This window comes from Alteromonas sp. ABH4_456 (genome assembly GCF_056160645.1).
This window is the reverse complement of sequence record NZ_JBSWXO010000004.1, coordinates 173,015-230,685: the sequence shown is the minus strand read 5'-3', so window position 1 is coordinate 230,685 and position 57,671 is coordinate 173,015. Positions and strand designations below refer to the sequence as shown.

Below are 57,671 nucleotides of genomic sequence, written 5' to 3'. Positions count from 1 at the left end.
CATAATGTGAAAGCTGACATTATTGCCGGCAAAGGCGTAAGAATAATGGGAAGAGACAGTCTTTATCTCACCCGCCTGAAAGAAGACAAGCAAATTCAGTATCGCAGTGGCAGCGGCGACGATAAACGGGTAAGAGTGCGCATTTCTGCAGTGCGTAACGGTGTGCCTGTTATTGTAGAAAAAAGAATTGATTTGACGACATAAAAAACGGTGCCGGAGCACCGTTTTTCAATGATTTTTGAACAGACCCGGCGTTCAGTTTTTTACCCACTGCAATAACAAATTATTGGCCGGCATTTCATGGATGTTCTCCAGCGTGAGTGCCGGCGCCCATGCCTGCAATTCCTGTATATCCCGGTAACCGCCATAGCCACTGGCTATCAGATGCTGATGAAACTCTCTGTTACTCTCGCTGCTGAATGCACCGTTGTCGGTAAACGGGCCATACTGGCAAAATACTGCACCTTGCGGCAGTGATTCAGACAGGCTCTGCATCATCATTTTAATTTCGGCTTTCTGCATAATATGAGCAGTATTCGCTGAATAAACACCGTCATATTCAGAAAAAGGCAACCTGTCTTTGCCCACGGTCAGGTTAAGCGGAGGTAACAGATTTTCAGACGGGTACGCAGCTATCCATTTCAGTACCCCTTCGTGATACCGGGGCTGATCGCTGGTCTGCCATATCAGGTGAGGTAACAAGGGTGCAAAGTGCACCGCATGCTGTCCAGTGCCACTACCCACCTCAAGCACACGCTTACATTGACTCAGGGCCACTTCCAAAATGGCAGAAATGGGCCCTTTGTTATTTTCGCATGCCTGTGAGAAAGGCAGTTCATCAGTCATAAGGGACTCCGGCTGTCAGGCGGGTTAATCATCCAGATTCGGCGCTAACCATTTTTCAGCTTCTTCTGTGCTCCAGCCTTTGCGCTGTGCGTAATCTTCAAGCTGATCACGCTGGATTTTTGCCACAGCGAAATATTTGGATTCAGGGTGCGAGAAATACCAGCCTGATACTGCTGCTCCCGGCCACATAGCGTAACTTTCTGTCAGCTTCATGGTGGTATGCGCTTCGGCATCGAGCAAATCCCAAATTAGCTGCTTCTCAGTGTGTTCAGGACAGGCTGCATAACCGGGCGCAGGACGGATCCCCTGATACTTCTCGCGGATGAGCGCATCGTTGTCGAAATGCTCATCAGGCGCAAAGCCCCAGTAGTCTTTTCTCACCTGCTCGTGCAGATATTCGGCAAACGCTTCTGCCAAACGGTCAGCCACAGCTTTCACCATGATAGCGTTGTAATCGTCTCCGGCTTTATTGTAGGACTCAGCGAGTTCATCTTCACCGATCCCGCCGGTAACAGCGAACGCACCGATGTAGTCAGCAATACCACTTTGCTTCTCAGCAACGAAGTCTGCCAGACAATAATTCGCAAACTTGTCTTTTAACGTTTGCTGACGCAAGTGACGGGACACGCCCAGCACGGCATCGCGGTTATCATCCCGATAAATTTCAATGTCGTCGCCAACCCGGTTAGCAGGGAATAAACCAATTACTCCTTTTGCCTGCAGACTGCCATCAGCAATGACTTTATCCAGCATTTTATTGGCATCGGCATACAGTTCTTTCGCCTGCTCTCCCACCACTTCATCATCAAGAATGCGGGGGAATTTACCGGCCAGTGACCAGGTCAAAAAGAACGGTGTCCAGTCGATATAATCTCTTAATGTCGCCAAATCGACGGACACAGGTGTTACGCCCGGCGTTTTGGGCTTTACAGGCAGAACAGAAAAATCCGGCTTATACGCATTTGCCCGTGCTTCTGCCAGCGTAACCGGCTTACTGCGGGGTTGTTTCCGGGCATGCTGGGCCCGTACTTTTCCATATTCGTCTGACAGCTCTTTTTCAAAGACTTTGCGGGACTCAGGGTTAATCAGCTTCTGGCACACACCCACGGCGCGGCTTGCATTAGGTACATAAGCGACCGGATGGCTGTAGTTTTGCTCAATTTTCACCGCAGTATGGGCTTTGGATGTCGTCGCACCGCCTATAAGCAGTGGTAAATCTAACCCCAGGCGCTCCATTTCTTTAGCCACGTGTACCATTTCGTCCAGCGACGGGGTTATAAGACCGGATAACCCGATCATATCCACGTTTTCGTCTTTGGCCACCTGCAAAATCGTAGCGCAGGGCACCATGACGCCCAAATCTACTACTTCGAAATTGTTGCATTGCAGTACTACGCCGACGATGTTCTTGCCGATATCGTGCACGTCGCCTTTAACGGTGGCCATCAGGATTTTACCGTTACTCGATGACTTGCCGTCCTTTTCTGCTTCGATAAACGGTTGCAGGTGAGCAACCGCTTTTTTCATCACCCGGGCAGACTTCACCACCTGAGGAAGGAACATTTTACCTTCACCGAACAGGTCGCCGACCACGTTCATGCCGTCCATTAACGGCCCTTCAATCACATGAAGGGGACGTTCAGCCGCCAGCCGGGCTTCTTCAGTATCTTCAATGATGTAATCGGTGATACCTTTGACCAGCGCATGTTCAAGCCGCTTGTTCACCGGCTGCTCACGCCAGGTGAGATCTTCTGCCGCCGCGGCTTTGCCATCCCCCTGATATTTGGGTGCGATGTCCAGCAGACGCTCCGTGCCGTCTTCCCGACGGTTCAGGATCACATCTTCCACTGCTTCACGGAGTTCTTCTGGGATCTGATCATACACTTCCAGCTGACCGGCATTCACAATGCCCATATCCATACCCGCGCGGATAGCGTGATACAAAAACACCGAGTGCATGGCTTCACGTACCGGGTTATTGCCCCGGAACGAGAATGAAATATTTGATAGTCCACCGCTGATATGTGCGTAAGGACAAGTCTGACGGATTACACGGGTGGCCTCGATAAAGTCCACCGCATAATTGTTATGTTCTTCAATGCCCGTCGCGACAGCAAAAATATTCGGGTCGAAAATGATATCTTCCGGCGGGAATCCGACTTCTTCGGTGAGCACCTTATAGCTGCGCTGACAAATCTCAATTTTGCGCGCTTTGGTATCGGCCTGGCCGGTTTCATCAAACGCCATGACCACCGTTGCGGCACCGTAGCGCTTGATCAGTTTAGCCTGATGAACAAACTGCTCTTTTCCCTCTTTCAGGCTGATTGAGTTCACAATCGCCTTTCCCTGAACGCACTTGAGTCCGGTTTCAATGACTTCCCACTTTGAAGAGTCAATCATAATCGGAACACGGCAAATATCAGGTTCTGAAGCAATGAGGTTCAAAAACGTACGCATGGCCTCAACAGAATCTAACATGGCTTCGTCCATGTTGATGTCTATCACCTGCGCACCGTTTTCCACCTGCTGGCGGGCTACATCGAGGGCCTTCTCGTACTCAGCATTTAAAATTAAGCGTTTGAATACGGCCGATCCGGTAACGTTTGTCCGTTCACCGACATTAATAAAGGTTGAAAACTCTGCTGTCACAATAACACCTTAGTGAACAAAAGGTTCTAGCCCGGAAAGGCGCATTTTAGGTTCAAAAACCGGCACGGTACGTGGTTTCACGTCTTTTACCGCTTCTGCCATGGCACGGATATGTTCAGGTGTACTGCCGCAACAACCACCTACCACATTCACCAGACCGGACTCTGCCCATTCTTTAATGTGTGCTGCCATTTCTTCTGCGCCCAAATCATATTCACCAAACTCATTGGGTAAACCGGCATTGGGGTGAGCCGAGACCAGGCATTCAGAAATATTACTGATTTCTTCAACGTACTGACGAAGTAAATCCGGACCCAGTGCACAGTTGAGGCCCATGGAAACCGGCGATACATGACGCATGGAATAGTAAAAGGCTTCAGCAGTTTGTCCTGACAAGGTTCTGCCCGATGCATCGGTAATGGTACCTGATACCATCACCGGTGCGCGCTCACCACGTTTCTCAAATACGGTTTCTACCGCGAATACTGCCGCTTTGGCATTCAGGGTATCAAAGATAGTTTCTATTAAGATGATATCTGAACCACCATCTAACAGCGCTTCTGTGGACTCGATGTAGGCTTCTACCAGCTCATCAAAGGTTACATTCCGCTTGCCGGGGTCGTTAACATCTGGTGATATCGATGCTGTGCGGTTTGTGGGACCGAGGACCCCTGCCACATACCGGGGCTTATCCGGTGTTTTTGCAGTAAACTCATCACAGGCTTTACGGGCCAGCTTAGCAGCAGCAAGGTTAATGTCTTTCGACTGCGCTTCCATGTCGTAGTCAGCCATGGCGATGGTGGTAGCATTGAACGTATTGGTTTCAATGATATCTGCACCGGCTTCAAGATAAGCACAATGGATATTATAAATAATGTCCGGCTGAGTAATCGCCAGCAAATCGTTATTGCCTTTTAAATCGCAATGCCAGTTAGCAAATGCCTCACCACGATAATCGGCTTCTTCCAGTTTATGCTCCTGAATCATAGTACCCATGGCACCGTCCAGAATCAAAACGCGTTTTGCCGCTGCATCCAGAAGTTGTTGTTTTGTACCTGATGTCACTTATTACCTCTTTGGCCGGGGTTTCTCAGCCAGCTGACTCAAATCATAAGGTGTTGTCTGATAAACATAGTAGTTCAGCCAGTTATTGAACAGCAGACTACCATGGGAGCGCCAGCGAACTAAAGGCTCTTTTGCGGGGTCATCGTCTGTAAAGTAGTTAGCCGGCACTGCCGGATGGGTATCCGCCTGTAAATCACGGAAATACTCGTCATGCAGAGTTTCCGGGTCGTATTCAGGATGCCCGGTAACAAACACCATACGCTTATCTTCAGATGCGATGGTGTATGCACCCGCCTCATCAGATTCCGTAATGACCTTCAAACCTTCAACACTGTTATATTCACCGGAGTCAATATACCCGAAACGGGAATGAGGCGCATAAAAAACCGGATCGAAACCTCTCAGCAACTCGTTATAAGGATCGAGCACTTTATGCTCAAACACACCAGAAAGTTTGGTTTCTCTGAGTTTTCTCTGCACGCCGTAAAAATGATACATCGCCGCATGAGCAGCCCAGCACAGATAGAGTGTGGACTGCACATTACGTTGCGCCCACTCCAAAATTTCTGTCATCTGATCCCAGTATTTCACTTCCTCATAAGGCAGGTGAGCCAGCGGTGCACCTGTCACGATTAAACCGTCGTATTTCTTATCAGCAATTTCAGAAAAGTCGTGATAGAAGGCGTCCATGTGAGATTGTGGCGTGTGCTTTGGCGCTAATTTGTCTACGCGGATCAGGTTCACGTTCACCTGCAGAGGTGTGTTAGACAGCAAACGTAAGATTTGCACTTCCGTTTCAATTTTATTGGGCATGAGATTCAGGATCCCCACTTCCATGGGGCGAATATCCTGCGTCGCTGCGCGGGTGCTGTCCATAGTGAAGATATTCTCACCTGACAACACATCCTGCGCGGGAAGTTGTTCGGGAATACAAATAGGCATGGCAGCTCCAACAATTAACGGATAATAACGTTATTGTGGCTGAATCCCGATAGATGTCAACATCCTTACGGCTGGACGTCTAAACGGCTCAACACATTCATCTAACTCTGGTAAAAGAGAGAAACTTACCGTTAACTGCGTTGACGATGCATGCTGATAAGCAGCTCGGCTTCTGCACGGGGCAGGTCGCAGGCTTGCATCACCTCTTCGACGTCAGCGCCGGCTTTGACCAGCTCAGCGGCGCGGGTATATAAGCGCATGGACGGGTCCTGACTTTTTACTTCACGTAACTGGTTTTCGAGTTGTGTGCATTGATCTGCCAGCTCCCGCATGTGTTTGCCCTGTACCATTGAACGGGTTTGCATTTCACCGTTCTGGTTTTCCAGGTCATTAATTTCCAGTTGCAGGGTATCGATGTGTTCTTTTTGATAGCGGACAGTATCGTCGAGTTCTTTAAACTGACGGTTGAAGAAAAAATACATCCATATAACAGCAATGACGGCGAGTAACCCTGTAGCAACAGCGAGTAAAGATAGTGCCGGCACGTCCATATTGATGTGTTTTCTCCCTTTGATAATAGCGCGCGCTGAACAGCGCAGCGAAGATACAGGCATTGACAAGCGCCCGCCGGATTAGCAGGCGCTGCATGACATTACAGACTGCTCAGTTCATCCCACTCATCATCACTGAGAAGCTTATTAAGATCTACAAGAATCAGCAATTCACCATCACGGTTGCTCACGCCCTGAATGAACTTGGCGCTCTCTTCAGTACCCACGTTAGGCGCACTGTCAATTTCAGATGATTTCAGATAAACCACTTCGGCAACGCTGTCTACCAGGATGCCGACAACCTGCTCATCGGATTCAATAATTACAATCCGTGTGTTGTCGGTCATATCGGTTGGCATAAGGCCAAAGCGGGCGCGGGTATCAATAACCGTCACAACATTACCACGCAGATTGATAATGCCTAACACATAATCCGGTGCACCGGGAACAGGCGCAATTTCGGTATAGCGTAAGACTTCCTGAACCTGCATTACGTTAATACCGTAAGTTTCGTCACCTAAACGATAGGTAACCCACTGAAGCACCTGATCGTTATCCGGCGCGTTATTCGTTGTGCTCTTGTCATTCATGAACCTGGCTCCCCGGGCTATGGCGTCTGATCGTTACTGCCTAAGCCGCTATTTAGCATTGCGATTAACTGATATACGTCTATTAACGCACACATTTTTTCTTTTACCATGCCCGCTAACCATGGACGCTTGCCTCCTGACTCACGCCATTTTACCTCGTCCCTGGTCAATGTAACGGTGTTGACCAGTTTGTCGCTGGCTAAGCCCCACAAACTGTCCCCTAACATAATAAGATACTGATAGTTTAGCGTTTCTGCGAGATTTTGGTCGTATTTTTCTGGCATAACCCACATTGCAGTATCGACAACGTTTATTTTTTGATCACGATGAAGCATTACGCCCTTGAACCATTTGGGTTTTCCTATCAGCCCACCCACTTTTTCAATCCGGTGAATGCCACCTAAAGTGATAAGCGGTACAGCCAGCGTTAACCCCGCCACTTCAAAAAACAATGCCTGAAAACGATTTTCCAGCATGTCTTTCACAGGCGTGGTTTTGACCGGCGGAGGTACTGCCCCGCTCAGTTGTTCAACGGCCGTCTCCGTAACATCATTAGTGGCTGGCGGCGCTATGACCGGCTCAGCCACAGGAGCAACCACAGGTTCTTTGGCGATAATGTCCGCCGTGGCCTGTTCCAGCAAACGGGCAGTGTTAGCCGTTACTTCAGCCGGATCTTCCGGACTTTGTAACAAGCTGTCGAGATACGCCTGCATCACATCTTCGCGGGCGAAGGGCGTACTTTTACTCATAGGTGACTCACTGCTCCAGTTCATCTAACAATTTGGTGTAGGCGTAAACGCCCCGTGCTTTCGGATAGACAACAGACGCAGGCGACTGCGCCTGGCTGGCATCACGGAAGCGGGTATCCACAGGAATCATCCCGTGCCAAACCTTATCACCGTAATCTTCGTTCAGTTTTTGTAGTGCCTGGATGGCCGCATTAGTCCGGCGGTCAAACATAGTCGGCACTATCAATGTATCAAATTCTTTTCTTAACGAACGACCCATAATCTCAAGTGTATGGATCATCCGGTCAAGGCCCTTTAATGCCAGAAATTCGGTCTGCACGGGCACAATGACTTTATGGCATGCAGCCAGCGCATTAACCATCAACACGCCCAGAACCGGCGGACAATCCAGCAATACGTAGTCAAATTCGTTGCGTACAGTATCCAGTGCTTTTTTGAGAATAAGCCCCATACCGTTTTGCATACCCATTTGCCTGTCCAGCGTGGCAAGTGCCATTGAGGCAGGCAAAATATACAGACTGTCTAATTTTGTCGGACATAAACAGTCAAGCACTCTATCGGCAGTAATCTGTTCATGATTAATAAAAATATCGTAAACAGAAGCATTTAGCTCCTCGGCATCCATACCGAAATAGTAACTCAGCGATGCATGAGGGTCGGTATCAACAAGCAGAACGCGCTTTCCCTGTTGCGCCAGAATGCCGCCCAGCGTCACGGTGGTAGTGGTCTTCCCTACCCCGCCTTTCTGGTTAGCAATCGTCCATATTTTCAACCTTCAACTCCTGCTGACTGAACTATTTCTGCATCATTTCCGTGAGTATGCACGAAGCGATATTATCAATGGCTATGCTCTTTTCTGCGATGTTCGCTTTCGCTACCGCTTGTGGCATACCGTATACCACACAGGTGTCCTGATCCTGCGCCCACACTTTGGCGCCTTTAAGGTGAAGTGCTTCACAGCCTTCACGTCCATCAGATCCCATGCCCGTCAGAATAATACTCAGTACATCGCCGCCGTAAATATCCACCAGACTGTTAAGTGTAATATCCACACTGGGTTTGTAGGTATCTTTCTCATGTTCATGGGCATCACGGATAACAATATTTGGCAGTGATATAGACTCCACCACCATTTGCTTGCCCCCGGGTGCAAGATAAGCACAACCGGGTTTAAGAATATCCCCATGCTCAGCTTCTTTTACCGAAATCTCGCAATTATTATTCAGCCGCTGGGCAAACGCATTTGTAAACGTGCCGGGCATATGCTGAACCAATAAAATCGGATAAGGAAAGTTAGCCGGCAGCCCTGACAGCACTTTCTGCAGTGCCACAGGACCGCCTGTAGAAGCCCCGATGGCCAGACATTTATACCGCTTTCCTGATGCCTTAACTTTAGAAACAGTAGGCTGGGATGCAGTTTCAGTACGTCCGGTGAGAATAGACGAGCTTTTAAAAAACGTCGACTTGGGGGCATTGGCAGGCATTGGAGGAGCGGGCTTTGCCACAGGCTCTTTTCTGGAGATAACAGGGCGGCGTATGCCAACTCCCCGTCGCGCCAGTAAACGTACCTTGGTCCGTAGTAAGCCAACAGCTTCTTTACGCTCTTTAGAAATTTCCTCAAATTTTTTCGGCAGAAAATCCAGCGCACCGGCCTCAAGCGCATCCAGAGTTGCCTGCGCGCCGGCATGTGTCAGAGACGAAAACATGAGAATAGGTACAGGGCGTTTCTGCATGATCGCTTTTACAGCGGAAATACCGTCCATAACCGGCATTTCCACATCCATTGTCACCACATCGGGTGACAACTTCATCAGCATATCCAGTGCTTCTTCACCGTTTTTGGCTTCGCCAACAACCTCGAGTTCTCTGTCCTCATCCAGAATTTCGCGTACACGACGACGATAAAACGTCGAATCGTCCACAACAAGGACTTTAAAAGCCATAGTAATGATGTTCCTTTAATTGCGACTATGACCTGCGCGCATATCGCTTAAGCAGACTCGGGATATCAAGGATTAATGCGATTCCGCCATCCGACGTAATGGTTGCACCAGCCATACCCGGTGTACCTTGTAACAAGGCATCCAGTGGCTTGATCACCACTTCTTCCTGACCAATCAGTGCATCCACCACGAAGCCCACCTGCTGCGTACCAATTTGTACTACAACAACATGACCTTTTTCTTTCTCGATATTTTTCGGGCCGCGGATAAGCCATTCACCAAGGAAGAATAACGGGATAGCCTTAGAGCGGACGATCATCGTCAACTGACCATCTACCGTATTGGTTTTCTTGATGTCCATGTTGATAATTTCGTTAACAGCGCCCAATGGCAATGCAAAGGTTTGCTGACCGACAACAATCATCAGAGTTGGCAGGATTGCCAGCGTTAACGGTACTTTGATTTCTAACCGGGTACCTTTGCCCAGATGAGAATCAATGTTTACGGTACCATTCAACTGGTTGATTTTGGTTTTAACCACGTCCATGCCCACACCACGACCGGAGATATCACTGATCTCTGTCTTGGTTGAAAAGCCCGGCGCGAATATCAAATTAAATGCTTCCACGTCAGACATACGGGCGGCCGCATCAGCATCAAGCACACCACGACTGATAGCGATTTCTTTCAGCTTTTCCGGATCCATCCCTTTACCATCATCGGTGATAGTAAGCAGGATATGATCGCCTTCCTGTGATGCTGCCAGTTTCACTGTACCCATGCGCGGTTTACCCGCATTAGCACGGTCATCCGGCATTTCAATACCATGGTCGACGGAATTACGCACCAGGTGAACCAGGGGATCGGCCAGTGCCTCAACCAGGTTTTTATCCAGATCCGTTTCTTCCCCTTCAAGCTCAAGGGTAATTTCTTTTTTCAGGCTACGGGCAAGGTCGCGGACAACCCTGGGGAAACGCCCGAAGACTTTCTTAATGGGCTGCATGCGGGTTTTCATTACCGCGCCCTGAAGATCACCGGTCACCACATCCAGGTTCGCGATAGCCTTCGACATATCTTCGTCATTGGTATTGATACCAAGACTTAACAAGCGGTTACGAACCAGCACCAACTCACCGACCATATTCATAATCTGGTCAAGGCGTTTGGTGTCTACCCGAACAGTAGTTTCTGCCTGCGGGGCTTTTTCTTCTTTTTTAGGTGCAGCTTTGGCAGCAGGCGCTGCGGGCTTTGAAGGTGCAGCGGGTGCGGCTGGCGCAGCCGGAGCCGATTTTGCGGCCGGAGCAGGTGCCGCAGCTTTAGCAGGTTGAGCCGGCTTGGCAGGCTCTGCAGGTTTAGACTGTTCCGCTTTGGCAGCCTGAACGGCTTTGGTTGCCTGAGTGTCGACTTCAACACCACCGGCAATGCCGGGTCCCTGACCTTTACCGTGTAACTGGTCAAGCAAAGCTTCAAATTCGTCATCGGTGATTTCGTCACCGTCAGAACCGGATGCAGCCTGTTCCGCTGCCGGAGCTGCTGCCGCTGGTGTAGCGGCAGGTGCGGCATCGCCACCAAACTGTCCTTTACCGTGAAGCTCGTCTAACAGAGCCTCAAATTCATCATCGGTGATATCTTCACCATCTCCGCCTGCCGCTGCTGCCGGAGCGGGCGCAGGTGCAGCTGGCTTTGCAGGTGCATCTGCCGACGGTCTGCCGGGCGCACCGGAACCATGCAGCTGGTCCAGTAATGCTTCAAATTCATCTTCGCTGATATCTTCAATGCTGTTATCACCGGCAGGCTCTGCAACAGCTGCGGCTTCCGGTACAACCGGTACCTCTTCAACTATCAGCTCAGGTTCTTCTGCTACCGGCACTTCTTCTGCCGGTGCTGCCGTTTCCCCGCCAAAAATATTTTCGCCGGGGGCTTCTGGCTTGCTCAACTTATGCAAAACATCAACAAGATTTGAATCAGCGGCTTCGAGTGGTTCACGGGCTTTTACCCGCTCAAACATTTCCACTACGACGTCTGTCGCTTGCAGAATGACATCCATTAATTCCGGCGTCAATGTACGCTGGCCATTACGCATTACGTCAAAGACGTTTTCTGCGCCGTGACAAATCTCAACCAGTTCAGTCAGAGATAAGAAACCTGCGCCACCTTTTACCGTGTGATATCCACGGAAAATCGCGTTGAGGAGGTCAGCGTCTTCCGGATTATTCTCCAAGTCAACTAACTGTTCCTGTAATTGTTCCAGGATTTCTCCGGCTTCGACCAGAAAGTCCTGTAATATATCCTCATCAACATCAAACGACATTCATTCGCTCCCCTAAAAACCAAGGCTCGACAGGAGATCATCCACATCATCCTGGCCTTGTACTACGTCATCCCGCTTCTCAGCGTTCATGATTGGCCCTTCCGCTTCAACAGCGTCCGGCTTGTTCGTGGTGCTCTGTGCTTTAACAGGTGCATCCCGTTCACCGAACACGGTCAGCATGTTCACAAGGCTGTCTTCGACTTCTTTCACCAGGTCAATCACTCTGCGAATAACCTGGCCTGTCAAATCCTGATAACCCTGTGCCATTAATACTTCGGTCAAAAGGCTGTTAAGTTTAGAAGAATCTTTCGACATGTCCTTAAACAGGGCGTCGATATCCATACATAAACTCTTGAATTCACCGAGCTCAATCTGACGGGTCATAAGCTTTTGCCATTCAGGCTCAATAGCATTGATCCGGTCTGATAAAGATTCAGCAATGGGCATACAGGACTCTACAGCGTCCATTGTAGTATTAGCCGCTTTTTCAGTTTCTTCAATTACGTAGGTGAGACGCGTTTGCGCATCAGGAATATCATCATTAGCCAGACCAGCAATACGCTCGTCTAACTGGAAGGTGTTGAGGGCGTCATGAAGTTGACGGGTAAGTTTGCCAACTTCAGCAAAAAGTTCGACAGACTCTTTGGCAGATACGGCTTCAAGCAGGGCGCTGGCGGAGTCGTCATCGCCCTGCTCAAGATATGCTACCAGCTGTTTTGCTTCTTCGAGCGAAATAGGGACTTTTTTAGTAGGAGACATCCAGTAATCCTCTTCTCTGGCGGGAGCGGCTGGATCAACCTAAACGCTCAAAAATCTTGTCGAGTTTTTCCTTAAGTGTAGCGGCTGTGAAAGGCTTCACAACATATCCGTTCACACCTGCCTGTGCTGCAGCAACGATTTGCTCTTTTTTCGCTTCAGCTGTCACCATTAATACTGGCAAGTGCTTGAGTTTGTCGTCTGCACGAATAGCGCGTAACAGGTCGATACCCTGCATACCTGGCATGTTCCAATCTGTCACGACAAATTCAAAGTCGCCTTGCTGGAGCATGGGGAGGGCCGTACTTCCATCGTCAGCTTCCTGAATATTGGAAAATCCAAGATCTTTAAGCAGGTTCTTTATGATTCGTCTCATAGTAGAGAAGTCGTCTACTACAAGAATTTTCATACTCTTGTCCAAAATAGCCTCCGGTGAGGATTATCAATCGTTATTAATATTAGTATGTTTTATTCTTCTGCCTGCCATGATTGCATTCGGGCTTTTAGTTTTAACATGGCCTGGCTATGAATCTGGCTGACCCTTGACTCACTGACTTCAAGAACTTCACCGATTTCACGTAAATTCAGTTCTTCATCATAGTACAGGGACAGTACAATTGCTTCCCGTTCAGGTAATGTTGTGATGGCATGCGCCAACGCCTTTTGAAACGCCCCCTGCATTAAATCTTCGAGGGGTGAATCATTACCTTTATTCTGTTCTGTGCTGATTACATCTTCTGACACACCCAGGTCTTCAATACCGACAAGTTTACCGGCATTCACCTCGTTAAGCATTTGATGATAATCATTAATACTGACACTTAGCTTAGCAGCAATTTCTGTATCACGCGCGTCTCTGCCAGTTTCTCTTTCAACTTGTGTTATGGCTTCCGTAATAGCACGGCTATTTTTATGCACTGAACGGGGTGTCCAGTCGCCCTTACGGATTTCATCCAGCATAGCACCACGAATACGGATACCTGCGAAGGTTTCGAAACTGGCCCCTTTCGAGCCGTCGAAATTTCTGGCTGCTTCCAGCAATCCGATCATCCCTGCCTGAATCAGGTCATCCACCAGCACACTGGCAGGCAAACGCGCCATCAGGTGATGGGCAATACGTTTTACAAGGGATGCATGGCGCTCGACCAGCTGCGACTTGTCGGTCTGCTGCTGGTAAGCTGCCGCTTTACTATTCAACGTTGGCTTCCTACTGCTTGCTTCGTCACCAGTTGTTCAATGAAAAATTCCAGGTGACCACCCGGCTGAGCCGGTACCGGCCAGTTAAGCGCTTTGGTGGCTAACTGACTAATCGCGACGGCCGCAGGAGAACCGGGAAATGCATCCACAATAGCGGTTTGCTTTCTGACTGCCCGACGAATATTTTCGTCGAAAGGCACAGTTGCCACCAATTCTAGTGCCACATCCAGGAATCTGCCTGTCACTTTTGATAATTTACTGAATAATTCCTGCCCTTCACGGATGTCCCGAACCATGTTTGCCACTATTTTGAACCGGAACACGCCGTGTTCACGGTTCAATATTTTAATCAGTGCATAGGCATCGGTCAGAGAAGTCGGTTCGTCACAAACCACGACCATGATGTCCTGCGAGGCACGGGAGAAACTCAGTACCATATCGGAAATACCGGCAGCGGTATCTACAATCAGCACGTCAATCTGCGACCGCAACTCACTGAAAGCACGGATTAATCCGGCATGTTCAGTGGGCGATAACTCAGTCATTGCCTGAGTACCTGAAGTCGCCGGAGCGATTTTAATACCGTGAGGTCCGGTTACCAGAACATCATCAAGTGTGCATTCACCGGATAATACGTGAGAAAGGTTCTTCTCAACACGCAGACCCAGCATGACGTCAACGTTCGCTAATCCTAAATCGGCATCGAGTACCATGACCCGCTTACCTTGCTTGGCCATAGCAATCGCCGTGTTTAATGTAATGTTGGTTTTACCAACACCACCTTTGCCGCCGGTAACGGCAATAACCTTTATGAGGCGTGATTGATTCATCTTTCGTAAGCTACTCGCTTGATCTTCGATCATACTGCCTGAACTGAATTAACTTCATGATTACGCTTAGTATGATTCAAACCGTACTTTTTATAAAGCTTTGCAGCGGCAGATACGAGAGATTTTGCATCAGCAACTTTAATATCTTCAGGTACCTGCTGCCCGTCGGTCACATAACTAACTGGCAATTGCTGTTCAACAGCAACACTTAAAACCTCACCCAAACTGTAGCATTCATCAACTTTCGTGAAGATACATCCGTCAAGCTTAACGGAATTATACGCTTCAATGATGCGTTGCAATGCAGGATATTGGGTATTTGCCTGCGCAACCAGGTATTTACGGACAGGTTGCATTTGTCCGTGATTAAATTGACCAAGTTGCTTAATTAAACGACTGTCGCGCTGACTAAAACCAGCCGTGTCTACTAATATTAGACGCTTATGGCGTAACTGGAAGAGAAGTTCGGCTAATTCTTCACTGCTTTGCGCCTTCCTTGTGGTACAGCCAATAATTTTGCCATACGTTGCCAGCTGCTCATAAGCGGCAATACGGTAGGTATCGATAGTGATCATAGCCACCTGATCAGCACCGTATTTTTGCGCATAGCGTGCTGCTAATTTAGCAACAGTCGTGGTTTTGCCAGTTCCCGTTGGACCAACAAGAGCAACCACACCGGTTTGGGTCAGGATATCATTACCGGAAACATTAAGGCGATTAGCCAAAAGGTTGAGAAGGTAAATCCACGCTTCCCGCTCGGTGTATTGAGAAGGGGTGTAGTGCACCAGTTGCTCAGCCAGTGAAGCACTCAGCCCCATACCGGTTAAACACTGAGTCAGATAGCTGTGTACGGGACGCTGACGCTGCTTTTTAGCATCCATCAAGTCTGCGACCTGATATTGTAAAACGCTGCGAAGAGAAGCCAGTTCCTCTTTTATCGCATCCAGCTCACTGGCAGGGGCACCGGCAGACTGCTGACTTTCCGCCGCTTTAAAGTCGGGGTTCATTTGAGATACCGGTGCAGGCTTGGGTTCTTTTGCAGAAAATACATCCGCAAATGAAAATGCCTCTTCGTTGTGAGATGCAGCGGGTTGTGAATTGACTCCACGGGTATCTCCGGCGAAGGCAGACGATGTTTGTGGTGCAGGAGAAACTGCAGGGTTCTGACGTTCACTTCTGGCAGCCGCTGCTCTTTCTGCAGCCTGCTTTTCAAGTAACGCCCGTAAAGTATCCGGACCGTCGTCACCGATAATTTCGCTGAGGCTTGGCGTCGCATTCTGTGCAGCAGGCTTACCTGCGTCATGGCGGGTGTTGAGTTTTATTTTTGCTTCTGGCTCTTTATCGTAAGCGGCGACCAGTTCAATACCGTCTGCCACTTTGCGATTCGACATGATTACGGCGTCACTGCCCAATTCTGCTTTTACCTGGCTTAATGCTTCCCGCATATCTTTGCCAAAAAACCGTCTGATTTTCATCTCAACCTCTTCACTCACCCGGTGTCAGATTATTGACCCACAGAGCTGACAATTTTGATTTGTTTGTCATCAGGGATTTCCTGATAAGACAACACATGCAGGCCAGCTACCGAATACTTCAGGAAGCGTGACAGCACAGGTCTTAACATGCCTGACGTCAACAGTACCGCAGGCTCGCCATTCAGTTCTTGTTGTTGTGCGGCCTGTTGCAGGGATTGCTGGAGCCGGTCGGCCAGTCCCGGTTCGATGCCGGCGCCGTCTTCTCCACCTGCCTGAAGTGACTGGTGCAACATCTGTTCCAACTCTGGTGCCAGAGTTATGACAGGCACTTCTTTCGCTCCCTGACTGATTTCCTGCACAATCAAACGCTTCAGCGCAATACGCACTGCCGATACCAGCACATCCGGATCCTGACTGCGGGGGCCGTATTCCGATAAGGTTTGAACGATAGTACGCATATCGCGGATGGGAACGCCTTCGAACAACAAGGTTTGCAGTACTTTTACTACGGTGCTCAGCTGCAGAATATCGGGTACCAGCCCTTCCACCAGCTTAGGACTGGATTTCGCCAGCATATCGAGAAGTTGTTGAACTTCTTCATGACCGAGTAACTGGTAGGCATTGTTGCTGAGTAACTGACTAAGATGTGTCGCTACCACGGTGGCCGCATCCACTACTGTGTAACCAAGGGTTTGCGCATGCTCCCGCTGATTCGGCCGTATCCACACGGCATCCAGTCCGAAAGCGGGGTCTTTAGTCGCCCGTCCTTCCAGCTTACCGAACACTTGCCCGGGGTTAATCGCCAGCTCTTCATCATGACTGATTTGCGCATCGCCGATGGTCACACCCAGCATGGAGATCGTGTAAGCATTCGGGTCGAGATCAAGATTATCGCGGATGTGCACCGGCGGAACCAGAAAGCCCAGTTCCTGAGACAGTTTTTTCCGCACACCTTTTATACGGGTCAGCAATTCGCCGCCCTGTGATTTATCCACCAGCGGAATGAGCCGGTAACCGACTTCAAGGCCGATAGTGTCAACCTGCTGTACGTCATCCCAACCCAGCTCTTTAATTTCCGGAGCAGGCTGGTCAGCACCGCCTTCCATTTTGGCCGGCACAGCCGGTTTTTCTGCCGCTTTCTTCGCCTGCACACCCTGCCAGTATGCATAACCGGCAGCAATAGCAGAGAATCCCAGAAAGGCCACGTGGGGCATGCCGGGCACAATACCCATGACAAACAGCACCGCTGCGGCAATATACAGAGCCTGCTGATTACCCAGCTGTGTCCGGATTTCCTTACCCATTTCCTGAGTTTCGTTTTCGCGGGTGACGATAATTGCCGTTGCCACCGACAACAACAGGGATGGGATCTGGGCAACCAGACCGTCACCGATGGTCAGAATAGTGTAAACTTCCAGCGCATTTCCGAAGGACAAGTCATGCTGAATCATGCCGATAAATAAACCACCGACGATGTTAATCATCATGATGAACAAACCGGCTACCGCGTCACCTTTAACGAATTTTGACGCACCGTCCATCGAACCATAGAAGTCTGCTTCTGCAGTGATTTCTTCACGGCGCTTGCGGGCTTCATCCTGATCGATATAGCCGGCATTCAAATCGGCATCAATGGCCATTTGCTTACCGGGCATGGCATCAAGTGTAAATCTGGCGCTAACTTCAGATATACGGCCGGCACCGGCTGTCACTACTTTGAAGTTGATAATGAGCAGGATGGCGAATACCACCACACCCACCGCATAGTTACCACCAATAACCACGGCTCCGAAGGCCTCGATTACCTTCCCCGCAGCATCGCCGCCTTCATGACCATACAGCAAAACGACCCGCGTCGAGGCAACATTCAATGCCAGCCGCAACACCGTAGCAATCAGCAAAACCAGGGGGAATATACCGAAATCCACCGGCTTTTGGGTAAATACAGCTACAAGAATAATGACCAGACTGAGGGCGATGTTAAAACTGAAAAGAACATCGAGCAGAAAGGGCGGCATTGGCAAAATAACCATACCCATAATCGCCAGCAAAACGACAGGCGCCCCCAAACCACTGGTGATATTTTGAACCTGGTTTTTGTCGAACCGCTGCAGATAGCCGGATAGCTGCATAAAATTTGCTCTCGCTAACAGAAAATTGACGCTTACTTCGTGTCTGTCAGTGTCAGTTCAACTAATGTGCCAGTTTGAAAATGTTTGTCTGCGTGCGCCCGTCAGTGTTTTTTGAACTATAGTTAAACCGGATGAGACATGTTCAGGACATCATGTGCCGGAATACCTGTTAAAACAGCGACGTATTGCATTTAAGAACACTATTTTCCCTGTTGTCGCCGCAACAGGCCTGATATGTATGTCTTATTGCACCTTTGCGGCACCGGCACAGGTATCTGCGCCCGACGATGCGGTTATCCGCGTCATTAAGTCTTTTCATCAGCACCCGCAGGAAACCGTGCTCGGTCTGGAAGAGATGCTTGATGATGTCCTGCCCGAATATACGCCTGCCACTATTCAATATCTGCTGTCGTACTTTTACATGAAACTGGGTGATTTCAGCCGCTCAGAGTCTCTTCTGGAACAAGGGCTTGAAAACGTAGATCAAATAGGCGAACCGTTGCTCTATCACCGTTTACTGCTGCAAAAATCGCAACTATACGAAAAAACAGACCGCCAGGTACTGGCGCTGCATTATGTTGCTGTCGTCAGTGAGTGGGCGCAGCAGCAGACTGTCACCCAGCTCTACATCGGTGCATTAATGACGGAAGGATTAATTCAGCAATCATTACAAAATCGTGAGGCCGCGCTGACAAAGCTGATCATTGCCCACAGAATTGCATCGGAGAACGCTACTCAAATCCCGCCTGCTCACATAGCCGGTCTTATTGCATCGGTATTTCAGCAGGCTGAACAGTACGACAATGCCCTTCCCTATTTGCAGGAGGCACTGGAATTTGCCATCACCAGGAACAACCGGGTTAATCAGCAAAACCTGTTACACAAGCTTGCTCTTTCTTACTTCTCAACGGGCGACGAAATTGCAGGGCAGCGTTACTTTGACGAAGCGATGACCATTGCCCGTGAACTGGCAGACAAAAACGCACAGGTTGAATTACAACTTCTTGACGCTGACAGGCTGATGAAAAAGAAAGCCTTTGCAGAGGCACTGGCTATTTACCAGCACTTAACGGCGATTCAGGAAATACTGCCGTCTGAACAGTATTACGGGGACATTTTACGGGGCTTATCAAATGCCCATTATCATACCGGCAACTTCGGCACCGCACTGGATACTCTGGCCCGCGCAGAAACGATCTCCGCATCCGCTACGCCCAAAGAAATGATTGAGTCACGGTTACTGGAATCAAGAATTCAGGCGGCGTTAGGCAACTACAGCGAGGCTTATCAAACTCTTGAAGACGCACGCAATAAACAAGTAAAGCGCCTGAATGAAATCAGTGCTGAAAAGCTGTTCAAACTGCAGACTCTTTTCGACGTTGATAAGAAAAATCAGGAAAATGCCGCCCTCAAAGCGATGACGAAAGCTCAGGAGTTGCGCATAAAAACCGAGCGCCAGCGGGGCTTCTTTATGATATCGGCGCTCGTTTTACTTTTCAGTCTGTGCGTGGCACTGGTTATTTTGCAGAAAAAGCGCGCCAGGTATCAGCATAAACTGGAGCAAATTGCGATGACTGACAGCCTGACATCTCTTCTTAACCGCCAGCATACCTTTAAATTACTGGAAGAGCAGGCTGACATCGCCGGGGCCTGCGGCAAGAAACTAGCTGTCGCGCTGCTCGATATCGATTTATTTAAACAGGTAAATGATAATTTTGGTCACGCTGCCGGTGATGAAGTATTACGCACCTTTGGTGCTCTGGTCAGAGACAATTTCAGAAAAACCGATATTACAGGCAGAATAGGCGGTGAAGAATTTTTACTCATATTTCCTGATGCGGATATTACAGAAGCAAAAGCTGCTACAGACAAATTCAGAGCAGCCCTCAAAGCGGCCGGAAATGCCCTTCCCTATGCATTGGGCCCGCTCACGGTATCCGGCGGAATAGGATACGTTACCGGACCGGATACAATGGCCGCAGAACTGGAAGCCATCGACAAAGCATTATATCAGGCCAAAGAAAAAGGCCGCGACGCCATCATTGCTGTGGATAAAAGCACTGACGGGTTTACCGTCTGAGTTCAGGTGGGATCGGCAAGTCTTTCTTAAGTGGCTTAGGCCGTTTGCCCTTACCGGCTTTAAACGCCCGCAACTGATACACATACGCCAATACCTGTGCCACCGCCATGAACAATTTATGGGGAATTTCATGCTCAACTTCAGTGGAATAATAAATAGCCCTTGCCAGCATAGGTGAAGGTACAACAGGCACTTCATGGGCACCGGCAATTTTACGGATGTGCATGGCCAGTTCATCAATTCCTTTTGCCACCACCACAGGCGCTCTGCCGCCGTTATCATCGTATTTAAGCGCCACGGAATAGTGCGTCGGGTTAGTCACAACCACATCCGCTTTCGGTACTTCCTGCATCATCCGGCGGGCTGCTGCCTGATATTGCAGGCGACGTATACGTCCTTTCACCTGAGGATCACCCTCGGCATTTTTACGTTCGTCTTTCACCTCCTGCTTTGACATTTTCATTTCTTTGTTGTGCTTGTACAGCTGGTACGGCACATCAAAAATAGCGATGGGGATCATGCCCAGTGTCAGCAGGAAAAACGCCCATTCGAGCATATTCAGTGCGTGGAACAAATTATTCGGGTACAGCTCAAGGTCAAGATGCAGTGCTTCATCCTGAAAGTACATTAACGATACCAGTGCCATGGAACCGATAACGAAAAACTTGGCAATGGACTTAAGCAGTTCCACCAGGCCATTAATACCGAACATGCGCTTAAAGCCGTTTAGCGGATTCAGCTTATTCATTTTCGGCGACGCCGATTCCCAGGTGAAATTGTATCCGCCCAGCGCGATAGAGCCGTAAATACCGGCGGCCATCGCCACGACCATGTACAGTAAAACAGGCGCTGCCACCGCAGAAAAACCATAAACCCAGGCACCAAACATGTGAGTTGCGTCATAGGTTTGGTCGCGGGAAAGCTGGAACATGTTTTTCATCATGCCGAAAATAGCCTGTGCGATGGTGCCTCCCATGACAAGAAACATGACGCCACTGACCACCAGAACCAGTGTCGTAGATAACTCTCTGGACCGGGCCAGCTGGCCTTTTTTTCGTGCGTCGTCGAGTTTTTTCCCCGTGGGGTCTTCTGTTTTTTCCTGTTCGTCAGCCATCGTCTACCTCACACGGGACAGATCATCAGCAACTCGCACATGAATTGCTGAGCACGTTGCCACTGGGTGGCAAAGTGGGACGTAAAATTATCGAGGGTAATCCAGATAATGATTAACCCCATGATTTGTGCAATGGAAAAACCAATGCTGAAAATATTTAACTGTGGCGATGCTTTGGTCATCACCCCGAACGCAAGGTTCACGATCAGCAGTGACACGATAGGCGCCAGCGATAACGTAATCGCAGACACAAACATCCAGCCGCCCCATTCTGCGATATCGCGGAACTGATCTGCTGTCCACCAGGCTTCGCCGATGGGAAACGCATCAAAGCTGATAACAATCATCTGGATCATGGCCAGATGGCCGTCAACGGTCCAGAACAGCAACGTCGCCAGGATGAGATAAAACTGACCGACTGCCGGCACGTTAATTCCGTTTACCGGATCGACAATGGAGGCGAACCCCAGACCGGTTTGCATGGCGATGATCTGACCTGCCAGAACAAAGGTGTTCAGGACCATCATAGAAATAAACCCGATGGCGATTCCAATCAGCAACTGCTGAATAACCATCAGAAAAGATCCTACGCCGACCAAATCGTCCACGGGTACCGGTTTAACGACCGGCATAATCACCAGGGTCAGAAAGATAGCCAGCAGGGCTCTCACCGACTGGGGGATAGATTTGGCACTTAATCCAATCATGGCTGCAAACATGCCGCTGATGCGCATAAACGGCAGCAACATATCAGCCAGAAACTGATTAATGGTAGATAAATCCACGTTCACGGAACGTAACCTTTACCCGACGACCTGTGGGATTTGATTGACCATATGAAAGGTAAAGTCCATCAGTTGCTCCACCAGCCAGTTACCTCCCCACGCCAGTGCCAGCAAGGTCACGATAAGTCTGGGCAGGAAACTCATTGTCTGTTCGTTAATTGATGTGGCCGCCTGAAATACTGCCACAATCAGACCTACAATCATGCTGGGCACAATCACCGCAGACACCAGCAGGATAACCATAAACATGGATTCACGGAGAATCTGAACAAAGACTTCAGGTGTCATGTGTTGTCTCCTAAACGCCCATGCCGAAACTGGTTGCCAGGGTGCCGAATATCAGATTCCAGCCATCCACCAGTACAAACAGCATTAATTTGAAGGGCAGTGAAACAATCATCGGCGACAGCATCATCATACCCATCGCCATAAGAATGGATGCCACCACCAGGTCAATAATGAGGAATGGAATAAACAACATGAAGCCGATTTGAAATGCGGTTTTCAGCTCGCTGGTCACGAATGACGGGATCAGAATGGTCAGCGGCACATCTGCAGGCTCATCATACTTATCTTCATCGCCGGCAATACGGACAAAGGTTTCCAGATCTTTCACCCGGGTTTGTGACAACATAAACGCCCGCATGGGTTCTGCCGCTTCTTCCAGCGCCTGGCGGGAGGTCATTTCCTCGTTCAGATAAGGTTGCAGAGCGCGCTCGTTTACCTCTTCAAACACCGGTGTCATGATAAACATAGACAGAAACAGGCTCACGCCGATAAGGATTTGATTGGAAGGAGACTGCTGCAGGCCAATGGCCTGACGGAGAATGGATAACACTACGATAATACGGGTAAATGACGTCATCATCATAATAAACGCAGGAATAAGGCTCAGCGCAGACATGATGAACAATGCCTGCAACGTCATTGAATAATCCTGCGTGCCGTCCGCATTGGTGGTCACAGTGACAGCAGAAATCCCCTGCTGGGCACTGGCTGGCAGAGCCAGAAGAAATAATACCGGACAGAGTGTCAGAAAACGGCACAACCATTTATTGCTTATCATTGCCCTCTCCTTTCACTGCCGGATTCATGGCGCCAGCCATAGCTTTAACCAGTTTCTGACGAAAATCGGCACCGTTACTCTCCTGTCCGTTTCCGGCAGGTGCTAATGGCGTTTCCAGTTTACTGAGATGATTGATGTTGTGAGCAGTAACGCCGATGAGGTGCTGCTCGTCACCCACCTGAATAACCATAATGCGCTCTTTGGCACCGGCCATCATGCTGGCAACCACTTTCATCTGCCCGTTCGCAGCATGAGTGACATTAAACCGGCGCATAAGCCAGGCGAGGGAAAATATAATGCCGACAACCACCAGCAATGACAGGAAAATTGACAGTACAGACGTGGGATTAGTTATTGACTGGGTGCTTTGAGCACAGGCCTGATGGCTAAATAACAGGGGCAGCAGAATGCAACCCCCTGTTTTAGAAAGCGTTTTAGCGAAGCTTTTTGATTCTCTCGATTTGACTGATAACATCCGTTAACCGAATACCAAACTTATCGTTGACCACTACTACCTCTCCATGAGCAATCAACGTGCCATTTACCAGAACATCCAGTGGTTCACCGGCCACCCTGTCCAGCTCGACCACGGAACCCTGGTTCAATTGTAGCAGGTTACGGATGCTTATCTGGCTGCGTCCCACTTCCATAGAAATGGTCACAGGAATATCTAAAATGGTATCGAGTTTCTTTTTCTCTTCCTGAGTAATCGGCGCATCATCGGTCAGCTCATCTAACTCAGCAACCTGAACGTCATCACCACCTTCACCTTCGCCAGCTTCAGCATCAGCCTGCTCGGCCATGGCTGCGGCCCAGTCGTCCATTCCGTCATTATCACTCATGACTTTGCCCTCTTACTAAGATCGTCACTACAGATCTTCTTCAAGTACTTGCAGCTCAGCGTCGTTATCAATAACGCGCCCGCCGCGGGTTAATAATTGCAGTTCCGATTTCACCGACGTCGGACGCGGGATCTTATCGGAAATTTTCAGTGCCAGCGCATCTCTGGAGCGTCCGAGCTTAGCCCGGAACGTGGGGAGATCTTCAATCAGCACAGTAATGTGCTCCGGCATTTCCACCGGAATGATATCCCCGGCTTTAAATTCCATAATTTGACGCAGTGGTACGTCCACATCCAGCATATGCGTAGTTAATGCCACTTTTACGTCAAGGATTTCGTCACGCAGTGCCTTACTCCAGCGTAAATCGGTGTCTTCTTTATCAGATTGCACACCGGCATCGAGTAATTCACGAATAGGTTCCAGCATGGAATAGGGCAACGACACGTGAAAGTCACCACCGCCACCATCCAGCTCTATGTGGAAAGAACTGATAACTACCACTTCCGTGGGACTGACAATGTTAGCCATGGCCGGGTTAACTTCAGAATCCAGATACTCAAAAGAGACATCCATGACCGGCGCCCAGGCTTCTTTGTAGTCTTCGAAAATAATTTTCAGCAACATCTGAATAATACGCCGTTCAGTAGGCGTAAATTCGCGACCTTCGATTTTCGCGTGATAGCGGCCATCACCACCGAAGAAGTTATCCACCAGAATAAACACCAGTCTGGCTTCCATGGTAATGAGCCCCGTTCCTTTCAACGGGCGGAAGCGCACCATGTTCAGACTCGTGGGTACAAACAGTGTGTGAATGTACTCGCCGAATTTGATCATCTGGATGCCGTTAATAGAGACTTCGGCAGACCGTCGCATCATGTTAAACAAGCTCACCCGCAAATGCCGGGCAAAACGCTCGTTAACAATTTCCAGCGTTGGCATACGGCCACGTACAATCCGGTCCTGCGAGGAGAAATCATATTCCAGCGCAGATCTGTCGGAGGGTGCGTCCGATACCTCTTCTTCTTCGACATCATCGACACCGTGTAACAGCGCGTCAATTTCGTCTTGTGATAATAAATCGCTCACTGTGATAACCCGTTATTGCATCACGAAACCTGTGAACAATACCTGTTCAACCACTTCTGACCCTGTATATTCCTTCATGGCCGACTGTACTTCTTCAAGGGCTTTTTCCCGCAATTCGATTTTACCCGCTTCTGTGACCAGATCATCGGCATTACTGCTGCTGAATACCTGCAATAAACGCCCCTGAATAAGCGGAATATTCACTTTCGCGGTTTCTTCATTATCAGTGCCCCTGACCAGCAACTGAATTTTAATCTGTACCGTACGCTCGCGGCCACTGCCCGGAATATGGAACAGTAAGGGTTGCGGTAAAGCAACATATAAGGCTGTTCCCACTTCCGCAGAACCCGAAGCCGGAGCAGCTTCCGGCGCTTCGCCTTCAACTTCGGCGGCTGCGCCCTCTTCACCTTCAGCTAATGCTTCTGCTGCAGGCTCATCACCACCGGCAAACAGAAAGAAATAAGCCCCGGCACCACCACCAATCAATACCACAGCAATAATGATGATCAACATCATCTTACTTTTCTTGCCGCCACCTTCTTCTTCGATTTGTAACTCTTCATCAGCCATTGCGCTTTCCCCGTTAACCATTTCGGCGAGTATTATGGTGAATTACAGACAATTGGCAATAACCATTGCGTATGTCTGCTCATGGTTAAGCATAGTCATCAATTCCGCCCTGTGCCTGGCGGGTAAGCGATTGTTCTGTTACTTGTGTGTCTTCGCCGGCTTCCTGTGCAAGCTGGCCATTTCCGCCCCCCTGCTGACTGCCTTCACCACCTTCACCGTTGCCACCCTGTTGTTGCTGACTGACAAAAGATTCGCCCAGATTAATTCCCTGCTCTGCCAGCATTTCGCGCAGGCGTGGCTCGGCCTGAGCCAGAGCATCTCTGGCCTGCGCTGACTGTACGACAAAGTTTACCGTTGCGGCGTCACCGGATACATTTACCCGCACCTGCATGCTGCCCAGTTCCGGCGGATCGAGGCGGATTTCCGCCATGGAATTTCTGGCATTGACAATCCAACGTACTTTCTCAGCCAGTTGCTGCTGTCCTTCCGGTTGATGAATATTCACCGGCTTGTCTGCATCAGCGGCCTGTTGAGCGGCTGACCGTTCAGTCCTGGCCTGCTGAATATCAGCTACGGTAGTATCTGAGCCCGAATGAAGTGATGCCAGAGCTGTCACTGTGGAGCCCTGCGCCAGTTGCGAAGCGGTCCCCGTAATGGCAGTGAGTTGTCTCATCTCGGTTTGCAGCATGACCTCAAGGTTTTCCACCGGCGCCACGCCGGCTTCTTCAATGGCACCGGCAATCATCGCTTCCAGCGCTGACTGTTGTTCACTGCCGCTTTGCAACTGAGCCTGAAACTGCTTAACGGCATCAATGACGCCTTGTTTTACTTCTGCTTTCTGACCTTCACTGACGGTGTCGGGTAACATAGTCACCACCTTATCAGCCAGGTTGTCTGTCACCAGTGTCTGTGATTCTTCTGATGATGACGCCAGTATTTTGGCAAATTCACCGGCTGTGTTTTGTGCGACAATGCCCGCTTCAGCGTTCGCAGATACACTGCTGTTCAGTGTTTGCTGTTCTTTCCCGCTCTGTTGATTATCCGCACCGGATTCGCCGCTCATTTCTGCTTTCATCAGAGAAACCAGCAAGGCAGCTTCTGCTTCCAGTTCACTTTCAGTCAGTCCGGCATTTTCAGCATTCTCTGAGGCCGCTTTGTTTACATCTTTGCCTGACGCCTTATTCATAGCAGCAATCATGGCGGCAGCCAGCTTCATTGCCTCTTCATCTGAGATTTCTGCATCACCGGCACCAGCGGCAGCGCTTTCCTCTTCCTGTGAGGCAATCAGCGCATTGACGGCTTCGTTAAGGGCATCAGCAAGGGCCTGTAATGACTCACTGCCGTCAACTTCACTGCTTTCACCCGTTCCGGATTGCGTTTTTTGCGCCTCTTTTAAGCTGGTGATCAGCGCTTCAAGCTCATCACTGCCGTTACCGGCAAACAGCTCTTCGCCGCTGATCAATGCGTCAAGGTGCAGTTCCTCCGGCAACGCTTCAACACTGGTAGCCAGAGTGACATCACCTTCTACCTGTGCACCGGTGTTAAGTTCACCTTCGTTCAGACGGCGCACGGCATCAACAAAAGACAGCCAGTCTGTGGAATCTTCTGCTTTATCTGTGGCACTCTGCGTATCTGCAGAGGCGGCGCTTTCCACGTTTGTTTCTGACTCAGCCTCTGCTGTTACCACAGTATTTTCAGATGCATTACTTTTCTCAACGTCTGCCTTTTCTTTAGCAGATTGTTTTGCCGCAGTTTGCGCAGAACCAGTCACTTTGTGTTCGTCTGCCACATGGTTTTTATTCCGTTCCATGGGCTCACGACTTGTTTGTGAATCACGGGAGGAGACACTGCGTTTACTGTCAGCGGATTTGGCATCTGTAGTATTGTCAGGACGCTGACTGGCAGAAGAGGATTTTCTTGCCTGCTCTGCCGGTGTGGCAGCGCGGTTAAACACATCAGCAAAAGCCTGTTGCGGTCCGTCAGACGTCGCTACACCGGCGGATGTATCGATATCTATCGGCAAAGCGGCAATTTCTGAACGCTGAGTGGCAACTTGTTGCATCATAATCTTAATCCTCTTCCCGGAAACCACGTATTTCTGTCAAAAAACAGTGGTATTTGCGGGTTAGTTACTTTCACGTTAACAACTACGCAAAAGCTGTTCCAGGTCGCCGGTTTCAGACGTTAAAGAAGAAATTAATTACGGCACCGCCGGGCTTATTTATGCCGTAACATAGGCACCGGCAGTTAGAATGGTGATTTAGTTAATTGATTTCTGTAGAATTTCTGAGAGGCATATTCATCAAGCATTTGCTGCTCACGGCGGGCTTCAATACGCTGCGCTTCCTGCGCTTTTTTGTCGATGAGCATATCCACCGCTTTACGGCGCTTTTGCTGCTCCAGCCAGGCCCTTTTACGCTGCTCAGCGACCAGTGATGCCTGAGAAATCACATTCATTTGCTGCTGACAGGCTTTATCCAGCTTACCCACAAACGACAAATGCTGATGGTAAGCTTTCGCCGCCACGCCACCTTTACCGGTTGCCTGAATTTGACGGACATAATCAAGACGGTACTGCTGCAAATTGCTGAGTTTTTGACGCTGTTGAATAACGTGCTGTTGAGCAAGCTGAAACTGCTGCGCAGCTTTCTGCTCTTTTTCCAGTTCGAATTTTGCAACCAGTGCCAGCTGACTCATTGACGTTACCCTTTACTTAACCCGCCGGCCAGTGCCGACATGCCCTGCAGACACTCATCATAGGGCAAAACGTTTTTCATACCTTGCTGCAGGAATGCATTAATAGCCGGTTCCGCACGGATAGCGAGATCAATTCGGGGATCAGAGCCTTTCGCATAAGCACCGATAGAAATAAGATCGCGATTTTGCTTGTACGTGGAATACACCTGACGGATACGCCGCGCCTGCTGTAAATGCTCATCACTGGTCACCATGGGCATCACCCGGCTGATAGACGCTTCAATATCAATTGCCGGATAATGTCCACTGTCTGCCAGCGCACGAGACAACACCACGTGACCGTCAAGAATAGCTCTGGCCGCATCGGCAATGGGATCCTGTAAATCATCGCCTTCGGTTAAAACTGTATAGAAAGCAGTGATCGAGCCCTGACCGGCACTGCCATTACCGGCACGCTCAACCAGTGCCGGTAAGCGTGCAAACACAGAGGGCGGATAGCCTTTAGTTGCCGGGGGTTCGCCTACGGCAAGCGCGATTTCCCGTTGCGCCATGGCATAACGGGTCAGAGAATCAATCAGCAGCAATACGTTCATGCCCTGGTCGCGGAAATACTCAGCAATCGTCACGGCTGTTTCACAGCCTTTCAGGCGCATTAACGGTGAGGTGTCTGCCGGCGCAGCCACAACCACGGCGCGCTGGCGTTCCTCTTCAGTAAGGATATCGTGGATAAACTCTTTGACCTCTCGGCCCCGTTCTCCCACAAGACCCACGACCACCACATCAGCTCCACAGCCACGGGTCATCATGCCCAGCAACACCGATTTACCCACACCGGATCCGGCAAAGAGTCCCATCCGCTGCCCTACGCCTACTGTGTTCAATGCATTAATTGCACGTACACCCACATCCATAGGTTCAGAGATTGGCCGGCGTGTCAGCGGGTTGATGGGTGGTTTGGTGGTGGGCACACGGGTGTCGGTTTTTAAAGGTCCTAATCCGTCAAGAGGCTGACCATTACCGTCGACCACACGACCAAGCAGACCCATACCCACAGCCAGACCACTTTCACGGTTTAGCGGCAACACTCTTGAACCGGGTACAATTCCGCGCACCGCTTCAGTGGGCATCAGATAGGTAATATCGTCGCCGAAACCGACGACTTCAGCTTCGATTTCCCCTTCAATGGTCTGCACCATACACTGACTGCCAACAGGCAGCTGACAGCCAACGGCTTCTAGGGTGAGACCAATACCACGAACCAGTTTTCCGGCGGCAACCACGGGAGGCTGGGGGATCTGGTCGACAAGATCTTCAAAATAACTGCCCCAGGGACTAGTCATCTGAAAGCCCCCGGTCGAGGAGGAATTTGTTAAGTATGTCTTTGCAGCGGCGTTCTACAGACACATCAACAGCATTCTGTTGGGTGGTAATATCGCAGCCGCCACGGGACATTGCCGGAGATTCAATAAACTGCCAGCCTTTCTGCTCTACCGTGTCTTTTCCGTAATGCTCTGTGACCAGCTGTATGTCGTCGGGGTGCATGGTGATGTGATAACGGGTTTCGTTCACCGGCAGGGCTTTTAATCCTTCTGCCAGCGCCTGCAGAATAGCGTCTTCACCGGTTTTCACTTCGGTGCGGATCACTGCCCTTGCCAGTGATACAGCCAGCCTGACCAGTTGTTTGCGGGTATCATCATTTACCTGCGATAACGGCGCAGTGAGATTATCTGCCAGAGATGTCCAGTTTGCAGCCAGTGCATCTATTTCAGCCTGAGCGGCCTCCAGACCTTCGGCTTTGCCGGCCTCCAGACCTTCACCATGGCCCAGCTCTTTGCCTTCGGTATATCCCTGCGCTTTGCCTTCTTCAAAGCCGGTCTGCTTGCCTTCGTTGTAGCCTTCATCATGGGCTGACTGACGGATGGCTTCAATTTCTTCGGCAGTAGGAGGCAGGATCTCTTCTTCTTCCGGCTCCGGAGGTTCATATTTCCAGTCACTGCGACGATTCAGCGCATTGGTGCGTTGTAAATCCTGCGTTGATTTTTCGTCAGACAAAAACGGTAAATCCCAGGATTTAGCCTCGTTAAATTCGTCATCTGGTGTTGTATTATCAGTCATACAATCTGGCACCCGTTAACTGCACAAGCACTTATCACAGGAATTCTTCACCACCGCCGCCGCCCAGCATAATTTCACCGGAGTCAGCCAGACGTCTGGCAACGGACAGAATTTCTTTTTGCGCAGTTTCCACTTCAGACAAGCGGACCGGCCCCAGCGCTTCGAGATCATCTAGCAGCATTTCAGCAGCACGTTTGGACATGTTGCCGGTGATTTTGTTTTTAAGCTCTTCGTCAGCACCTTTAATCGCTTTGAGCAGTGAATCCTGATTAACCTCGCGGAGGATGGCCTGAATACCTCTCTCATCCACATCAATCAGGTTATCGAAGACAAACATCAGATCCTGGATCTGCTGGCTCATTTCCTCATCCTGCTCACGGATAGCATCCATCAACTGACCTTCAATGGAGGTATCGAGGTAGTTCATGATATCGGCAGCAGACTTCAGGCCGCCCATTTTCGCTGCCTGAGTACCAGCCTGCCCGGCAAACTGTTTCTCCATGATCTCGTTCAGCTCCTGCAGTGCCGCCGGCTGCACTTCTTCCAGGTTGGCGATACGCATTAACAAGTCGAGACGCACTTTTTCCGGGAACTGAGACAAAATCTCGGCACTTTGCTCCGGCTCAAGGTAAGACAACACAATAGTCTGGATCTGGGGGTGCTCGTTCCGGATGATGCTGGCAACCTGTTTGGAGTCCATCCATTTGAGAGAGTCGAGGCCTTTTGCACCACTGCCCATGAGGATTTGGTCAATCAGGTTTGCCGCTTTATCTTCACCTAATGCCGCAGTCAGCGCCCGTTTCACGAAGTCTTGGCTCTGGAATCCGATGGTACTGTAATTCTGAATTTCTTCGATGAAATGCTTATGCACCGCCGTAATTTTCGGCTGTGTCATGTCTTCGATTTTTGCCATCTCACTACCGAGCTTCTGCACTTGCTTCGGCTCCAGGTGTTTTAAAATTTGCGCGGCATCTTCTTCCGATAAGCTCAGTAACAGGATGGCAGCTTTCTCCACCCCTTCTAATTTACTGATATCGTAACTTTGTTCGCTTTGAGCCATTTCATCAGGCATTACGTTGAACCTTAATCATCCAGTGTCAACCAGCCCTTAACAACCTGTGCAGACAGCTCCGGCTCATTGGCCACCAGCGCGCGCACGGCTTTAAGAACATCTTCATCTTTATGCAGATCCGGCAGCATCAGTGAGCCGTCCGGCGCGAAGCCAACCTGTGCTTCGTCGAAATCCTGACTCAGCATGCTAATGGTGTCATCACCCAGGTCGAGACTTTCATCTGCATCAAACTCGTCGGTGTCTTTCGATTCTTCAGGATTGATAAGACGACGTAACATGGGTCTTATCACGAAGATAATCAATACAATGATGATCAACCCACCCACTACCAGTTTAAGTATAGGTAAGATTTCCGGTCGTTCCCAGAAAGGCACTTCTTCAACACCTTCTGCATCCATCCGCGTGAACGGTACACTGACGACTTCCAGAGAATCCCCGCGGGCGACGTCGAATCCTATACCACCCTGCAGCAGACGGCGGATATTTAACAGTTGCTCCTGACTTTTCGGTGCGGTAGTGACACTGCCGTCTTCAGCAACGGTACGATCGTGATCCACCGCCACAGACACGCTGAGACGTCTGATCACACCGGTTTGCTTTTTGGTATGGCTGATGGTGGTATCCAGCTCATAGTTTTTCGTGGACTCGCGATTGCTGCGTCCGGGAACCGGCGCTGACTGACCATCCTGTCCGATGGCGTTTTCAGGAATATTGGACTCCAGCGGCGGCTGGTTACTCAGCGCGCCCGGGATACCGCCGGCGATAGAGCCAACGGAATTTGATTCTACCGTCATTTCACTGCGTACAGCAGGAAGGTCCGGATTGTATGTACGCTGGGTTTGCTCCATGGCCGTAAAGTCCATGGAAATATCAGCCTGCGCTGTATAATTACCAATTCCGAGAACAGGGATCAAAATGGCGTCAATTTTCTCCAGATATTCCTGTTCACGCTGACGCTCGATTTCATATTCTTTCCGCGCCCGTGCGCTCATGGAATCCTGCGAACCGGAATTCAGCAGACGTCCATTGCTGTCTGTAACGGTAACCCGTGACGGCTCCATGCCCTGTACAGCGGAAGCGACGATATCCACCACCGCATCCACTTCTTCACCGGCAATCACTTTGCCACGTTTTGCCGTGAGCACAACAGTAGCACTGGCTTTCTTTTCCCGGCGGGCAAACACGTTTTCTTTTGGCATAGCCAGTAAAACACGGGCTTTCTGAATGCTGGCCATGTCTTCGATTGTGGCTGCAATCTGTTGTTCACGGGCGTGTTTAAGGCGCTCCATCTCAACCCGTTGCGATACACCGAATCCCATGTCCTGCATGATGATATCGGTGCCGGCATCTCCTGCACGGGTAAGTCCCTGACGGGTCATTCCCAGGCGCACATCCTGAAACTCGTCGCTGCGCACATATATAGTATTACCTTCCAGCTTGTATTCGATTTGACTGGCATCCAGGTAATCCAGTGTTTCGATAAGCTCTTCGGTTTCCATTTTCGCCAGCGGCCGGAAATCCGGCTCCTGTGCCCACAATAAAATGAAAATGGCGATGGCCACACAAATCACCAGTACAACGACCAGTGCCATCTGGCGCACCATGTCGGCACTGCCCAGCGTGTCCATGAATCCGGATTTATTCTCCGCGTCTGAACCGCCGGTTTCGCCGGTTGAGTCGCTGACTGTCAGGTTAGTACCTGTTGCTTCGGCCATGACGTACTACTCCACTACACCGGCATGTTCATGATGGTTTTATAAGCTTCCAGCACCTTGTTGCGTACCTGAACGGTCGCTTCAAAGGCAATGCCTGCTTTTTCTTTGGTCAGCATGACTTCGGCAAGACTTAATGACGGGTCGCCCATCTCAAAGCGTTGTTGCATTGATTTTGATTCCATCTGCATGTTGTTCACACCTTCAACGGCCTGTTTCAACATGGCTGAAAAATCGCTGGCAGAGGCATTTTTTACTTCGAGTGCCTGTTCGGGCATCTCTGTAGCCTGCAGACGAGTCTGGCCGATCATTGATTGCATCTCCTGATACAAACTGTTGGCTTTAACGTCCATACCCCACTCCTCATTACATTGCTTATCGTCAGAAAGCTGTCTGACACTGGTTCATAAACAGACAACAGCAAAAGCAATACCAACTTTTATTTTTCAATTTAATCAGTGAGTTAAAAAGAATGCCAAATTAATGACACAGGCAGGAGAGAAAAACGAAAAAAGCCACGGCGGCTGCCGTGGCAAGAGGCTTTAGTGTGAAACACACACTTGCAATGAATACATTGATGCAATATTGATCAGGCAGGAACGTCGATACCTTCTTCCCGCATTCTGGCCAGTTTATAGCGCAGGGTACGGGGACTGATACCAAGCTTTTCAGCCACTTCTTTACGTTTCCCTTTACACAACTGCAGCGTATCAAGAATTATCTGATGTTCCTGATGACGCAGCTCAGAACCGAGCTTACTGTCGTCGCTTACCACTTCATCAGCCTGGATACTGTGGCTTGCCAGTGTAGCAGCCATATCAATCATCAGATCAGAGGATTCGATAACTTCACCGTCACACAGGATTAAAGCGCGCTGGATAACATTTTCCAGTTCCCGCACATTGCCCGGCCAGTCATACTGAACCAGCTTGTTTCTGGCGGCACCGGACAAACGCAGCGTATTTTCACGCTGACCGCCGGTATGACGCTGGATCAGGTGTTCGGCCAGCGGAACAATATCACCCGGTCTTTTCGCCAGCGGCAACCAGACCACCGGGAAAACATTCAGACGATAATATAAATCTTCCCGGAACTCCCCCGCCTCTACAGCCTGACGCAAATCACGGTTACTGGTGGCAATGACCCGGACATCCAGTGCAATAGTTTTGCGTCCGCCCAGGCGCTCGACCTCTTTTTCCTGTAATACACGCAGTAATTTCGCCTGCAGAGCCAGGTCCATTTCGGTAATTTCATCCAGAAGAATAGTGCCGTTCTGCGCCTGCTCAAATTTGCCGGGACATGCCTGAACCGCACCGGTAAAGGCACCTTTTTCATAACCAAACAATGTGGCTTCCAGCATATTTTCAGGAATGGCTGCGCAGTTGATTGCCACGAACGCTTCTGCAGCGCGGGATGACTGATCGTGGATGTAACGAGACAGTACTTCTTTACCGGAACCGCTTGGCCCCAGTACAATTACCGTGGCATCAGAACCGGCAACCTTGCGGGACAACTCCAGCAATCTGAGACTGCCGGGATCTGCCGCAATGGGCGTACGGGACTCAATTTTATGTGCCGGCGCATAGCGGCTGACCAGATTCAGCAGTACCTCAGGAGCAAACGGCTTGGACAGATAATCTGTCGCTCCGTCACGCATGGCCTGAACAGCATCATCAATGGTGGCATACGCCGTCATCAACAATACCGGTAACTGGGGATAACGGGCTTTGATATTCTTCAGCAGGGTCAGACCGTTCATATCACCCATCTGAATGTCACTGACGACGAGATCGACTTTCTCCGCAGCCAGCTGAATCAGTGCATTTTCTGCAGAAGCCGCAGCAATAACCCGGTAATCAGCCAGTTTCAGCGTGTCATTTAATGCTTCACGCAACCCCGCGTCGTCTTCAACAATCAAAATAGTAGAGTGGCTCATACAAGGTCTCCTGTATTCTCAGGGGATAAAGTGGTCCGGGTAACAGGCAGCGTCACGGTGAAGCATGCTCCCTGTCCCTCTAAATTAGTCACACCAAGCCGGCCTTTGTGTGCATTCACAACAGATTTCACTACCGCGAGTCCCAGGCCCGTGCCGTGTGTTTTGGTAGTGAAAAACGGTTCAAAAATTTTCTGTCGCACAGCTGCCGGAACCCCCGGCCCCTCATCAATAACGGACACAGCAATGTGTTCCCCGCTGCAAACAGCATTAACGTAGACCGTCCCGCCTGCTTCACTGACCTGACAGGCATTATGTATAAGATTAAGTAACGCTCCCTGCAGGGCTGTAAGATTGCCGGTAAGTGTGGCGTCAGCGCTGAAACCACTGACAGATAAATTCACGCCGGCCTGACGGGTCATGGTTTCTGCAACAGGAACAATGGCATCTTCAAGTTGTGCAGGTGTCAGTACAGACACGACCTGATCTTCACCGGATTTGGCAAACAACAGCATATCGTTTACCTGGCTCTCCAGTTCTTTCAGACGATCGGTGAGTTTACCGGCAAAATCAGCTGTGGCTGCTTCCCCGAGGCCTTTGCGTTTCATATTAGCGGCGTACAACATCGCAGCAGAAAGCGGCGTGCGGATTTGATGCGCCAGTGACGCCACCATTTTGCCCAGCGCTGATAAGCGCTGCATGTGGCTGACTCTGGCCTGCAATTGCCGGGTTTCGGTAAGATCGGTCAGTACAATAAGCTGGCCCGGCTCGTTATCAAGGGGGGTAATGGATAGCTTTACCCGGCGGCCGTCAATTAATGACACTTCATGGCCGTCGTCCGCACGGGGTTTAAATGAACGGACAATGATGATTCGCCAGAGCTGGCCCTCGAGGGGTTCACCTAACAGTGACTTAGCCTGACCGTTCGTCTGACGCACAATCCCCTGCCCGTCAATAACGATAACGCCGGCAGGCATGACCTGCAATAAATGAGATAAACGACTGGCCTGCTTTTTAAGCACATCAATATCATCACTACTGCTTTCCGCCTGTGCAGAATGCGCGTAATGATAGTCAGATAAATGTACGGATGCTTCGCCGGCAGCGGCTGCGTAGCTATGCCCATCGTATGTCATGATAACCCTCGTCAAAAAGCAGACATTACGTCCTGACTGGGTTAATGCATTTGATGTGCCAGTATTATTTTACATTTAAAACAGTTGGTTACAGAGGTTTTGTAAAGAAGGTTAAAGTCAATTATCTGACGATACCGACTCTTCGCGCTGAATTTCATACTTGCGCATCTTTTCAACCAGAGTGGTTCTGCGCATACCCAGTTTATCAGCAGCGCGGGCAACAACCCAGTCCTGCTGATCCAGAGCCTGTATGATCAGATTAATTTCCAGCTCCGACAGATACTCTTTAAGATTTACGCCCTCTTCCGGTAGCTGGGAAGACTCCGCGCCCTCTTCACGGGGGACAGCATAAGCCGAATCTTCAACCGGTGAACGTAAATCTTCTGAAGCAGCTGACTCGGCGAACAATTCATTGAATGCATCGCGTTCCAGCAACTCTTCAGGATAATCCGGCTCGTAAGCCTGAATTTCACCGTACTGATACTTAGGCGGCAAGTCCTGAATATCAACGATTTGATTAGGGAACAGTATACTCAGCCGCTCTACCAGATTAGACAGCTCACGGACATTACCCGCCCAGTCATGTTCCATTAAAGAGGAAATAGCCATTTCGGTGAATTTAACCACCGATACACCATCACCCTGAATACGGCTGATCAATTCCTGCAGCAACAACGGAATATCTTCGCGGCGTTCACGAAGTGCAGGACTGTCGATGGGAAACACGTTCAGGCGATAGTAGAGGTCCTCACGGAACTTATCGTCTTTAATCATGTTTTCCAGATTACGGTGGGTGGCAGCAACAATACGTACATTGGCTTTTATCGGTGTATGACCACCAACACGCTCAAATGTCCGTTCCTGCAATACCCGCAGTAATTTAACCTGCATTTGCAGCGGCATGTCGCCTATTTCGTCAAGAAACAGTGTTCCACCTTCTGCCAGTTCAAAACGACCTTTCCGTGCACTGATTGCTCCGGTAAAGGCACCTTTCTCGTGGCCAAATAATTCACTCTCTAACAGTTCACCGGGTATGGCACCACAGTTGACCGGAATAAACGGGCCTTCTTTACGCTCAGACATAAAGTGAACGTTACGGGCGATAACCTCTTTACCGGTACCGGACTCACCCAGAATCAGCACGGTGGCATCGGTCGGAGCAACCTGCTCAACCAGTTTACGTACAGTCTGGATTTGCTGGCTGCGGCCAACAAGGCTACGGAAAAGACGGGTTTTCAGGCCAGCGGTTTTTACCGGGCCCGGACGGTGACGGGTGTATTCCTGGCAACGATGAATTGCCTGAGTCAGTACCGGGTAAGTAATAGGAAGTGTAGCGGTGCTGACCAGATTGCAATTCGGTGCAATAAGGCCATCCTGCGCCTGAATAGCGACAAACGGGATGTGAGGAAACTGCGCCACCAGGTTTTGAACCTGGTCAGCTCTGGCGTAATCAATCATGACCGCTTCAACGGTATGGGTATTCAGATAGCCGTAGCTATCCGCAAAAGATTGCCCGTAGCAAGCTTCCCCCATGAACGTGATAACGGTTTCTAATTTTTGAATGAGTTCGCCGTCATCACTAACGAGCAGAATTTCCTTCATCTATTCCCCGAGAACGCATTTTTATTATTTACAGTTTAGCGCATCTGCATGATTGTAGCGGTAAAAGATCAGTTCGCAAACACTGATTCTTGTTCCTGAAGCAAAAAAAGCAGGTTTAACCTGCCTTTTTGATTAAAACGTAATCACACCCGTTCTAGTTTAACAATGCCAGAACCTGTCCTTGCTGTTGGTTCGCCTGTGCCTGCACAGAAGTAGCAGCCTGACCCAGTACGCTGTTAGAAATATTTTCTGATACCGCCTGCGCATAGTCCAGATCCTGAATTCGGCTGCGGGCTGCAGACACGTTCACATCGGCTTCACTGAGGTTTCTTGCCGTACTGGCCAGTGCGTTCTGTGTCGCTCCGAGATCTGCGCGGAATCCGCCCACAGACTCAACGGCTTCATCAGCCGCCTGCAACGCAGCATCCAAATCGCCGGAAGTGATATCAATATTCAAAATACCGGACAGATTGCCGGCAACATCAGAAGTGCGTACGCCCACGGACTGATCAGGATTTGCCCCGACCTGAAAATTAATTTCCCCTTCAGCACTCAGCAGAGGCTTACCGCCAAAGGTCGTCTGATCGATTGTTTGCGAGATATTATCCTGCAACTGGGTAATTTCAGACTGTATCGCCTGACGATCGGCATCATTCAGTACGCCGCTGCCGGCCTGCAAGGTGAGTTCCCGGATACGGTTGACATCGTCATTAATGCCGGACAAGCCACTTTCCGCAACCTGCGCCAGCGAGATACCGTCATAGGCATTATTAATTGCCTGACGGTTGCCTTCTACCTGAGAAGTAAGACGGTCGATGATTTGCTGCGCAGCCGCACCGTCGGCAGCACTGTTAATGCGTTTGCCCGACGCCAGTTTCTCCATCAGGCTGGTTTGTTTTTCCTGCACCTGCTGAAGTAATGATGTTGTCGATGACGAATTGCTGTTGAAATTGATCATACACGCCTCCTCTATGACGAAGTATAGCAGATCTGTGATAACACAATGGTTAACTTTAAGGTTATGAGGATGAATTACAAGGTATGGAGTTCCATAACCAAAATTCACAGGTGTTGCCGGCTGTTTGCTCAACCGGATATTGATAACCGGCAGCCCTCATCAGGCATTGAAGGTTCTTATAAATCAATTAACTTCACCGGCTTGCCCTGCCGGGTAGTTCGGCATAACATTTATGTTTTCCGATGATTAAAGTTCCCGTCAATGATCATAAACGATATAAGAATTCACCTGCATGCTGATGAAGAGATCCAGAAATCTATCGAGGCCGAAAATGCAGAAACATTGATCAAGACATATAAAAAAGGCCTGCAAACGCTGAAGATCAACATGCCTCAGCTCGCCTCTCTTGTAGAAAATGAACGTAGCAGCAACATATCCGTTTTTTGTAATAAATTTGGCGAACTCAATATCATTGATTACGGCGCAGGGCAGGCACTCTACGGTTTACATCCTGAACAGGAAGTGTGCTCCCATGTAGACAGCTGGGCCAGCCATGCAGCCAAACGGTATTCTCTTACATCACCACCGTCTCCGGATAAATCTGCACGGCTGGAAAACGCCCCCCTGGTAAAAGGTGACACCATCGACACACTGGTTTGTCTTGGCCTGGGCGGCGGAATACATATCGAATACTTATTAACTGAATATTCCATTCGCCACCTCATTATATATGAGCCGGAGATTCAGTATTTCAAAGCATCACTGATGATGTGCGACTGGAGCAGAATATTCTCTGTAGCCCGGGACAAAAATACCCTGCTCTTTTTCATGCCGCAAAATAACGGCAACACCATTGTTGATGACCTGCTTGAACTTAAACAGCATGAAAACATTAACGACTTCTACCTCTATAAGCATTACAGCACGCCGGTTTTCGACGCTATTTTCCGTGCTTTCAGCGAAGATGACTGGGCGGTACTTTCTGCACAAAACCTAAATGTAGAAAAGTACATTCGCCGTGATGTACTCAAGCCTGTATGGTCAACCGTTTATCTGGACCCTGACACACACGAAGCGTTAAATGATAGCGCCCCCCGATTTGTTGAAAACCTGAAGGCGTTTAAGAAGTACTTTCCGGATATTTTTGACGAATTTAAGGAATTTACACCAACATACTGGTTTCCGGTGAAATGCGAAAACGGTGACATTAACTTACTCGATAAAACAGATAACACGCTGTTTTTATCAAATCCGCGCACAGAAGGTGAGCTTAATCAGCAAAACTTTGCCAGATATCCCCACAAAGATGGTTTAATCATGGGATACACAGGAGGTAAGTTAAACGACTACCTCCATTATCAGTATGTTGAAGAAACAGAAGGCTTGCTGGACAAACTGCATGAGACAAAGAGTCATTTACCTGAAGAGATAAAATCTCTGATTCTTTTTGGCCTTGGCTTTGGTTATCAGCTTGAAGCATTGCTCGCGTCCCACTCTGTAAATAAGCTATTTATTTGTGAACCTGACCGCGACTTTTTCTACGCCTCACTATTTGCCATCGACTGGCAGGCAATTTTCGATCAGACAGAAGCCATTGAAGGCAGGCTGTATGTCAATATAGGAGACGATGGCAGCAATCTGTCCAACGATTTAACTCATCAGTTTTATGCCGTCGGCCCTTATAATCTGGTCGACACATATTTCTATCAAAGTTACTTCAATCCCACCCTGTCTCACGCGATAGCGAATATGCGTGAGCACCTCCAGTTGCTCATCAGCATGGGAGAATATTTTGATCATGCCAGATTCGGAATTTCGCATACCAAAGAAATGATTTTGCGCGGTTCGCCCATCCTCACTAAGAAAGCATTGCGGCCTGTTCCGGCCGACATTGCTGATGTTCCGGTATTCATAGTGGGTAACGGCCCTTCTCTTGATGCCAGTATTGAGGCAATAAAGGAGTGGCGGGATTCTTCCATTGTCATCTCTTGCGGCACTGCGCTCATGCCACTGGAAAAAGCCGGCATCACGCCTGATTATCACGCGGAAATAGAACAAAACCGCTCCACATTCGACTGGTGCTCAAGAGTGGGTGCCTTCAATTATCTAAAGAAAATCACTCTGATCTCCTGTAACGGCATCCATCCTGATACTTCAGATCTTTTTGGTAAAACACTGATTGCGTTTAAAGACGGGGAGTCTTCAACAGTATCCAGCCTTGAAGTGCTCGGACGGGAAAATTATACCGAACTTAAATTTGCCTACCCTACCGTAGCCAACTTAGTGAATAACCTGTTCTGTGAACTTGGCTTTACTCAATTATATCTGTTCGGTATTGACCTGGGGTTCACCGACGACACCTATCATCACAGTAAGGACTCGGGTTACTACGACGAAGACGGTAATGAAATATACGATTATCGTGAAGCCAACAACACAGCAATTAAAACCAGAGGAAACTTCCGTCCGTTCGTTTTTACCAAATACGAATTCAAGATGTCCAGAACAATACTGGAACAGGTTTACTCAAAATATCCGGGGTCAACCTGCTACAACACCAGCGATGGTGCGTTCATCAATGGTACGTCCCCACTGGCTCCGGATTTAATATTAACCACATCACCCCCGCAAGCCAGGGAAGCTTCCCTGACCTTCATCGATACTGTGGCCTTCCGGCCCGTCAGCAATACTGCACAATTTGCAGAAACATATAATGAGCGCTACCAGACTGACAGTTTCAGAAACGAAGCAGGAAAATTACGGTCATTAATAGACAGTACAGAGGCTACCGCCACAGCAGTGGAAAGATTGGTTGATGCGCAAAGAAAGCTGATTTTTGATTCCTATTCGAATGGCAAGTCACTGCTGTTCTATCTGCTTCACGGGACTGTGAACTACACCAATGCCTTTTTGATAAAAGTTATCGCCTCAGACGAAGCTGAAACCCTGCTGCCTGCAGCTCTGGAAAGCTGGAAGAAGTGGTCGGAAATTCTGATTAATGACTACCTTGAAGCGCCTGACGCTTATGATTTGATATCTTCTTTCCGCCACTTACGGATAGTGAGTTATTGCAATAAATATACGCTTAACCGGTTGTGCGAGTTTTATATCCCGACGTCGGATGGCATGTTTGAAAAGATTTACAACGGTACTTTCGAAAATAAAAATTGCGTTGAAGAAACCGCGCAGAAAGAACTCGTTATGTTCAATAAATCCTGGGACGATGTAAGTTTCGCCAGAGCCATTGCGATTTGTACAGATTCAAACAGTGACTTACTTTTCACAGGTACATGCAACTGGTCTGATATAGACCGCTGGCGATCTGCTTTAAAAGACAAATTCCCGGACGCGAGTTTTTATTATTACCCCTCAAAACATGATGACTCAATCGATGATGAAAACCGGCTATTCAAGGGAGAAATTCCCTTTTTCGCTCCGCTGTTTCACGCCAGACAAATGCCGTTAATGCGCAAAGGAATTGCTCACGCATGTTTGTTTGTAGAAAAGCTCAGATTTGTTGCAGAGCCTGACGAAATAGCAATTAAAAGCATGGAAAAGCAAATTGCTCAACTTTCAGGTTCAGATTTGTTTTTGGATTTCGGCAACTATCTCGCCATACCTTTAAATCCCGGTGACTATCATAAGATTGCTGTCGATATAAAAGGAGACCGGGGAGTAATCAGGAACAGAACGATTCAGTTAGAAGACATTTTTTATATGATTGATGAAACTGTTTATCTGAGACAAAAGAAGTGGCTGGCTGACAACACTTAAAACGTAAATGCAAAACTTCTCTCTGTAAAACAAAACCCCGCAACAGCGGGGTTTATATTTTCCTGAGATGCCTACCTTACCATTTCACCGGACTCGCGGTAATTCTCTGCAGTCCTGGCTACCGGTACTCCATACATGGGAGGCCATCGCGCACCTTTTTTGAAATCGTGACAATGTTATCGAAGAAACTTATCGAGTGAATATTCTTGTATGCTATTGAAACATCCAAAGATTGATATTTATCTTCATTATCAACGCGGAATCTTGCAGGAACAAATTCTCCTTTATAAGGTGACTGTAACTCTCTTGCCAGATCGTAGGCCATTTCCATAAAGTTGGGATTAGTATCATTGAACGCTTTCATGTAGTTCACAAACACATCCTCAACGAGATAAACCCCGTTGTCAGAAAGGCCATTCAAAAACAGATACAGGAAGGAAATTTTTTGATGTGAGGCTATATGGCTACCGTCATCAATAACAATATCAAACTGGCCATGTTTGGATACAACATCTTCAAGAAAGCTGACAGCCCCCTGATCACCTATTTCCACATAAATATCATCTTCAGGGACTTCACATGCTTTACACTCAGGTTTGATATCGACACCAACTATATAAGCATCCGGAAAGCTCTGTTTAAGCATGTGAAGCGAGCCACCATGATGCACACCGATTTCGAGGATCCTGACCTTCTCTTTATTTCGGAATTTTGCGAACACTTCTTCGTAAATTTCCAAATAGTGAGGCCACTTGTCTAATTTAACTTTCTCCGCGTCTTCACGGTAATAGTACGCTTCAAATGGATTATTCTCATCAGAAGCACCTTTCCTTTGCGGAAAAGTCAGTGTCGCAGTTTGTTTAAATGCTGAAAATAGTTTTTCTATATGGGAATCTGTCATACCCTGACCTTAATTCAGTCTCTGTTAATCGTTTGAAGCCAATGCCCGGGGGTTACCTCACAGACATACAGCTTTGCATTTTTACTGCTAAAACAGCAATCAGTGCTTACTTTTCACTCTGATGATACCGTCCCAGAAATTACTGTCCGTACAAGTTTTGCAGGGCGTAATGTCGTTTCCGCAGCCCGTTTTCTTTTGTAGTTTGCCGGCAAATTCCGAATAGTAGATATCATACAAAGAATCTTCCATGATATTGCCTAGATGCAAATCCATATTTACATCCAGATTGCAAGGTGACACATTACCTTGCCAGTCTAACTGACAAAACTTTATATCCCATACATTACATGTTCCGCTGGTAATGGACGGATCGGCAATTTTACCGCCGTAAGACAAAACGGGCTTCACAATAATTTCGTCCCGTACCCCAAGGTAGGGTTGCCAATAATCCATGAACCGGGCGGACTGCCCCTTGTTGTACTGACTCTCCACGAAGACTAATCTGGTAGGTGAATGATCAGGCATCGAGAACCACAATTTCATCTTCTCGTGAATCGCTTCCAACCTGTTCTTTTTTATACTATTTCCCTGTAAGTCTTTGACTCTGCCAGGGCGTGCAATGTCAAATACGTCGTCATCAATAGCATCGATACTCAGTCTGACCTGATTCATTCCGGCCTTAATCCATGTACGCATGGTTTTTTCATCCATCAGCGACATATTAGTATTCGTTACCAGTTGATAACTTTTACGTCTGGCCAATATTTCCAGAAAATCGTGGTACTTTGGATGTAACGTCTGCTCACCAAAGAAGTTGAGTTCAACCACTTTGGCAACCCGCTCACATTCGTCCGCAATTCTGGAAAAGACCGCAGAAGATATGTTGCCAATTGCTCTGTCATACGTGGCTCCTGCTGGCTGAGGTTGCTTTGAATAACGGTATGATTGCGGGCATATAGGACATCTGAAATTACACGCATTTGTAAACTCCAGTCCAACGATAAGGCGCTGATCCGGCGCCACCACAGGCGACTGTTTCAGAAGCGTTATTTCTTGTGACATAAAAATGATCTGCCGGTCGCGGAATAACTTCTGAACTCTGAAACCTCCCACTCAGGGTGCTTGCACATCCATTCATTCAGGGCGCGCTTTTCTCCTTTAGAGCTGTCACCCCACATAGAGTCATAGTCATCCAGAAGTAAAATGAAATTATCTGCCAGATGGGGGGTCGCAAATTCAAGCGCATGCAGAGCGGCAGGATAAACATCGCAGTCAATGTGAATAACTCCGAATTGATGTTTCACTGCTTCATGTTTGTCCGGCGTTTCAAGAGAGTTATCAAAGTCACATTCAACAAGTGAAAGACGACTCTCCTGCCCGCCTGCCACAGTAAAATTCAGCAAAAAGGTCTCTTTATTAGCGTAGTAATCACCAGTTTGATAAAAATAATCTTCGCCCGGGGCTTTCCCCACGATGCCTTTGAATGAATCAAAAGCGTAAAAATGTTTCAAAGTCTGACTAAAAACTTGCCAGGCTAATGTACAGGTTCTGCCATCAAATACCCCAAACTCACCGTATGCCAGATTGCTCTTGTCCAGTTGCTTAATACCGTTTATATAGTCATCACATAACTGAAACATGCCGGCATATGAAATACCCCTGCGGCTTACGTCTGGTTTGGTAAAGAAAACATCTCTGGCGTTTCCAAAGACCACAGGAATTCCCTTATCTTTATAGTCTTTGAGTTTTTTACTGGTAGCCAGTGCTGCCTGTAAGTCTGACTCAAAAACAATTATCAGTGCAGGGCAAATACCTCTTTGCATAAGTTTATCGAAATGAACAAGCTCAACTTCCGGGCGATTTTCTAAGCCATTTTCGACGAGAATTTGCTTTGCCAGCTGCAGAGCGTCATCGCAGGAAGAAACGATAACCTTGTCTGAAAAGTCTGTACTGACATAACGCGTTAAAGCCCCCATTACCCCTCTCCGAAAATGTACACAATGTCGTCGCAGGTCCCTTCGCGGATTAGTGTATTTTTAATATCAAGACAGTGATTCAAGCTGGCCACTATAATAAAGTAGTCGCCGGAATCTCTGGCGGCTACTTTATAATTTCCGATAAGTGTTCCGGGCTCCGCAAAGGAATCGAAAAATTTATCGACACGTACATGATTTTCAGCCAGCAGAGCTGCCAGATATTCACCAAACTCGCATGCCCCGTAGATAACAATTTGCTTACCCTCACCGGCGTGCTTTCTCGCCAGCGCCAGCATTTGCGGATATTTCGGCGATGTTTTACGGGTTAATGCTATTGAACCGAACCCCAGAAAACGCCGGTTGTCGAAAGGAAATGGTCTCAGCTCGTTAATTTCTTCACCGATGACTTTGTGATTATTCTCATAACCGTAGCAAGCGTTATATTCACTGAAATGCTGTGTTATCCATTCAGCTTCACGTCCCGTGATCAACGCCTGTTTAAAAGCCACCTTATCTGATGCCCCCGAATTAAGAGACTCAATGAACGAGGCGTTCGATTCTGCCACATAAGATATGGAATTTAAGTCCGTATTCGGGTTCAACATAGCTTTATCAAATGTTACAGGCAAGGCCTCCATCACTGCACGAAGTTGCGCTTCAGGTGACTCAATAAATGCCTCAAACTGAATCACCGGATAGCCAGAGTCCATAAACAGCTTCCAGTCTTCAAGAAAGCGCTGCATCCGTAAAAAAAGAGGAGGATCTTCAGCGGTCAGTCCGTTCAGGCCGTACCATTTTTTCTTCAGCGACACCCATACATCAAACGGGTTCCTGACGACCATCAGCGGATAAGGCTTATAACCATGCATTTCATAAACACTGGCCACCTCTTGCCAGCGAAAGGCAATAGTCGTCATTTTCACCCAGGTTACCGGCGTGGTCACCGCTGACAGGTTAACTTCGATGCGGTCTGACGCCATATCGAGTATGCCATCCAGCTCAGGATGTTTTAAGAAAGCTGCCGAGACCAGCGTTGTACCACCGCTTTGTGTTCCTGTCGCCAGGATCATTGGTTTCATGTTCAGAACTGCCTATATCTGTTATTTGCCGGCATGCAACTCACGGCTTCAGCCACGCTCCCAGTATTTTCTGTGCGCAGCGTAAGTGTTGTGTTCAATGTCATGCTCACGGGATGCTGTTTCCCAGAACTTTTCATCCCAGTCTTCGCCGTAATGCTCCACAAAATACTCCGCAGCAAAACGCTTTGCATTAGCGATATATTCTTCACGTGGGATAGTCTTGGTGGACTTGTTACCGTAGGTCGTCCCCCCAAGATGATGATAGGTTAAGAAATCATAATATGCGGCGAACCAGCCATCGGAATAAAGCTGGTAAGTATATTCATGAATAGCTCCCCAGCAATATTTAAAGGTGTGATTTAAAAAGCCGTACTTACTCACGACTTCGCCGCGAATGAACAGCATCAGGTAATCTGATGTGGTAACCGGCCGGAGTCCTTTATCCTGAGGAATCGCCCCCGGGTACTGCGCGCCGTGTTCGGCAGGTGACATCATGGCGAGGCGCGGATTCTCCTGCATAACATCAATCATTTCCTGAATAAAATCCGTCTTCTCTTCGACAAACACATCATTCATGCAGAAAAGATAGTAATCATAGGTTTTCTGCATGTTCAGATAGTTCAGGCCCACATTGTGGCCGAAACACTTACCTTTGAAGTCGTCATCGGTATAGCAAATGGTATTAAACTCACTGAGGTTTGATACTTCCGTACCACACTCAACGACCAGAATATCTTTATTGGCAAAACTGTCGCTTCTGAAGTGCTCTACACTGCGGGTAACCAGGTCCTTCCTGTTCCGTGAAACAATAATAATTGCAACGCTGGGACTACTGCTCATTTTTCCACTCCCTGTGAATCACTTCCACATCTTTTCCTGCGGCCCGCAGGCGCGCGGCTACGTGCTCTACAATTATGGCAGAACGGTGACGTCCGGCATTACAGCCAAGCGCTACACGGGCATCATCATCGAGGGTTACGATAACGTTTAGCATAGGAAGAAGTGCCGAGATAAAATCATTTACAGCCGGCTGACTCAGTACATAGTCCACCATTTCATCATCTGGCTTATCGAATAAATTCCAGCGACTTTCACGGGCAGGATTTTTGGCGAAACTGACGTCAAAATAATAATTCGAGTTTGGGATACCATATTTAAACCCAAAACTAATAAGTGTAATTTTTTGCATATGGCCCCTCGAACCTATGTTCACTCAGCGATTTAATCTTCAGGCAATTATACCTGTCTGTCATTTCAGATCAGGCTGTGTATAAGTGTTATCGGCCGGTAACCATCATAACTTTACTTTTGATGCTTCATATCGCCGGACCAATGACTTACCGGACAATTTTTCAAATAATTTCAATGTCCGGGCAGATCTTCGAAAGAACCGGCAGTATGGAGGCTCTGTCTGAATCCGGTGAAATTACCACCAACTCCACGGTGCTTGCTGCGAGACTTGCAGGTGCTTCAACTTTCAGGTCTTCCACAGACGCAAAACGCTGCCATCCGAAATCTGTAACAAGCGCAGGAAATATCCCGGCAGCCTTTAGCATTTCAAGTAAGCTGCGCCCTGAATCTGTGATACCGAAAAGCGCAAAACGATGATTATATTTCTTTGCCTGTACCAACACCCGGATGAGATAGTTATCCGGAAACGTAATTTCCCTGTCTTTAAGGTAAAAACGGGGGTCCGACAGATGCATTTTTGAAGCTTCTGTCTCCTCTCCCGCATCAGAAATTGTTTTAATTTGAGAGCTAAAAACGCGGGTTTCAGGCTCACTGCCAAGAAGATGCTTTAAAGCATTCATTTCTTTATTGCTGATTTTAAATCTTGTTTTTGCGAGCTTTTCATTAAAAAAGTGCAGTACCGGCGCAAAATCTTTTCTGATATCACCTTCGGTGTTTTGCAGAACGAGAACCATGCCTACAAGAAAACTGAGTAACTGCTCTTCAGTTAAAATCAGGTTCGCGCGAATAGCCGTTGAAGCGTTATAAAGCCAGACAAGTGCCCGCGTGCGATTCATATTACGCTGTTTTGATGACATACTTCCGGGACGTTTATAGTATACAGCACCGGTATCATGCACTGTGCAGATGTCTTTTCCCCCGACGATCAGTCTGAAAACCAGATCATAATCTTCGTGTCCTCCCCGTACACGTTCGGAAACAGCGAAGCCTCCGGTTTCCCTGACGTGTTCTGTCTTGTAAAGATAGATATGAGGCGGACCAAAATTAATCAGAGAGATGGCTGACAGCGGATCGCGGAAGGCAGGGTAAATTTGATTAGACCTCCCTGAAACTTCATTTACCTCCACAAATGCAATACAGCTGATCGTATCCGCTTTGTTTCGCAATGAGGCTACCTGTAATTCAATACATCGGGGCGTTAAAGCATCATCGGCATCAAGAAACTTAATGAAATCGCCTCTGGCTACCTCAAGGCCAGTATTTCTGGCAGCAGATAATCCTGCATTTTCCTGTCTGATCAATGTCACATTATTGAACTCGGAAGGGATGTGAATGGCAGGCTCACTCCCATCATCGATTACAATCACTTCGAGGTGACTGAATGTTTGTGCTTTTAAAGATCGCAATGCCCTGCTCAGGAAAGCTTGCTGCTGGTAACAGGGAATGACTATTGTGACCAAAGGTGAATAATTGTAGTTATCCGGCATTATGCAGTCCGTTGATGTTCAAAAAGAAATAACAAATGGAAATTGCATACGCAGGAAATCACTGATTTCCCGGCGATAGGCGACAGAAGCGATGATCACAATCTGGACATCAGACATAGAGATATCTTCGGGGTTCTGCACAGGGAGTCCCCCTATCAGCTTAATTTTATCCCAATTTCTGTCAAAGATGGTCGCGACATTGAATCCGGCACTTTCTATGATTGAAATGAGTCGTTGCCCAAGTTCTCCTGCTCCGTAAACAGCTATTTTCTTACCCTGGTTTTCATTCAGTAATACGAACAGAGCTGTCAGATAATCGTCCCTGAAATCTGCGCTTGCGCTCAGAAGGCTGGACCGGTAATCAATAATCTCCTGGGGTTCCCAGAAACCGGAATAAGCAAGCAATTCCCTGTTACATTCTGACAGGGCATTGATCAATGTATCATTTCCCTCAGAGACGGCGAGTTCACGAATCACGGGGGTAAATCGAAAACCGGCAAAATGGTGAGGATTCGAGTTTACATAATTAGCCAACAATAACCCGCATTCAGAAAACTGATCCGCGGTTGTATCTTGTGAAATCCTTTTTAACTGGCAAAAACCGGTGAATATCGCGTGCAGCGTTTCCTGACTCATTTCAGCACGATTAAGCAGCATTTGTACGTTTTGCGTCCAGACGGACAACCTGACCGCCTCCGTTTGTGCATCAGCGAGCTTTCCGGGACGCAGAATAACACCGGCTTTATGACACGCAGCTAAACAAGTTCCTTTTATTAACAGCCGCAATAATAAGTCATAGGTACTCATAGCGAAGTCATCACTAAAAGATTCATCAAAGCCGTCTACAGAAAGCAAATCTCTGGCGGAAAAAAGAAAGCACTGAAGCGGGCCGGGGGACACCATCAACGCATCATGCAAAGGATTCCCGAAGGCACTGATAACGTCTGCATCTCCCTCACTATTTTCATCTGCCTCACGATACCCGATATAGCTGAACACACCGGAATCCATATCGTATACCTGATCAAGCAAACAATCGGGAAGTAACTCATCTTCGGCGTTAATAAACTTAATCAGGGAGCCCCCCGCAGCTTTCAGACCGGCATTCAGGGCTTCACCCGCATTCTGATATGTTTGATGAATAAATGTAACCGGCAAAGCAGAACTGTCCATGTCAGCTGATTGCGGCTGGTGAAAAATACCGGCCACTATGACTTCAACGTGACGATAAGTTTGCTCCATTACGGATTTAAGTGCCCGGTTCAGGCAAGCATCATTTTGATTACAATAAATTATTACAGAAACTAAATGTTCAATTTTCACTGTGACTTACCTGTCGGGATTAATTTTCAACTGTTCATCATCCGGCGCGATAATTTCTATACCGCAGCATTCTTGCTTTTGGGCTTCCAGCATAATGGTTTCTTTTATTTCCTGCTGAAATGCCTGGGAGGCAATTACGATTCGCCGGCAACCCTGCTCAAGCGCCGCTCCCGCGCTGACAACTGTATAGCCCGCCATCTGATAGTGTTTTCCCAGCCCGGCTTTGCGATCAATCAAATGGCTTACAGCGATCCCGGCTGCTCTTAACGAGGGAGCCAGAGCAACAAAGAATTCACCGGCACCGTACACGCCAATATTCTGCCATCCCAGAGACGCCATTCTGTTGATCAGAAAATTAATTGCCTGCTGCTTATCATTTTTTAACAGCCCCATAAACCGGGGAACCGTATTCTTATCCTCTGTTGCCAGTACACCGGCTGGCCAGTGAAGTTCACCCTTCTGCCATGCCCCGCCGCTGGTTACCTGAGCGACAGCCTGTTGTCTGGCAGAGTCAGCTTTCAGCTTTTTTTTCTGCTCTTCATCAATCACATAGAATTCGTTTTCACTGCCAAAATTATCCTGATGCTTCAGTTGTGCAAACAACGTTGCTTCGTCTTCACTGGGCATCATGAGATAACGCTTCACTAGCGTTGCAGCCTGCGAGGCCGGGAGCGGAGGAAGCTCCATCTTATGAGCCATATCCATATAAGTCAGGCAACCTTCAAGAAATGCATCGCAAAAAGCACTGTTCTCTGGCAACGCCCTGCCCGTGACCGGTCTGACTTTTCTGTCATCATCGACGTAACTCAGTGTGGAGCCTTCACTCCCGAGTAACAAAGCTTCAATACATTCCGGCGACCGTGCCAGACGTTCAGCAATACGGTCATATAGTCCGCCGGGAGGCAGAAAAACACTGTATGTGGTGTGGTTGAGGAAACGGTAAATTCTGTTCGTGGCAAAAAACAAAAAATTGGCTTTGGCAGGGCTGCCAAAAATGGACTCCAAAGAATGCTGAATAGTCCCGCCATCTCCAAAATCCACTACGGCACAATCGCCGAAATCCGCCCTTAAAACATCACGCGTATAACGCAAAAAAAGAGATTTCTGGGTAGCCACTTTTTGCTGTATTCTTGCACTGTTTTTGTGTGCTTTTTCCAACAAGACCTGTCGTAATGTCCGCCCGTCTACCATCATGTTTCCGGCGCTGCGCAAGCAAACAGATGGACTGAGACTGCCGAATCCGTCAGAACTGAGATAAAAATCATCAACAAAGTTCTGCAGCGTGTATCCATTGTAATATATAAGCGTATCAACAGCCTGTTCCAGCCAGTTTGCTTTTTCAGTATTAATCCCAGCCCAGAATGCTGACAGGCGGGACACATACAGTGATTCCACCGTAATGTAGTCTTCCCAGTGAAGTGCAAAATACTTTCGCAGCAGTGGGGTAAAAAACGCTCCCTCCCGCATGACACAGAGAATATGCCTGATGTTTGCAGCTTCACATTGTGCTCGTAACCAGCCGGCAAAAGCCTGCATTACCGGGCCCCACACGAAGCTGCCTAAGTCACGAGCAATATACTCTGCTCCTCCTTTTTCGCTGTGTGCCGGTTGTTCAAGACAACTCAACTTACGTGCAGCGCCAGAGACGCCGGGCTCCGGAGACAGGGCCATTTCCATCCGGGTAATAAAGTGCACATCGATAGCCGGTGAAAAATGCAGAGCGTCGAGTCCGGCCGCCAGGGCTGCGTCCACATCTGAGGCTTTATTATCACCTGCATGCAACCAGCTTTCCGGGCTGGCTTTCAGTACTTCTTTTACGTGTAAAAACAATTTACCGCTTTGCTTGGTAACGCCGGTTTCAGAGGATACAAAAAGCGGTAACTGACAAAGATCTTCATTCCCCCTGAAAAAAATCTCACGGATTTGTGCGGCAGAAAAGTACATATCGGAAATGAGTGCAACCTGAATCCCCTGCTCTTTAAGTTGCCTGATCACATCAACAAGCACTGTGTTAACCACACTTATCTGCGTTTCCGCCTCACACTCAGCCAACGCCAGTGCACTGCGTAATGCAGGAGAAAAGGGCATAGCGGAAAAAATTTGCTCAAACTGTATGTCTTCACGTTCATTGTGTAGCTGTCTGGCCAGTGCTTCAGCGTGGACACGTAACGAGGGATAATCGGGAGCAGGCACCCTGTGTCCGGCAAAAATGCTGCTATCTATGAGACTGAAAACCTGAAGGGGATCTGAGACGTGCCTGAAAATCAGGGTATCGAATATATCGAATGTAACGGTTTTTATTTGCCTGCCGCTGACACGCTGAAGAATGTGCCGGTAAATATTCATATCGACGTATCCGCGACTGAAGTGCCGGCACGATGGAACGCCACATAGCCATCTTCTAATTGCCTGCGGATTACAGGCCCGTGTACCTGTGCAAAGAGCTGCTGGTACGTATGATAAGCATGCTGAATTGCAGTTACTTCCTGCACCTGACAAACATTAAAAAAACGATCAACAACATATCCCCCTGCAGGCAATTCTGTCACGTCCAGAATATGACTGACGACATGGATAGCATCCTGTCCGGCTTCTGAACCGGCATATTGGGCACAGCTGATAATTCTGGCCTGAGGCCAGACCTGAAGGATTTGTCCTGTCACTGCAGTATAATTGTCAGGTTCATCACACACCACCAGCCTGATCCAGTCCTCACCAATGGCATTCCGCCAGCAATACTCAGACTTTGCCAAAATGTTCTTCGGCTGAGCGTACCACTGCCCCATGGCAAAATCATAGACAGACAGATTACTGCTGAGCGATTGTGAAGACTGTCCCTTGCGACTGGCCCAGAATGCTTGTCTGGGGAGCTCACTTAGCCTTACAGCGATAAATGAATCAAAAGACTCTTCGGTCAGATACTTCGCAAAATACCTCAGCCGGTTACGCTCAAAGTAATAATTACTGAATGTATTGGTGGCGTGAACTGCTCCCATCTTATGCTGAACACGGGCACTGGCAATAGCGTGGACTTCAAAACCGGCCTGCTTCACCCGGGTACACCAGTCCATATCGTCCCAGTAGATAAAATGGGCTTCATCGAACACGCCCGCTTCGCGGATTATCTCTGTACGTGTGACCAGACAACAGGCAGGTACATAATCGCAGACCACAACGTCAGGTAGTGCAGAGTCATCTTTGTGGCCCTTTAATGGCGTTTTCACACCATAGTTTTCCCAATCTATAAATGCACCGAGTTCCTGCAAAATGTCCGGATCATCCATGGTGCAGATTTTGGCACCGGCAACGCCCACCTCTGAATGGGCCTGTAAGTACGCAACCAGTTTGGGCAAGGTGTCAGTGTCGAGAAGAATATCGTTGTCCAGCAAGGCCACATAATCGCAACCGGTTTCCACTGCTGCACGCATGCCGGTGGCAAAGCCCCCTGCTCCGCCGGTGTTTTCCGCTTTTGCAATCAGCGTCACCTGTTTGCCGTACTCGTTTTCAATCATCTGCTGACTGCCGTCGGTGGAGGCATTATCCACCACGATCACATTGATACTCAGTGAATCAGATTGTATGGCCAACAGAGAATCGAGGCAGCCTTTCAGGTAGTCTTTTTTATTGAAGTTGCATATCACTGCGGTCAGGGAGACTGTCATCATGCACTCCCCTGACGAATAAAGGCTTTCACTTTTGACGGGTTTGCCCGGTTGCCAAACGCAAACCGGTGGCGTTCATCGAAGAAGTAGCCGGTTGCAGCCGACTTTTCTATCCACTCAACAAATTTCACATCATTATCTCTGAACAGAAAGTACAGCGCCGCAGCAAACTGATGATGGGCAATACCCTGCTGAATAATGTCAGGCTCTACACCGAATTGCGCAGCCTGTTCACAAGCAAGACAGATATCCCGCAGGCTTTGCTCACGGCGCTCTGCACTACGCTGCGTTTGCGCGCCAAAGCTGTCAGGATGAATACGGTAACGCCCCAGTACGTCCGGCATGAAGTCGATGCGGGCATTCAAGAAACCGGCGTTTAAAATATAAAACGGATAATCCAGAATAATGCGGCACTCTGTCGCAATGGTGCAGGCAAGATGGTTATGCCGGCGGAACATCACACTGCTGGCCTGCATGTAGGTGCCGTAGCGGATAAGGTGAGTGATGTCTGACTGTGGTGGTATGTGCTGCCAGTTGTAGAAAGTCTGACTGTACAGGCGAATGGTTTCATTAGTTTGCGAATCAAACATATCAGACTCATGAAACACCATCTGGCATTCAGAGTGATGATCGAGATAATCCACCTGCTTTTGCAATTTACCCGGTGAGGCAACATCATCGCCGTCCAGGTAAGCAATGTATTTGCCTCCTGCTTCACCAAGCAGGGTTTTCATATTTTCAGCCAGTCCCGCATTCTGCGTTTTAAAGATGGCGTTTAAGTGACTGAACTCCTGACACAGCGCTTCAATTTCTTCGCGGGTGTGGTCAGAGGATGCATCGTCACACACTACCACTTCATAATCGAAATCGACATGCTGATCCAGAACTGAACGCAGGCACTCCCCGATATAACGCTCAAGATTATAAGCCGGTACAATGACTGACAGTTTCATTCAAACACCACTTTTCTGCCTAACTGGCTAAACAAATCATATCCGTCCCAGTCCGGAGAAAAAGCAAGTGCATTCCCCAGAGGTACTACCCTGTCTATTCCCTGTATCGGCAACGCGCGGATAATCTTAAAAAGTGCTTCTTTTTCAAAGCCGGCGTAAGACAAAGTCTGCCAGCCTGCGTGGTCGTAACCGGCAATCGCCTGTACATCATCAATATGAATACAGAACAGCGTACTATGCCCCTGATGGCGTTCCAGCAAAGCATGGTGCCAGTGATTAATATGTACAAGAGACAGATCACCGCATTGCTCTGCTGTACTTGCCGCACCATCAGCAATACACCACTGGGCAAGCACTAGCTGCTCGTTGCGCTGCACCATTGAAGGGGCGTGCTGAACCGCGATGCCCGACAGGGCGCGGGTCAATGTGTTCCAGTTTTGCTTTTCTCCCGTCCAGAACAGAATACATGGGGAAGAACATGCCTGTTGCTGAAACATATCGCATTCACGCCACAATGCTGATGCAACGCCTTCTGCCTTTTCATCAGCACTTTGCGCACCGTCACTATTTAATGCATCTACATTGATCAGTGCTGCTGAAAATCGATCGGCAAAACTGATATCCCGGCATCTTGGCTTACAGGATAACCCGCGTATTTGCCTCACGCTGTCGTCTCCGCCCCATAACACTCTGGCATCCGCCAGCATGCTCACTGCCGGGCCGGCAGGGTCATCCCGCTCAAAATGGATAAACTGATTGCCGGCATGGAGGGCAGCATGTTCCGGTAGCAACAGCAAGTAGCGTAACTTTTCCAACAGAACTGTTTGCACATCACTGTCTCTGCCCGATACCCGTACCAGATTTCTGTTGCCCATCAACAAGGCGCAAATCCAGCTGTAGATAAACATGGTGTCCACATTCGCCGGTGTGTAATGCACCACCAGTCCCAGCGGACGGTAACTTTGCTTTGCTATATTGGCTGTCAGCGCATTCAGATTACCTTGTCTGAGCCAGTGACCCAGCGCTATGAGTTCAGGATACTGGCGGCAGTCTGATGATGTCATGAGCTGGCGCGACAACGCAGTAGTCAATACCAGCACGTCAGCGGCACTGACAGGAAGATTTTGCGCACTGATTGCCGGCAACGCATCAGCGGAGACTGGCTCCAGCCGGATTAAATCTTTAATCACACAGCACCTCCGGCAGTATCACTGCAACCCCGCAATTCTGCTTTCGGCAACCGTCCCGTGACTTCGAAATAACGTCCTTTACGCCCGCAGGCACAATCGTCTTCCCCCATAATTCTGCCACGATCTTCAGTTAGTAAACTGTAGCCGGGATAACTGTGAGGCAACGCCGATATAACCTGAATAATACCGGGTTCGTCAGGGCCGCAGATTGCCAGCGTACGGGGATCGCGGATCACCACTTCTGCCAGAGAAGGTGCATGTAAGTGGCCTTCTTCACATTCCACAAATACACTGCCTACCTGCTCTGCCATACCGTAAAAGTTATGCACTTTTGTGATGCCGGTTACTGCGCGCACGGTATCTTTAAACTGGAGGTTACTAACCTGTTTGTCCTTAAGCTTTTTCCATCCGCCACTGTGAATAAGGATCCCGTCAGATAAGTTAAGCGCAATACCGTCTGCTTTAAGCGCTTCCACGAAGTGTAACCACACCATAAAGGTAAAGCCGAACACCAGCACCGGTTGTCCGGCATACTTATCTGCAAATTCCTTTACCGCCTGATGATTCAGCGACATATCGGTGTTCAGTGCATAAGTATGTCCGCGACCAAAAAAAGCCATGCCGCCGATGCCGGCTCCCCGGGCTGAGAGATGAGGGCTTTTCAGTACATCCGGCGAATCAATGATCAGCATAGGCAAACGCTGTTTACCAATAAATTGCTGCATGATGGTGACCAGCGCTTTGGATTGCCTGGCACTGGTTTGTTTATCCAGAGTCACTTTCGCCGTCACCTGACCGGTCGTTCCGGATGACTGCAAGCTTTTAAACACATTTTGGGGTGCCACGCTGCTTAGATGCATCAGTTTGAAAAGCCGCACAGCCAGATAGGGTAAGTCGCTGTATTCATGGAAATTATCCGCAGACGACGCGAAAAGCTGATGATATGCATCACAATGTGTCAGATGATGCTGATGCAGCAATGACGTGACATGACACAATAAGCGACTTTTCTCTGCCTGAGGCAGGCCATACACGGGTTCGCTGAGCAGCAGGTTATACGCGTCTTCATAGGATTTTGGAAAAGGCGCGGAATCAGCCGTTATCATGCTTATCCCTTCCTGCTTTCAAAATAGCCTGATAATTTGTTTTTCCGTTACCCAGCAACGGCCAGTCTGAAAACGCCCGTACCGTTAAGTAGGCAGGCGGCGCGGATACCAGAGATTTAAGACAACTTTCCGCTTCTGACATCTCATTTTCCCGGCATGCTGTGACAAGAAAGTTGTCCTCACCAGCCACTTTAACTTCCAGACCCTGCTCTGCAAATAAAGCCT

The 57,671-nt window shown here is 48.7% G+C and carries 52 protein-coding genes (2 of these 52 running past the window's edge); 3 read left to right on the top strand and 49 right to left on the bottom strand.

Going from position 1 to position 57,671, the window contains the following annotated elements; translation table 11 throughout:
- Positions 1 to 204: the final stretch of a hypothetical protein gene (locus ACXAG2_RS08515; protein ID WP_303574355.1), read on the top strand. The gene continues 252 nt to the left of window position 1, outside the view; only the last 204 of its 456 coding nucleotides appear in the window; the start codon falls outside the window, past its left edge; the stop codon is at positions 202 to 204.
- A 51-nt stretch (positions 205 to 255) separates the two neighbouring features.
- On the opposite strand, the gene ACXAG2_RS08510 is transcribed toward ACXAG2_RS08515, so the two are convergent.
- The 16 genes from ACXAG2_RS08510 to flhA all read right to left on the bottom strand — a co-directional run bounded on the left by ACXAG2_RS08510 (position 256) and on the right by flhA (position 18,036).
- Positions 256 to 846, bottom strand: a complete 591-nt coding sequence (locus tag ACXAG2_RS08510; RefSeq protein WP_474851055.1) for a DUF938 domain-containing protein — start codon at positions 844 to 846, stop codon at positions 256 to 258.
- Between the two features lie 24 nt (positions 847 to 870).
- Positions 871 to 3,495 carry a methionine synthase gene (gene metH, locus ACXAG2_RS08505; protein ID WP_474865985.1) on the bottom strand — a complete coding sequence of 875 codons (2,625 nt, stop codon included), beginning with the start codon at positions 3,493 to 3,495 and terminating at the stop codon, positions 871 to 873.
- A gap of 9 nt (positions 3,496 to 3,504) precedes the next feature.
- On the bottom strand, positions 3,505 to 4,560 hold the full coding sequence (locus tag ACXAG2_RS08500) for a homocysteine S-methyltransferase family protein (protein ID WP_474865983.1): 1,056 nt from the start codon (positions 4,558 to 4,560) through the stop codon (positions 3,505 to 3,507).
- A 3-nt stretch (positions 4,561 to 4,563) separates the two neighbouring features.
- Complete coding sequence (gene metA / locus ACXAG2_RS08495; RefSeq protein WP_474865980.1) at positions 4,564 to 5,502, bottom strand: homoserine O-succinyltransferase MetA; 939 nt, start codon at positions 5,500 to 5,502, stop codon at positions 4,564 to 4,566.
- 131 nt (positions 5,503 to 5,633) lie between these two features.
- The gene (locus tag ACXAG2_RS08490) at positions 5,634 to 6,116 is read right to left on the bottom strand and encodes a DUF2802 domain-containing protein (protein WP_474865977.1); all 483 of its coding nucleotides are present in this window, start codon (positions 6,114 to 6,116) and stop codon (positions 5,634 to 5,636) included.
- Positions 6,117 to 6,154: 38 nt separating this feature from the next.
- Positions 6,155 to 6,643 (bottom strand): chemotaxis protein CheW, encoded by a 489-nt coding sequence (locus ACXAG2_RS08485; RefSeq protein ID WP_474844674.1) that lies wholly within the window; start codon positions 6,641 to 6,643, stop codon positions 6,155 to 6,157.
- A gap of 17 nt (positions 6,644 to 6,660) precedes the next feature.
- Positions 6,661 to 7,392 (bottom strand): chemotaxis protein CheW, encoded by a 732-nt coding sequence (locus ACXAG2_RS08480; protein ID WP_474865975.1) that lies wholly within the window; start codon positions 7,390 to 7,392, stop codon positions 6,661 to 6,663.
- Between the two features lie 7 nt (positions 7,393 to 7,399).
- A complete protein-coding gene (locus ACXAG2_RS08475; protein WP_474865973.1) occupies positions 7,400 to 8,164 on the bottom strand; it encodes a ParA family protein in 765 nt (254 codons plus the stop codon).
- Between the two features lie 22 nt (positions 8,165 to 8,186).
- Positions 8,187 to 9,335, bottom strand: a complete 1,149-nt coding sequence (locus ACXAG2_RS08470) for a protein-glutamate methylesterase/protein-glutamine glutaminase (protein WP_474865971.1) — start codon at positions 9,333 to 9,335, stop codon at positions 8,187 to 8,189.
- A gap of 25 nt (positions 9,336 to 9,360) precedes the next feature.
- Positions 9,361 to 11,646, bottom strand: a complete 2,286-nt coding sequence (locus ACXAG2_RS08465; protein WP_474865969.1) for a chemotaxis protein CheA — start codon at positions 11,644 to 11,646, stop codon at positions 9,361 to 9,363.
- A gap of 12 nt (positions 11,647 to 11,658) precedes the next feature.
- Positions 11,659 to 12,405 carry a protein phosphatase CheZ gene (locus ACXAG2_RS08460; RefSeq protein WP_474865966.1) on the bottom strand — a complete coding sequence of 249 codons (747 nt, stop codon included), beginning with the start codon at positions 12,403 to 12,405 and terminating at the stop codon, positions 11,659 to 11,661.
- A gap of 34 nt (positions 12,406 to 12,439) precedes the next feature.
- Complete coding sequence (gene cheY / locus ACXAG2_RS08455) at positions 12,440 to 12,823, bottom strand: chemotaxis response regulator CheY (RefSeq protein WP_119500582.1); 384 nt, start codon at positions 12,821 to 12,823, stop codon at positions 12,440 to 12,442.
- Between the two features lie 47 nt (positions 12,824 to 12,870).
- Complete coding sequence (locus ACXAG2_RS08450; protein WP_474865964.1) at positions 12,871 to 13,599, bottom strand: RNA polymerase sigma factor FliA; 729 nt, start codon at positions 13,597 to 13,599, stop codon at positions 12,871 to 12,873.
- Positions 13,596 to 14,462 carry a MinD/ParA family protein gene (locus tag ACXAG2_RS08445; protein ID WP_119500580.1) on the bottom strand — a complete coding sequence of 289 codons (867 nt, stop codon included), beginning with the start codon at positions 14,460 to 14,462 and terminating at the stop codon, positions 13,596 to 13,598. Before ACXAG2_RS08445 ends, ACXAG2_RS08450 begins: the two co-directional genes overlap by 4 nt.
- Positions 14,459 to 15,904 (bottom strand): flagellar biosynthesis protein FlhF, encoded by a 1,446-nt coding sequence (gene flhF / locus ACXAG2_RS08440; protein WP_474865961.1) that lies wholly within the window; start codon positions 15,902 to 15,904, stop codon positions 14,459 to 14,461. Before flhF ends, ACXAG2_RS08445 begins: the two co-directional genes overlap by 4 nt.
- A 29-nt stretch (positions 15,905 to 15,933) precedes the next feature.
- Positions 15,934 to 18,036 carry a flagellar biosynthesis protein FlhA gene (flhA, locus tag ACXAG2_RS08435; protein WP_474865958.1) on the bottom strand — a complete coding sequence of 701 codons (2,103 nt, stop codon included), beginning with the start codon at positions 18,034 to 18,036 and terminating at the stop codon, positions 15,934 to 15,936.
- 238 nt (positions 18,037 to 18,274) lie between these two features.
- Between flhA and ACXAG2_RS08430 the strand changes: the two genes are divergently transcribed.
- The gene (locus tag ACXAG2_RS08430; RefSeq protein ID WP_474865956.1) at positions 18,275 to 20,116 is read left to right on the top strand and encodes a sensor domain-containing diguanylate cyclase; all 1,842 of its coding nucleotides are present in this window, start codon (positions 18,275 to 18,277) and stop codon (positions 20,114 to 20,116) included.
- On the opposite strand, the gene flhB is transcribed toward ACXAG2_RS08430, so the two are convergent.
- From flhB to ACXAG2_RS08335, 19 genes are all read right to left on the bottom strand, one after another.
- Positions 20,106 to 21,230 carry a flagellar biosynthesis protein FlhB gene (gene flhB / locus ACXAG2_RS08425; RefSeq protein ID WP_474844667.1) on the bottom strand — a complete coding sequence of 375 codons (1,125 nt, stop codon included), beginning with the start codon at positions 21,228 to 21,230 and terminating at the stop codon, positions 20,106 to 20,108. The two genes, ACXAG2_RS08430 and flhB, sit on opposite strands and share 11 nt — an antisense overlap.
- Positions 21,231 to 21,238: 8 nt before the next feature.
- Complete coding sequence (gene fliR, locus ACXAG2_RS08420; protein ID WP_119500575.1) at positions 21,239 to 22,021, bottom strand: flagellar biosynthetic protein FliR; 783 nt, start codon at positions 22,019 to 22,021, stop codon at positions 21,239 to 21,241.
- Positions 22,022 to 22,033: 12 nt separating this feature from the next.
- The gene (fliQ, locus tag ACXAG2_RS08415) at positions 22,034 to 22,303 is read right to left on the bottom strand and encodes a flagellar biosynthesis protein FliQ (protein ID WP_119500574.1); all 270 of its coding nucleotides are present in this window, start codon (positions 22,301 to 22,303) and stop codon (positions 22,034 to 22,036) included.
- A gap of 10 nt (positions 22,304 to 22,313) precedes the next feature.
- Positions 22,314 to 23,081: a flagellar type III secretion system pore protein FliP gene (gene fliP, locus ACXAG2_RS08410; RefSeq protein ID WP_474865954.1), complete on the bottom strand. Its 768-nt coding sequence runs from the start codon at positions 23,079 to 23,081 to the stop codon at positions 22,314 to 22,316.
- Positions 23,068 to 23,487: a flagellar biosynthetic protein FliO gene (gene fliO / locus ACXAG2_RS08405; RefSeq protein ID WP_474866224.1), complete on the bottom strand. Its 420-nt coding sequence runs from the start codon at positions 23,485 to 23,487 to the stop codon at positions 23,068 to 23,070. Before fliO ends, fliP begins: the two co-directional genes overlap by 14 nt.
- 28 nt (positions 23,488 to 23,515) lie before the next feature.
- On the bottom strand, positions 23,516 to 23,923 hold the full coding sequence (fliN, locus tag ACXAG2_RS08400; protein ID WP_119500572.1) for a flagellar motor switch protein FliN: 408 nt from the start codon (positions 23,921 to 23,923) through the stop codon (positions 23,516 to 23,518).
- A gap of 27 nt (positions 23,924 to 23,950) precedes the next feature.
- Positions 23,951 to 25,009 carry a flagellar motor switch protein FliM gene (gene fliM, locus ACXAG2_RS08395; RefSeq protein ID WP_119500571.1) on the bottom strand — a complete coding sequence of 353 codons (1,059 nt, stop codon included), beginning with the start codon at positions 25,007 to 25,009 and terminating at the stop codon, positions 23,951 to 23,953.
- Positions 25,010 to 25,021: 12 nt separating this feature from the next.
- Entirely contained in the window at positions 25,022 to 25,579 is a 558-nt protein-coding gene (fliL, locus tag ACXAG2_RS08390) for a flagellar basal body-associated protein FliL (RefSeq protein WP_474865951.1), read from the bottom strand.
- An 85-nt stretch (positions 25,580 to 25,664) separates the two neighbouring features.
- Entirely contained in the window at positions 25,665 to 27,644 is a 1,980-nt protein-coding gene (locus tag ACXAG2_RS08385; protein ID WP_474865949.1) for a flagellar hook-length control protein FliK, read from the bottom strand.
- Between the two features lie 182 nt (positions 27,645 to 27,826).
- Positions 27,827 to 28,276, bottom strand: coding sequence for a flagellar export protein FliJ (gene fliJ, locus ACXAG2_RS08380; RefSeq protein WP_474865946.1), 450 nt, complete (start codon positions 28,274 to 28,276; stop codon positions 27,827 to 27,829).
- A 5-nt stretch (positions 28,277 to 28,281) separates the two neighbouring features.
- Positions 28,282 to 29,616, bottom strand: a complete 1,335-nt coding sequence (fliI, locus tag ACXAG2_RS08375; RefSeq protein ID WP_474865944.1) for a flagellar protein export ATPase FliI — start codon at positions 29,614 to 29,616, stop codon at positions 28,282 to 28,284.
- Positions 29,609 to 30,391 (bottom strand): flagellar assembly protein FliH, encoded by a 783-nt coding sequence (fliH, locus tag ACXAG2_RS08370; protein ID WP_474865942.1) that lies wholly within the window; start codon positions 30,389 to 30,391, stop codon positions 29,609 to 29,611. The genes fliI and fliH overlap by 8 nt, the downstream gene beginning before the upstream one ends.
- Positions 30,392 to 30,425: 34 nt before the next feature.
- Positions 30,426 to 31,463 (bottom strand): flagellar motor switch protein FliG, encoded by a 1,038-nt coding sequence (fliG, locus tag ACXAG2_RS08365; RefSeq protein WP_474865940.1) that lies wholly within the window; start codon positions 31,461 to 31,463, stop codon positions 30,426 to 30,428.
- 11 nt (positions 31,464 to 31,474) lie between these two features.
- Positions 31,475 to 33,178, bottom strand: coding sequence for a flagellar basal-body MS-ring/collar protein FliF (gene fliF / locus ACXAG2_RS08360; protein WP_474865937.1), 1,704 nt, complete (start codon positions 33,176 to 33,178; stop codon positions 31,475 to 31,477).
- A 14-nt stretch (positions 33,179 to 33,192) separates the two neighbouring features.
- Positions 33,193 to 33,528, bottom strand: a complete 336-nt coding sequence (fliE, locus tag ACXAG2_RS08355) for a flagellar hook-basal body complex protein FliE (protein WP_119500563.1) — start codon at positions 33,526 to 33,528, stop codon at positions 33,193 to 33,195.
- 236 nt (positions 33,529 to 33,764) lie between these two features.
- Positions 33,765 to 35,111, bottom strand: coding sequence for a sigma-54-dependent transcriptional regulator (locus ACXAG2_RS08350; protein WP_474865934.1), 1,347 nt, complete (start codon positions 35,109 to 35,111; stop codon positions 33,765 to 33,767).
- A complete protein-coding gene (locus tag ACXAG2_RS08345) occupies positions 35,108 to 36,244 on the bottom strand; it encodes a sensor histidine kinase (RefSeq protein ID WP_474865931.1) in 1,137 nt (378 codons plus the stop codon). Before ACXAG2_RS08345 ends, ACXAG2_RS08350 begins: the two co-directional genes overlap by 4 nt.
- A gap of 117 nt (positions 36,245 to 36,361) precedes the next feature.
- A complete protein-coding gene (locus ACXAG2_RS08340; protein WP_474844659.1) occupies positions 36,362 to 37,846 on the bottom strand; it encodes a sigma-54 dependent transcriptional regulator in 1,485 nt (494 codons plus the stop codon).
- 154 nt (positions 37,847 to 38,000) lie between these two features.
- A complete protein-coding gene (locus ACXAG2_RS08335; protein WP_119500559.1) occupies positions 38,001 to 38,804 on the bottom strand; it encodes a flagellin N-terminal helical domain-containing protein in 804 nt (267 codons plus the stop codon).
- A 261-nt stretch (positions 38,805 to 39,065) separates the two neighbouring features.
- Here ACXAG2_RS08335 and ACXAG2_RS08330 point away from each other — a divergent pair, with 261 nt between their 5' ends.
- The gene (locus ACXAG2_RS08330) at positions 39,066 to 42,578 is read left to right on the top strand and encodes a motility associated factor glycosyltransferase family protein (protein ID WP_474865928.1); all 3,513 of its coding nucleotides are present in this window, start codon (positions 39,066 to 39,068) and stop codon (positions 42,576 to 42,578) included.
- A gap of 118 nt (positions 42,579 to 42,696) precedes the next feature.
- Here ACXAG2_RS08330 and ACXAG2_RS08325 read toward each other — a convergent pair whose 3' ends face one another.
- The 14 genes from ACXAG2_RS08325 to ACXAG2_RS08260 all read right to left on the bottom strand — a co-directional run.
- On the bottom strand, positions 42,697 to 43,479 hold the full coding sequence (locus tag ACXAG2_RS08325; protein WP_474865926.1) for a class I SAM-dependent methyltransferase: 783 nt from the start codon (positions 43,477 to 43,479) through the stop codon (positions 42,697 to 42,699).
- A gap of 99 nt (positions 43,480 to 43,578) precedes the next feature.
- Positions 43,579 to 44,541 (bottom strand): radical SAM/SPASM domain-containing protein, encoded by a 963-nt coding sequence (locus ACXAG2_RS08320; protein WP_474865921.1) that lies wholly within the window; start codon positions 44,539 to 44,541, stop codon positions 43,579 to 43,581.
- On the bottom strand, positions 44,526 to 45,455 hold the full coding sequence (locus ACXAG2_RS08315; protein ID WP_474865919.1) for a class I SAM-dependent methyltransferase: 930 nt from the start codon (positions 45,453 to 45,455) through the stop codon (positions 44,526 to 44,528). The genes ACXAG2_RS08320 and ACXAG2_RS08315 overlap by 16 nt, the downstream gene beginning before the upstream one ends.
- Positions 45,455 to 46,534: a hypothetical protein gene (locus tag ACXAG2_RS08310; RefSeq protein ID WP_474865916.1), complete on the bottom strand. Its 1,080-nt coding sequence runs from the start codon at positions 46,532 to 46,534 to the stop codon at positions 45,455 to 45,457. The genes ACXAG2_RS08315 and ACXAG2_RS08310 overlap by 1 nt, the downstream gene beginning before the upstream one ends.
- 48 nt (positions 46,535 to 46,582) lie before the next feature.
- Complete coding sequence (locus tag ACXAG2_RS08305; protein WP_474865913.1) at positions 46,583 to 47,374, bottom strand: glycosyltransferase family 2 protein; 792 nt, start codon at positions 47,372 to 47,374, stop codon at positions 46,583 to 46,585.
- Positions 47,364 to 47,723 carry a RapZ C-terminal domain-containing protein gene (locus tag ACXAG2_RS08300; RefSeq protein WP_474851034.1) on the bottom strand — a complete coding sequence of 120 codons (360 nt, stop codon included), beginning with the start codon at positions 47,721 to 47,723 and terminating at the stop codon, positions 47,364 to 47,366. Before ACXAG2_RS08300 ends, ACXAG2_RS08305 begins: the two co-directional genes overlap by 11 nt.
- Before the next feature lie 163 nt (positions 47,724 to 47,886).
- Entirely contained in the window at positions 47,887 to 49,212 is a 1,326-nt protein-coding gene (locus tag ACXAG2_RS08295; RefSeq protein WP_474865911.1) for a glycosyltransferase family 2 protein, read from the bottom strand.
- 18 nt (positions 49,213 to 49,230) lie between these two features.
- On the bottom strand, positions 49,231 to 50,535 hold the full coding sequence (locus ACXAG2_RS08290) for a glycosyltransferase family 2 protein (RefSeq protein WP_474865908.1): 1,305 nt from the start codon (positions 50,533 to 50,535) through the stop codon (positions 49,231 to 49,233).
- A 6-nt stretch (positions 50,536 to 50,541) separates the two neighbouring features.
- Positions 50,542 to 52,881, bottom strand: coding sequence for an HAD-IA family hydrolase (locus tag ACXAG2_RS08285; protein WP_474865905.1), 2,340 nt, complete (start codon positions 52,879 to 52,881; stop codon positions 50,542 to 50,544).
- The gene (locus ACXAG2_RS08280) at positions 52,878 to 54,200 is read right to left on the bottom strand and encodes a glycosyltransferase family 2 protein (RefSeq protein WP_474865902.1); all 1,323 of its coding nucleotides are present in this window, start codon (positions 54,198 to 54,200) and stop codon (positions 52,878 to 52,880) included. The genes ACXAG2_RS08285 and ACXAG2_RS08280 overlap by 4 nt, the downstream gene beginning before the upstream one ends.
- A complete protein-coding gene (locus ACXAG2_RS08275) occupies positions 54,197 to 55,150 on the bottom strand; it encodes a glycosyltransferase family 2 protein (RefSeq protein ID WP_474865899.1) in 954 nt (317 codons plus the stop codon). Before ACXAG2_RS08275 ends, ACXAG2_RS08280 begins: the two co-directional genes overlap by 4 nt.
- Positions 55,147 to 56,340: an acyl-CoA reductase gene (locus ACXAG2_RS08270; protein WP_474865896.1), complete on the bottom strand. Its 1,194-nt coding sequence runs from the start codon at positions 56,338 to 56,340 to the stop codon at positions 55,147 to 55,149. Before ACXAG2_RS08270 ends, ACXAG2_RS08275 begins: the two co-directional genes overlap by 4 nt.
- Positions 56,337 to 57,446: a LuxE/PaaK family acyltransferase gene (locus tag ACXAG2_RS08265; RefSeq protein ID WP_474865894.1), complete on the bottom strand. Its 1,110-nt coding sequence runs from the start codon at positions 57,444 to 57,446 to the stop codon at positions 56,337 to 56,339. The genes ACXAG2_RS08270 and ACXAG2_RS08265 overlap by 4 nt, the downstream gene beginning before the upstream one ends.
- Positions 57,433 to 57,671 carry the 3' portion of an AMP-binding protein gene (locus tag ACXAG2_RS08260; protein ID WP_474865891.1) on the bottom strand. 1,144 nt of this gene lie beyond the right edge of the window, so only the last 239 of its 1,383 coding nucleotides appear in the window; the start codon falls outside the window, past its right edge; its stop codon occupies positions 57,433 to 57,435. The genes ACXAG2_RS08265 and ACXAG2_RS08260 overlap by 14 nt, the downstream gene beginning before the upstream one ends.

Bases quoted from the DNA above. Each gene is read 5' to 3' on its own strand.
- flhB (WP_474844667.1), bottom strand. From the start codon at position 21,230: ATGGCTGACGAACAGGAAAAAACAGAAGACCCCACGGGGAAAAAACTC.
- ACXAG2_RS08480 (WP_474865975.1), bottom strand. From the start codon at position 7,392: ATGAGTAAAAGTACGCCCTTCGCCCGCGAAGATGTGATGCAGGCGTAT.
- ACXAG2_RS08470 (WP_474865971.1), bottom strand. From the start codon at position 9,335: ATGGCTTTTAAAGTCCTTGTTGTGGACGATTCGACGTTTTATCGTCGT.
- fliP (WP_474865954.1), bottom strand. From the start codon at position 23,081: ATGATAAGCAATAAATGGTTGTGCCGTTTTCTGACACTCTGTCCGGTA.
- ACXAG2_RS08300 (WP_474851034.1), bottom strand. From the start codon at position 47,723: ATGCAAAAAATTACACTTATTAGTTTTGGGTTTAAATATGGTATCCCA.
- fliH (WP_474865942.1), bottom strand. From the start codon at position 30,391: ATGACTGATAATACAACACCAGATGACGAATTTAACGAGGCTAAATCC.
- fliQ (WP_119500574.1), bottom strand. From the start codon at position 22,303: ATGACACCTGAAGTCTTTGTTCAGATTCTCCGTGAATCCATGTTTATG.
- ACXAG2_RS08465 (WP_474865969.1), bottom strand. From the start codon at position 11,646: ATGTCGTTTGATGTTGATGAGGATATATTACAGGACTTTCTGGTCGAA.
- ACXAG2_RS08350 (WP_474865934.1), bottom strand. From the start codon at position 35,111: ATGAGCCACTCTACTATTTTGATTGTTGAAGACGACGCGGGGTTGCGT.
- ACXAG2_RS08285 (WP_474865905.1), bottom strand. From the start codon at position 52,881: ATGAATATTTACCGGCACATTCTTCAGCGTGTCAGCGGCAGGCAAATA.
- ACXAG2_RS08295 (WP_474865911.1), bottom strand. From the start codon at position 49,212: ATGCCGGATAACTACAATTATTCACCTTTGGTCACAATAGTCATTCCC.
- fliN (WP_119500572.1), bottom strand. From the start codon at position 23,923: ATGAGTGATAATGACGGAATGGACGACTGGGCCGCAGCCATGGCCGAG.
- flhA (WP_474865958.1), bottom strand. From the start codon at position 18,036: ATGCAGCTATCCGGCTATCTGCAGCGGTTCGACAAAAACCAGGTTCAA.
- ACXAG2_RS08385 (WP_474865949.1), bottom strand. From the start codon at position 27,644: ATGATGCAACAAGTTGCCACTCAGCGTTCAGAAATTGCCGCTTTGCCG.
- fliJ (WP_474865946.1), bottom strand. From the start codon at position 28,276: ATGAGTCAGCTGGCACTGGTTGCAAAATTCGAACTGGAAAAAGAGCAG.
- ACXAG2_RS08460 (WP_474865966.1), bottom strand. From the start codon at position 12,405: ATGTCTCCTACTAAAAAAGTCCCTATTTCGCTCGAAGAAGCAAAACAG.
- ACXAG2_RS08265 (WP_474865894.1), bottom strand. From the start codon at position 57,446: ATGATAACGGCTGATTCCGCGCCTTTTCCAAAATCCTATGAAGACGCG.
- metA (WP_474865980.1), bottom strand. From the start codon at position 5,502: ATGCCTATTTGTATTCCCGAACAACTTCCCGCGCAGGATGTGTTGTCA.
- fliE (WP_119500563.1), bottom strand. From the start codon at position 33,528: ATGGACGTTAAAGCCAACAGTTTGTATCAGGAGATGCAATCAATGATC.
- ACXAG2_RS08330 (WP_474865928.1), top strand. From the start codon at position 39,066: ATGATCATAAACGATATAAGAATTCACCTGCATGCTGATGAAGAGATC.
- ACXAG2_RS08320 (WP_474865921.1), bottom strand. From the start codon at position 44,541: ATGTCACAAGAAATAACGCTTCTGAAACAGTCGCCTGTGGTGGCGCCG.
- ACXAG2_RS08310 (WP_474865916.1), bottom strand. From the start codon at position 46,534: ATGAAACCAATGATCCTGGCGACAGGAACACAAAGCGGTGGTACAACG.
- ACXAG2_RS08315 (WP_474865919.1), bottom strand. From the start codon at position 45,455: ATGGGGGCTTTAACGCGTTATGTCAGTACAGACTTTTCAGACAAGGTT.
- ACXAG2_RS08275 (WP_474865899.1), bottom strand. From the start codon at position 55,150: ATGAAACTGTCAGTCATTGTACCGGCTTATAATCTTGAGCGTTATATC.
- ACXAG2_RS08305 (WP_474865913.1), bottom strand. From the start codon at position 47,374: ATGAGCAGTAGTCCCAGCGTTGCAATTATTATTGTTTCACGGAACAGG.
- fliI (WP_474865944.1), bottom strand. From the start codon at position 29,616: ATGACTAGTCCCTGGGGCAGTTATTTTGAAGATCTTGTCGACCAGATC.
- ACXAG2_RS08445 (WP_119500580.1), bottom strand. From the start codon at position 14,462: ATGATCGAAGATCAAGCGAGTAGCTTACGAAAGATGAATCAATCACGC.
- ACXAG2_RS08485 (WP_474844674.1), bottom strand. From the start codon at position 6,643: ATGAATGACAAGAGCACAACGAATAACGCGCCGGATAACGATCAGGTG.
- ACXAG2_RS08340 (WP_474844659.1), bottom strand. From the start codon at position 37,846: ATGAAGGAAATTCTGCTCGTTAGTGATGACGGCGAACTCATTCAAAAA.
- ACXAG2_RS08335 (WP_119500559.1), bottom strand. From the start codon at position 38,804: ATGATCAATTTCAACAGCAATTCGTCATCGACAACATCATTACTTCAG.
- ACXAG2_RS08430 (WP_474865956.1), top strand. From the start codon at position 18,275: ATGTCTTATTGCACCTTTGCGGCACCGGCACAGGTATCTGCGCCCGAC.
- flhF (WP_474865961.1), bottom strand. From the start codon at position 15,904: ATGAAAATCAGACGGTTTTTTGGCAAAGATATGCGGGAAGCATTAAGC.
- fliG (WP_474865940.1), bottom strand. From the start codon at position 31,463: ATGCCTGATGAAATGGCTCAAAGCGAACAAAGTTACGATATCAGTAAA.
- ACXAG2_RS08490 (WP_474865977.1), bottom strand. From the start codon at position 6,116: ATGCCTGTATCTTCGCTGCGCTGTTCAGCGCGCGCTATTATCAAAGGG.
- ACXAG2_RS08510 (WP_474851055.1), bottom strand. From the start codon at position 846: ATGACTGATGAACTGCCTTTCTCACAGGCATGCGAAAATAACAAAGGG.
- ACXAG2_RS08325 (WP_474865926.1), bottom strand. From the start codon at position 43,479: ATGACAGATTCCCATATAGAAAAACTATTTTCAGCATTTAAACAAACT.
- ACXAG2_RS08345 (WP_474865931.1), bottom strand. From the start codon at position 36,244: ATGACATACGATGGGCATAGCTACGCAGCCGCTGCCGGCGAAGCATCC.
- fliL (WP_474865951.1), bottom strand. From the start codon at position 25,579: ATGGCTGATGAAGAGTTACAAATCGAAGAAGAAGGTGGCGGCAAGAAA.
- fliF (WP_474865937.1), bottom strand. From the start codon at position 33,178: ATGGCCGAAGCAACAGGTACTAACCTGACAGTCAGCGACTCAACCGGC.
- ACXAG2_RS08280 (WP_474865902.1), bottom strand. From the start codon at position 54,200: ATGATGACAGTCTCCCTGACCGCAGTGATATGCAACTTCAATAAAAAA.